Source organism: Streptomyces antarcticus, assembly GCF_026627255.1.
GTDB lineage: Bacteria > Actinomycetota > Actinomycetes > Streptomycetales > Streptomycetaceae > Streptomyces > Streptomyces antarcticus.
Window position 1 is genome coordinate 1 of the sequence record NZ_JAPNLM010000013.1, and the last position, 56253, is coordinate 56253.

The 56253-nt window shown below is 72.8% G+C and carries 56 protein-coding genes, 1 tRNA gene and 2 pseudogenes (1 of these 59 only partly in view); 36 read left to right on the forward strand and 23 right to left on the reverse strand.

Annotated features, from left to right (window positions below; translation table 11 throughout):
- Positions 1-782: helix-turn-helix transcriptional regulator (locus OTB16_RS20265; protein ID WP_267721687.1), on the reverse strand; the 782-nt coding region annotated here is incomplete at its 3' end.
- A gap of 63 nt (positions 783-845) precedes the next feature.
- On the opposite strand from OTB16_RS20265, the gene OTB16_RS20270 reads away from it, so the two are divergent.
- From OTB16_RS20270 to pfkB, 3 genes are all read left to right on the forward strand, one after another.
- Entirely contained in the window at positions 846-2462 is a 1617-nt protein-coding gene (locus OTB16_RS20270; protein ID WP_267721688.1) for an MFS transporter, read from the forward strand.
- 138 nt (positions 2463-2600) lie between these two features.
- Complete coding sequence (locus OTB16_RS20275) at positions 2601-3362, forward strand: DeoR/GlpR family DNA-binding transcription regulator (protein ID WP_267721689.1); 762 nt, start codon at positions 2601-2603, stop codon at positions 3360-3362.
- Positions 3359-4297, forward strand: coding sequence for a 1-phosphofructokinase (gene pfkB, locus OTB16_RS20280; protein WP_267721690.1), 939 nt, complete (start codon positions 3359-3361; stop codon positions 4295-4297). The genes OTB16_RS20275 and pfkB overlap by 4 nt, the downstream gene beginning before the upstream one ends.
- 96 nt (positions 4298-4393) lie before the next feature.
- Here the strand turns inward: pfkB and OTB16_RS20285 are convergent, their stop codons facing one another.
- Positions 4394-5164 carry a DUF6227 family protein gene (locus tag OTB16_RS20285; RefSeq protein ID WP_267721691.1) on the reverse strand — a complete coding sequence of 257 codons (771 nt, stop codon included), beginning with the start codon at positions 5162-5164 and terminating at the stop codon, positions 4394-4396.
- 191 nt (positions 5165-5355) lie between these two features.
- On the opposite strand from OTB16_RS20285, the gene OTB16_RS20290 reads away from it, so the two are divergent.
- Positions 5356-5997, forward strand: coding sequence for a vitamin K epoxide reductase family protein (locus OTB16_RS20290; RefSeq protein WP_267721692.1), 642 nt, complete (start codon positions 5356-5358; stop codon positions 5995-5997).
- 95 nt (positions 5998-6092) lie between these two features.
- On the opposite strand, the gene OTB16_RS20295 is transcribed toward OTB16_RS20290, so the two are convergent.
- Complete coding sequence (locus OTB16_RS20295) at positions 6093-6503, reverse strand: rodlin (RefSeq protein WP_267721693.1); 411 nt, start codon at positions 6501-6503, stop codon at positions 6093-6095.
- Positions 6504-6772: 269 nt separating this feature from the next.
- Here OTB16_RS20295 and OTB16_RS20300 point away from each other — a divergent pair, with 269 nt between their 5' ends.
- On the forward strand, positions 6773-7273 hold the full coding sequence (locus OTB16_RS20300) for a hypothetical protein (RefSeq protein WP_267721694.1): 501 nt from the start codon (positions 6773-6775) through the stop codon (positions 7271-7273).
- 158 nt (positions 7274-7431) lie between these two features.
- Positions 7432-7671 (forward strand): chaplin, encoded by a 240-nt coding sequence (locus OTB16_RS20305; RefSeq protein WP_269289320.1) that lies wholly within the window; start codon positions 7432-7434, stop codon positions 7669-7671.
- Between the two features lie 84 nt (positions 7672-7755).
- Here the strand turns inward: OTB16_RS20305 and OTB16_RS20310 are convergent, their stop codons facing one another.
- The 4 genes from OTB16_RS20310 to OTB16_RS20325 all read right to left on the reverse strand — a co-directional run bounded on the left by OTB16_RS20310 (position 7756) and on the right by OTB16_RS20325 (position 10439).
- The gene (locus OTB16_RS20310; RefSeq protein ID WP_267721695.1) at positions 7756-8103 is read right to left on the reverse strand and encodes a hypothetical protein; all 348 of its coding nucleotides are present in this window, start codon (positions 8101-8103) and stop codon (positions 7756-7758) included.
- Positions 8104-8283: 180 nt separating this feature from the next.
- Positions 8284-9435 (reverse strand): chaplin, encoded by a 1152-nt coding sequence (locus OTB16_RS20315; RefSeq protein WP_267721696.1) that lies wholly within the window; start codon positions 9433-9435, stop codon positions 8284-8286.
- Between the two features lie 121 nt (positions 9436-9556).
- Positions 9557-9790: a chaplin gene (locus OTB16_RS20320; RefSeq protein WP_324290862.1), complete on the reverse strand. Its 234-nt coding sequence runs from the start codon at positions 9788-9790 to the stop codon at positions 9557-9559.
- 238 nt (positions 9791-10028) lie between these two features.
- The gene (locus OTB16_RS20325; protein ID WP_267721697.1) at positions 10029-10439 is read right to left on the reverse strand and encodes a rodlin; all 411 of its coding nucleotides are present in this window, start codon (positions 10437-10439) and stop codon (positions 10029-10031) included.
- Positions 10440-10902: 463 nt separating this feature from the next.
- Between OTB16_RS20325 and OTB16_RS20330 the strand changes: the two genes are divergently transcribed.
- From OTB16_RS20330 to OTB16_RS20370, 9 genes are all read left to right on the forward strand, one after another.
- Positions 10903-11997: a DUF3344 domain-containing protein gene (locus OTB16_RS20330; protein ID WP_267721698.1), complete on the forward strand. Its 1095-nt coding sequence runs from the start codon at positions 10903-10905 to the stop codon at positions 11995-11997.
- A 19-nt stretch (positions 11998-12016) separates the two neighbouring features.
- Positions 12017-13204 carry a glycosyltransferase gene (locus OTB16_RS20335; RefSeq protein ID WP_267721699.1) on the forward strand — a complete coding sequence of 396 codons (1188 nt, stop codon included), beginning with the start codon at positions 12017-12019 and terminating at the stop codon, positions 13202-13204.
- Complete coding sequence (locus OTB16_RS20340; RefSeq protein WP_420717757.1) at positions 13201-14733, forward strand: exopolysaccharide biosynthesis polyprenyl glycosylphosphotransferase; 1533 nt, start codon at positions 13201-13203, stop codon at positions 14731-14733. The genes OTB16_RS20335 and OTB16_RS20340 overlap by 4 nt, the downstream gene beginning before the upstream one ends.
- Positions 14733-16109, forward strand: a complete 1377-nt coding sequence (locus OTB16_RS20345) for an O-antigen ligase family protein (protein ID WP_267721700.1) — start codon at positions 14733-14735, stop codon at positions 16107-16109. Before OTB16_RS20340 ends, OTB16_RS20345 begins: the two co-directional genes overlap by 1 nt.
- 59 nt (positions 16110-16168) lie before the next feature.
- Entirely contained in the window at positions 16169-18130 is a 1962-nt protein-coding gene (murJ, locus tag OTB16_RS20350) for a murein biosynthesis integral membrane protein MurJ (protein ID WP_267721701.1), read from the forward strand.
- Positions 18120-18896, forward strand: coding sequence for a polysaccharide deacetylase family protein (locus OTB16_RS20355; RefSeq protein WP_267721702.1), 777 nt, complete (start codon positions 18120-18122; stop codon positions 18894-18896). Before murJ ends, OTB16_RS20355 begins: the two co-directional genes overlap by 11 nt.
- On the forward strand, positions 18893-20185 hold the full coding sequence (locus OTB16_RS20360; RefSeq protein WP_267721703.1) for a glycosyltransferase: 1293 nt from the start codon (positions 18893-18895) through the stop codon (positions 20183-20185). Before OTB16_RS20355 ends, OTB16_RS20360 begins: the two co-directional genes overlap by 4 nt.
- A gap of 74 nt (positions 20186-20259) precedes the next feature.
- Positions 20260-20982, forward strand: a complete 723-nt coding sequence (locus tag OTB16_RS20365; RefSeq protein ID WP_267721704.1) for a YveK family protein — start codon at positions 20260-20262, stop codon at positions 20980-20982.
- Positions 20979-22121, forward strand: coding sequence for a GNAT family N-acetyltransferase (locus OTB16_RS20370; RefSeq protein WP_267721705.1), 1143 nt, complete (start codon positions 20979-20981; stop codon positions 22119-22121). Before OTB16_RS20365 ends, OTB16_RS20370 begins: the two co-directional genes overlap by 4 nt.
- A gap of 32 nt (positions 22122-22153) precedes the next feature.
- Here the strand turns inward: OTB16_RS20370 and OTB16_RS20375 are convergent, their stop codons facing one another.
- The gene (locus OTB16_RS20375) at positions 22154-23764 is read right to left on the reverse strand and encodes a glycoside hydrolase family 26 protein (protein ID WP_267721706.1); all 1611 of its coding nucleotides are present in this window, start codon (positions 23762-23764) and stop codon (positions 22154-22156) included.
- 51 nt (positions 23765-23815) lie between these two features.
- On the reverse strand, positions 23816-24031 hold the full coding sequence (locus OTB16_RS20380; protein ID WP_267721707.1) for a hypothetical protein: 216 nt from the start codon (positions 24029-24031) through the stop codon (positions 23816-23818).
- A 27-nt stretch (positions 24032-24058) separates the two neighbouring features.
- Between OTB16_RS20380 and OTB16_RS20385 the strand changes: the two genes are divergently transcribed.
- The 5 genes from OTB16_RS20385 to OTB16_RS20405 are packed head-to-tail and all read left to right on the forward strand — an operon-like array spanning position 24059 to position 29502.
- Entirely contained in the window at positions 24059-25531 is a 1473-nt protein-coding gene (locus OTB16_RS20385) for a carboxylate--amine ligase (protein WP_267721708.1), read from the forward strand.
- A gap of 25 nt (positions 25532-25556) precedes the next feature.
- A complete protein-coding gene (locus tag OTB16_RS20390; RefSeq protein WP_267721709.1) occupies positions 25557-26840 on the forward strand; it encodes an NAD(P)-binding domain-containing protein in 1284 nt (427 codons plus the stop codon).
- Between the two features lie 24 nt (positions 26841-26864).
- The gene (locus tag OTB16_RS20395) at positions 26865-27146 is read left to right on the forward strand and encodes a hypothetical protein (protein WP_267721710.1); all 282 of its coding nucleotides are present in this window, start codon (positions 26865-26867) and stop codon (positions 27144-27146) included.
- Between the two features lie 14 nt (positions 27147-27160).
- The gene (locus OTB16_RS20400) at positions 27161-29248 is read left to right on the forward strand and encodes a SpoIIE family protein phosphatase (protein WP_267721957.1); all 2088 of its coding nucleotides are present in this window, start codon (positions 27161-27163) and stop codon (positions 29246-29248) included.
- Positions 29249-29301: 53 nt separating this feature from the next.
- Positions 29302-29502 carry a hypothetical protein gene (locus OTB16_RS20405; RefSeq protein WP_267721711.1) on the forward strand — a complete coding sequence of 67 codons (201 nt, stop codon included), beginning with the start codon at positions 29302-29304 and terminating at the stop codon, positions 29500-29502.
- A 77-nt stretch (positions 29503-29579) separates the two neighbouring features.
- Here OTB16_RS20405 and OTB16_RS20410 read toward each other — a convergent pair whose 3' ends face one another.
- Positions 29580-30026, reverse strand: coding sequence for a DUF6299 family protein (locus tag OTB16_RS20410; RefSeq protein ID WP_267721712.1), 447 nt, complete (start codon positions 30024-30026; stop codon positions 29580-29582).
- 177 nt (positions 30027-30203) lie between these two features.
- Between OTB16_RS20410 and OTB16_RS20415 the strand changes: the two genes are divergently transcribed.
- A complete protein-coding gene (locus tag OTB16_RS20415; protein ID WP_267721713.1) occupies positions 30204-30815 on the forward strand; it encodes a DUF4352 domain-containing protein in 612 nt (203 codons plus the stop codon).
- 57 nt (positions 30816-30872) lie between these two features.
- Positions 30873-31370, forward strand: a complete 498-nt coding sequence (locus OTB16_RS20420) for a DUF5949 family protein (protein WP_267721714.1) — start codon at positions 30873-30875, stop codon at positions 31368-31370.
- Positions 31371-31613: 243 nt separating this feature from the next.
- Here the strand turns inward: OTB16_RS20420 and OTB16_RS20425 are convergent, their stop codons facing one another.
- The 3 genes and pseudogenes from OTB16_RS20425 to OTB16_RS20435 form a co-directional block, all read right to left on the reverse strand.
- Positions 31614-32897, reverse strand: a complete 1284-nt coding sequence (locus OTB16_RS20425) for a cytochrome P450 (protein WP_267721715.1) — start codon at positions 32895-32897, stop codon at positions 31614-31616.
- Between the two features lie 120 nt (positions 32898-33017).
- A pseudogene (locus tag OTB16_RS20430) lies at positions 33018-33731 on the reverse strand (low temperature requirement protein A); the annotation flags it as partial.
- A gap of 129 nt (positions 33732-33860) precedes the next feature.
- The gene (locus OTB16_RS20435; RefSeq protein WP_267721716.1) at positions 33861-35201 is read right to left on the reverse strand and encodes a tetratricopeptide repeat protein; all 1341 of its coding nucleotides are present in this window, start codon (positions 35199-35201) and stop codon (positions 33861-33863) included.
- Positions 35202-35435: 234 nt separating this feature from the next.
- Here OTB16_RS20435 and OTB16_RS20440 point away from each other — a divergent pair, with 234 nt between their 5' ends.
- The 3 genes from OTB16_RS20440 to OTB16_RS20450 all read left to right on the forward strand — a co-directional run bounded on the left by OTB16_RS20440 (position 35436) and on the right by OTB16_RS20450 (position 37104).
- Positions 35436-35585 (forward strand): hypothetical protein, encoded by a 150-nt coding sequence (locus OTB16_RS20440; protein ID WP_267721979.1) that lies wholly within the window; start codon positions 35436-35438, stop codon positions 35583-35585.
- A 169-nt stretch (positions 35586-35754) separates the two neighbouring features.
- Positions 35755-36198, forward strand: a complete 444-nt coding sequence (locus OTB16_RS20445; RefSeq protein ID WP_267721717.1) for a glycine-rich domain-containing protein — start codon at positions 35755-35757, stop codon at positions 36196-36198.
- A gap of 78 nt (positions 36199-36276) precedes the next feature.
- Positions 36277-37104, forward strand: a complete 828-nt coding sequence (locus tag OTB16_RS20450) for a protein kinase family protein (protein WP_267721718.1) — start codon at positions 36277-36279, stop codon at positions 37102-37104.
- Between the two features lie 114 nt (positions 37105-37218).
- Here the strand turns inward: OTB16_RS20450 and OTB16_RS20455 are convergent.
- Together OTB16_RS20455 and OTB16_RS20460 are read right to left on the reverse strand one after the other, a co-directional pair.
- A pseudogene (locus OTB16_RS20455) lies at positions 37219-37425 on the reverse strand (low temperature requirement protein A); the annotation flags it as partial.
- 28 nt (positions 37426-37453) lie between these two features.
- Positions 37454-37630 (reverse strand): hypothetical protein, encoded by a 177-nt coding sequence (locus OTB16_RS20460; RefSeq protein WP_267721719.1) that lies wholly within the window; start codon positions 37628-37630, stop codon positions 37454-37456.
- A 257-nt stretch (positions 37631-37887) separates the two neighbouring features.
- Between OTB16_RS20460 and OTB16_RS20465 the strand changes: the two genes are divergently transcribed.
- Positions 37888-39129 (forward strand): MFS transporter, encoded by a 1242-nt coding sequence (locus OTB16_RS20465; protein WP_267721720.1) that lies wholly within the window; start codon positions 37888-37890, stop codon positions 39127-39129.
- A 37-nt stretch (positions 39130-39166) separates the two neighbouring features.
- Complete coding sequence (locus OTB16_RS20470) at positions 39167-39412, forward strand: hypothetical protein (protein WP_267721721.1); 246 nt, start codon at positions 39167-39169, stop codon at positions 39410-39412.
- A gap of 22 nt (positions 39413-39434) precedes the next feature.
- Here the strand turns inward: OTB16_RS20470 and mscL are convergent, their stop codons facing one another.
- From mscL to OTB16_RS20505, 7 genes are all read right to left on the reverse strand, one after another.
- Complete coding sequence (gene mscL, locus OTB16_RS20475; RefSeq protein ID WP_267721722.1) at positions 39435-39983, reverse strand: large conductance mechanosensitive channel protein MscL; 549 nt, start codon at positions 39981-39983, stop codon at positions 39435-39437.
- Between the two features lie 105 nt (positions 39984-40088).
- Positions 40089-40709: a hypothetical protein gene (locus OTB16_RS20480; RefSeq protein WP_267721723.1), complete on the reverse strand. Its 621-nt coding sequence runs from the start codon at positions 40707-40709 to the stop codon at positions 40089-40091.
- A 180-nt stretch (positions 40710-40889) separates the two neighbouring features.
- On the reverse strand, positions 40890-41447 hold the full coding sequence (locus OTB16_RS20485; RefSeq protein WP_267721724.1) for a carboxymuconolactone decarboxylase family protein: 558 nt from the start codon (positions 41445-41447) through the stop codon (positions 40890-40892).
- Positions 41448-41663: 216 nt separating this feature from the next.
- Positions 41664-42497, reverse strand: a complete 834-nt coding sequence (locus tag OTB16_RS20490) for an S-methyl-5'-thioadenosine phosphorylase (RefSeq protein ID WP_267721725.1) — start codon at positions 42495-42497, stop codon at positions 41664-41666.
- 69 nt (positions 42498-42566) lie between these two features.
- Positions 42567-42881 carry an FmdB family zinc ribbon protein gene (locus tag OTB16_RS20495; RefSeq protein ID WP_267721727.1) on the reverse strand — a complete coding sequence of 105 codons (315 nt, stop codon included), beginning with the start codon at positions 42879-42881 and terminating at the stop codon, positions 42567-42569.
- A gap of 67 nt (positions 42882-42948) precedes the next feature.
- Entirely contained in the window at positions 42949-44358 is a 1410-nt protein-coding gene (locus OTB16_RS20500) for an MFS transporter (protein ID WP_267721728.1), read from the reverse strand.
- Positions 44359-44793: 435 nt separating this feature from the next.
- Positions 44794-46254 (reverse strand): potassium/proton antiporter, encoded by a 1461-nt coding sequence (locus tag OTB16_RS20505; RefSeq protein WP_383901962.1) that lies wholly within the window; start codon positions 46252-46254, stop codon positions 44794-44796.
- Between the two features lie 278 nt (positions 46255-46532).
- Here OTB16_RS20505 and OTB16_RS20510 point away from each other — a divergent pair, with 278 nt between their 5' ends.
- Entirely contained in the window at positions 46533-49409 is a 2877-nt protein-coding gene (locus tag OTB16_RS20510) for a penicillin acylase family protein (protein ID WP_267721729.1), read from the forward strand.
- 12 nt (positions 49410-49421) lie between these two features.
- Here the strand turns inward: OTB16_RS20510 and OTB16_RS20515 are convergent, their stop codons facing one another.
- On the reverse strand, positions 49422-50036 hold the full coding sequence (locus tag OTB16_RS20515) for a 5-formyltetrahydrofolate cyclo-ligase (RefSeq protein WP_267721730.1): 615 nt from the start codon (positions 50034-50036) through the stop codon (positions 49422-49424).
- Between the two features lie 94 nt (positions 50037-50130).
- On the opposite strand from OTB16_RS20515, the gene galU reads away from it, so the two are divergent.
- The 8 genes from galU to OTB16_RS20555 form a co-directional block, all read left to right on the forward strand.
- A complete protein-coding gene (gene galU, locus OTB16_RS20520) occupies positions 50131-51033 on the forward strand; it encodes a UTP--glucose-1-phosphate uridylyltransferase GalU (protein ID WP_267721731.1) in 903 nt (300 codons plus the stop codon).
- 4 nt (positions 51034-51037) lie between these two features.
- Positions 51038-52390 (forward strand): molybdotransferase-like divisome protein Glp, encoded by a 1353-nt coding sequence (glp, locus tag OTB16_RS20525; RefSeq protein WP_267721733.1) that lies wholly within the window; start codon positions 51038-51040, stop codon positions 52388-52390.
- A gap of 74 nt (positions 52391-52464) precedes the next feature.
- Positions 52465-52944, forward strand: coding sequence for a cyclic pyranopterin monophosphate synthase MoaC (moaC, locus tag OTB16_RS20530; protein ID WP_267721734.1), 480 nt, complete (start codon positions 52465-52467; stop codon positions 52942-52944).
- A 41-nt stretch (positions 52945-52985) separates the two neighbouring features.
- Positions 52986-53540, forward strand: a complete 555-nt coding sequence (locus OTB16_RS20535; RefSeq protein ID WP_267721960.1) for a MogA/MoaB family molybdenum cofactor biosynthesis protein — start codon at positions 52986-52988, stop codon at positions 53538-53540.
- Between the two features lie 17 nt (positions 53541-53557).
- Complete coding sequence (locus OTB16_RS20540) at positions 53558-54166, forward strand: GNAT family N-acetyltransferase (protein ID WP_267721735.1); 609 nt, start codon at positions 53558-53560, stop codon at positions 54164-54166.
- A gap of 162 nt (positions 54167-54328) precedes the next feature.
- Positions 54329-55363, forward strand: a complete 1035-nt coding sequence (gene sepX, locus OTB16_RS20545; protein ID WP_267721736.1) for a divisome protein SepX/GlpR — start codon at positions 54329-54331, stop codon at positions 55361-55363.
- A gap of 76 nt (positions 55364-55439) precedes the next feature.
- Positions 55440-55513: transfer RNA gene (locus OTB16_RS20550), tRNA-Ala, on the forward strand.
- A gap of 270 nt (positions 55514-55783) precedes the next feature.
- On the forward strand, positions 55784-56253 hold the start of the coding sequence (locus tag OTB16_RS20555; RefSeq protein WP_267721737.1) for a hypothetical protein. It continues 2854 nt past the right edge of the window; 470 of the gene's 3324 nt are visible here — the first part of the coding sequence; its start codon is at positions 55784-55786; the stop codon falls past the right edge of the window.

A 56253-nucleotide genomic window follows, 5' to 3' on the forward strand; every position in this document is an offset into this window, starting at 1 on the left:
CCCACAACCACCGCCTCCCGAAGCCAGTCCGGCAGCGCCTCCGGCCCCGCCGCGAACGTCACCTCCACCGCGTACGTCCCCCCGCCCCGCAGCCCCCGCCGCACGAACTCCTCCGCATCCATCGGCAGCTCCCGCGGAGCGAACCGGGCCCCCGTCGCGAACGGCTCCGCCACCCGGTCCACCCGGAAGGTCCGCCAGTCCTCCCGCTCCAGGTCGTAGGCGATCAGGTACCACCGGCTCCCCGTGCTGACCAGCCGGTACGGCTCCACCACCCGCCGCGTCCTCGCCCCGTCCCTCGCCCGGTACGCGAACCGCAGCCGCTCCGGCCCCGCCACCGCCGACGCCATCGTCGTCAGCGTCCGCGGGTCCACGCTCGCCCCGTCCCCCCGCGTCAGCGCGGTCGTGGCCGACTGCAGCGCGCTCACCCGGCGCCGCAGCCGCGAGGGCAGCACCTGCTCCAGCTTCGCCAGGGCCCGTACGGAGGCCTCCTCGACCCCCTCGATCGCGTGCCCGGCCCCCGCCCGCAGCCCCACCGCGATGGCCACCGCCTCCTCGTCGTCGAGCAGCAGCGGCGGCATCGCCGCCCCCGCCACCAGCCGGTAGCCGCCCTCCGCGCCGAGCGTGGCCTCCACCGGGTAGCCGAGGTCCCGCAGCCGCTCGATGTCGCGGCGGATCGTCCGGGAGCTCACACGGAGCCGTTCCGCCAGCTCGCTGCCGGGCCATTCGCGCGGGGTCTGGAGCAGGGACAGCAGGGACAACAGCCGTGCCGGGGTGTCGGTCATGGGATCAAGGCTGCCAGCGAAATAGGACACTCACTGACCTACATGCCGTCTAGGTTTCTCTCCATGAGCACCGAGACGTCCAAGACATCGCCCGAAAGAAAGAACGGGCCCGCACGAGAAGAGCGGACCACAGCCGCGGTACCAGCACAGGCCCCGGGCCCGGACCAAAGCCCGGGCCCGGACCAGGGCGCCACCCCCATCGACGCCTCCGCGGCCGACCGCCGCCGCTGGCTGGCGCTCGCCATCGTGATGACCGCGGCCTTCATGGACCTGGTCGACGTCACGATCGTCAACATCGCCATACCCAGCATGCGCCAGGACCTCGGCGCCTCCACGAGCGCGATCCAGTGGATCACCGCCGGATACGCCCTCGCCTTCGCCGCGGGCCTGATCACCGGCGGCCGTCTCGGTGACATCTACGGCCGCCGGCGCCTCTTCCTCGTCGGCATCGCCGGCTTCACCGTCGCCTCGCTGCTCTGCGGCATCGCCGCCAACCCCGCCATGCTGGTCTCCTCCCGCCTGCTCCAGGGCGCGATGGCGGCCCTGATGGTCCCGCAGGTCCTGGCGATCATCCACGTCACCTTCCCGCCCCACGAGCGCGGCAAGGTCTTCGGCCTGTTCGGCGCGATCGTGGGCCTCGGCGCCGTCTCGGGCCCGATGCTCGGCGCGCTGCTGACCCAGTGGAACCTCTTCGGCCTCGAATGGCGCCCGATCTTCCTGATCAACCTGCCCGTCGGCATCGCGGGCGTGATCCTCGGACGCAAGTTCATCACCGAGTCCAAGGCCCCCCAGGCGCTGCGCCTGGACCTCGTCGGCGTCGTCCTCGCCACCCTCGCGCTGGTCATGCTGATCTTCCCGCTCACCCAGGGCCGCGAGAACGACTGGCCGTTGTGGGGGTTCGTCTGCATGGGCCTGGCCCCGTTCGTCTTCGCGGGCTTCATCGCCTACGAGAAATACAAGATCAAGAAGGACGGCTCGCCGCTCGTCGAGCTCTCCCTCTTCAAGGTCAAGAGCTTCGCGGGCGGCATCGCCGTCCAGCTGACCTTCGGCATCGCGACCGGCATCTTCTTCCTGGTCTGGACGCTGTACATGCAGATGGGCCTCGGCTGGAGCGCCCTGCGCGCCGGTACCACCGGCATCCCGTTCTCCATCGCCGTCTCGGCCGCGGCGGGCATCTCGGTGCAGAAGCTCGTCCCGCGCTTCGGCCGCAAGGTGCTCCAGGCCGGTGCGCTGGCCATGGCCGCGGGCCTGCTCCTCTACATCTGGGAGTCGCAGCACTACGGCATGGAGATCACCTCCTGGCAGATGGCACTGCCGCTGGTCGTCATGGGCATCGGCATGGGCCTGATCGTGGCCCCGCTGACCGACACCGTGCTGTCCGAGGTGCCGCGCGAGCACGCCGGCTCGGCCTCCGGCCTGATCAACACCACCGGCCAGATGGGCAACGCGCTGGGCCTCGGCCTGACCTCCGTGGTCTTCTTCGGCCTGATCGACGACGACCTGGTCTTCGGGCCGCCCTACGTGGAGGCCTTCCGCGGGGCGCTGTGGTGGGTCGTGGCCGTCCTGGTCGTGATCTTCGCGGTGATGTTCATGCTGCCCCGCAAGGCGGTGCCTATGCAGGAGCGCGAAGGCGGCGCCGAGCACGGGGCCCCGGAACCGGACAAGGTCCCGGTCGCCTGACCCCTCCACCCGCCCACCCCGTCCACGGACATGCCCGCCTCTGTTGGCAGGCATGTCCGTTTCCTTTGTCTTCAGCCCTATTTGGCCGTACGGTAGGGAGAAGTCACAGATTCGGGCATGGAACGGACGTAAAACCACATGTACGCACCGGAGCGCCATCAGGAGATCCTCCGCCTCGCCAGTGAGGCCGGACGGGTCGACGTGCTCTCCCTCGCCGACCTGTTCCAGGTCACGGCCGAGACCGTGCGCCGTGACCTGAAGGCCCTCGACCGGGCCGGACTGGTCCGCCGGGTGCACGGCGGCGCCATCCCGGCCGGCCGCCTTGACTTCGAGCCCGACCTCACCGAGCGCGAGGCCACCGCCGCCGAGGAGAAGGACCGCATCGCGGCCGCGGCCCTCGCCGAGCTGCCCGACGGCGGCAGCGTCGTCCTGGACGCCGGCAGCACCGTCGCCCGCCTCGCCGCCGGGATCCCGGGGGACATCGGGCTCACCGTCGTCACCCACGCCCTGCCCGTCGCCGCCCGGCTCGCCGACCACACCGGCATCGACCTCCACCTCGTCGGCGGCCGCGTCCGGCACCGCACCCGCGCCGCCGTCGACGCGTGGGCGCTGCGCGCGTACGCGGAGATCCGCGCCGACGTCCTCTTCCTCGCGGCGAACGGCTTCTGCGCCGACGCCGGCCTGACCACCCCCGACCTCGCCGAGGCGGCCGTCAAGCGCGCCGCGATCTCCGCCGCGCGCCGCGTCGTCCTCCTCGCCGACTCCGCGAAGGCCGGACAGGAGCACTTCGCGCGCTTCGGCTCCTTCGCGGACGTCGACCTGCTCATCACGGACACGGGGCTCACCCCCGTCCACCAGGCCGCGATCGAGGCGGCCGGTACGGAAGTTGTGCTCGTATGATCCTCACCGTCACCCCCAACCCCTCCCTCGACCGGACCTACGAGGTCCCCTCGCTGGACCGCGGCGAGGTGCTCCGCGCCACCGGTGACCGGGTCGACCCCGGGGGCAAGGGCGTCAACGTCTCCCGCGCGGCGGCCGCGGCGGGCGTCCGTACGACGGCGGTGCTCCCGCTCGGCGGCGCCCCCGGCACCCTGCTGGCCGAACTCCTCGTGGCCCAGGGCGTGGACGTCACGGCCGTCTCGATCGCCGGGGAGACCCGCTCGAACATCGCGGTCGCCGAACCCGACGGCACCCTCACCAAGATCAACACGCCGGGCCCGGAACTCTCCCCGGAGGAGTCCGCGCTCCTCCTGGACACCGTCCGCACCGGCTCCGGCGGCGCCGCCTGGATCGCCTGCTGCGGCAGCCTCCCGCGCGGCCTCGCCCCCGGGTGGTACGCCGACCTGGTCGCCCGCGCCCACGAGGCCGGAGCCCGGGTCGCCCTCGACACCTCCGGCCGGGCCCTGCGGGCGGCCCTCCCCGCCCGCCCGGACGTGATCAAGCCGAACGCGCAGGAGCTCGCGGAGGCCGTCGGCAGGCCCCTGTCCACCCTCGGCGACGTCGTCAAGGCGGCCGAGGAGCTCCGCTCGCTGGGCGCGGGCGCGGTCCTCGCCTCCCTCGGCGCGGACGGCCAGCTGCTGGCCTGCGCGGAAGGCACGTACTACGGCACGGCGCCGGCCGCCGCGGTCCGCAGCAACGTCGGGGCGGGCGACGCCTCCCTGGCCGGCTTCCTGATCGCGGGCGGCAGCGGCCCGGCCGCCCTCGCCTCGGCCCTGGCCCACGGCGCCGCCGCGGTACAGCTCCCCGGCAGCGCCATGCCCGCCCCCGCGGACCTCCGCCCCGACGCGGTCCACCTCACCCGGGACCTCCCCCTGGACCTCACCCTGGTGCTCTGACGCCCGCGGCGCGGGCGCCGGCCGGCGCTGACCGCCCCGGAAGCGACCGGCCCGGAAGCGACCGGCCCGGAAGCGACCGGCCCGGCGTCCCCGGCGTCAGCGCACGCGCGCGCGGAGTTCCATGGCTCCGCGGGCGACCGCCTCCGTCTCGTACACCTCGCACATGTGCCGGCCGTCCGGCGTCGCCGTGTGCTCGACCTCCCACAGGCTGACCTCGGTCCCGTCGAGCAGCACGAAGGCGTGCTCGTACAGGCTGAAGCCCGCGTGCCGCCCGTCGGCCAGGCACTGGCGGGTGCCGAACGCCTGGGTGATCCGGTGCGCGTACGCCGAGCGCAGCAGGGCCGCGACCTCCTCGCCGGGCCGGTCCGCGTTCTCCGCGCGGCGCAGCACGCGCCGGGCGTGGTCGGCGGACTCCTCCGGCGCGTAGTCCCGGGGGCGCCGCATCGCCGACGAGGCCGCGAACAGCGCGCTCAGCACCGCGATGTCGTCGTCCGGCTCCTCGTCGCCGGGCAGTAGCGCGGGATCCAGCACCGCCTCGGCGGGGGCCTCCCCGAACAGCCGGGACACGGCGAGGCCGGTCTCCGCCTTGCTCGCGAACACCTCGTGCCGGACCGTCCGGTCACCCTCCTGCCGGTACACCAGCTCCCACAGTGAGGCCGCCCCGCCGTCGGCCAGCAGGTAGGTGTGCCGGTGGCTCTCCCGCCAGAGTCCCGTTGCGGGGCTGCGGTGGGTGGTGTAGAGCGAGGAGCTGTGGGCGAGCGCCGTCCCGAGACGCTCGACCAGCCTGTCGGGAAGGTCGAAGGAGTTGAGGGCGCGGCCCAGGAGTCGGTCGAGGTGGGCCTCGGTTGTCTCGTACGGATCGCTCAAGGTGGGTCTCCAGGCCGTCGCAGCTTGTGACTTCGCGGAAGCTCAACGTAGCCCCTGGCTCTGACATCCCGTCCGGGGTTCGGCAAAACGTCCGGGAAGCATCAGGGGTTACCGCCACACCTTCAGGGCAACTTGCGTACGAATGCGCATGGTTGGCCCCGCTCTGGTACGGAGCGGGGGACTATGGCCGCATGGCAACGAATACAGTGGGCGTCCCCCGCCAGCAGGGACAGCCCCGCACAGGGCCCGAAGACGGACAGGAAGCCGTGTCACGGGGGTTGGCCTGGCTGCTGGTCCTCACCGGGGCCGCCGGGCTGCTGGCCTCCTGGGTGATCACCCTCGACAAGTTCCTCCTGCTGGAGGACCCGAACTTCAAGCCCGCCTGCAGCCTCAACCCGGTCGTCTCCTGCGGCAGCGTGATGAAGAGCGACCAGGCGGCCGCCTTCGGCTTCCCCAACCCGATGCTGGGCCTCGCCACTTACGCCGTCGTGGTGTGCGTCGGCGCCGGCTTGCTGGCGGGCGCCCGCTACCGCGGCTGGTTCTGGCTGGGACTGAACGCCGGCACGTTCTTCGGCGTCGGCTTCTGCACCTGGCTGATGGTCCAGTCGCTCTACGAGATCAACGCGCTCTGCCTGTGGTGCTGCCTGGCTTGGGTGGCGACCCTGCTGATGTTCTGGGCCGTCACCGCGCACACCGTCCGCACCGGGGTGCTCCGTGCCCCCGGTTCGCTGCGGGAGTTCTTCACCGAGTTCGGCTGGGCACCGCCCGCGCTGCACACCGGCGTGATCGGCATGCTGATCCTCACCCGGTGGTGGGACTTCTGGACCTCCTGAACGGCCGGACGCGCCCACCGCACGGACGCGCACGAGGGCCCCGGCAGCTGGACGCTGCCGGGGCCCTCGTGCGCGTCACGCGGAGGCGGCGGAGATCAGCTGCCGACCGAGGCGTTGCCCGAGAGGACCGGGATGTTGCTGAGGATGTGCGAGAGCGGCTCGTCGCCCTTGGCCTGGGTGGAGTTCTCGGTGCACTGCTGGTTCTGCGGGTTGGACAGGACGTTGACGTCCTGGACGCCGATGTTGAGGGCGCCGATCAGCGACTGGGCGTTGACCTTCGCCGGCAGGCCGATGCAGGGCTTGTTCAGGGTGCCCTGGACCAGGCTGAGCTGCGGGCTCATGTCGCCGGTGGTCTTCTGGTTGCCGTAGATCTGCTGGGCACCGTTGCCGTTGACCGTGTTGACGCCGTTGTCGTTGCCGATGGCCATGGCCGGGGCCGCGGCAGCGGCGCCCGCGCCGACCGCAACGGCGGTGACCGCGGCGGCGGTCATGAACTTCTTGAACATCTTGATCCTTCTGTCGCACGAGTGCCCGCTGATGGAGCGCCCTGGTCAACTGCTCCGCCGGGGGGTTGGTTCCGTTGCTTCACTCAAACGGCCTGTCCCCGCCGAAGTTTTCCCCGGCCCGGGTGAGCCGCCTCCGGACGCCTGCGCGAAGCCCGTACGCAGCCGCCAGCGGACGCGTTCCTGTTGCGCTCCGTACGGGGTGTTCGCACGGTGGGTAAGGAAGCGGATCGCTCGGGTCCGCTTCTGTGCCACCAGGAGAAGGAACACCCATGCACCGCACGAAGCCGTCCCGCGCCCGCCTCCTCGTCCCGTCGGCCCTCGCCGTCCTCATACTGTCCGGCGCGGCCGCCCCTGCGGTCGCGGCGGACGGTGCCGGCTCCGCCGAACTGACGAAGCGGGTCGCGGCCGTCCAGCAGAAGATCGAGACGATCGAGGGGCGGGCCGCGGCCGGTCCGATCGACGACCTCCTCGCGGGCCTTTCGAAGACCATCGCGGACCTCCTCAAGTCCCTGGAGGGCCTGCTGCCCGCCGGGGTGAAGATCCCGCCGATCGTGCTGCCGAAGCTCCCGGAGCTGCCGGCCGTCCCCGGCCTGCCCAGCATCCCGGTCCCCCCGGTGGAGGTGCCCGCGCTCCCGCCGGTCGGCGGGGTGCCCGCGCTGCCGCCCGTGGGCGGGGTGCCCGCGCTGCCGCCCGTCGGAGGGGCGCCCGCGCTGCCGACCGACCTGGTGCCCGACCTCCCCGCCATCCCCGGGATCCCCGACCTCCCGTAGGGCACGGGCGTACGACCCGGAACTTCGCACGCGGTTGCGGCTATTGGGCTGAACAGGTCTGATCGCGTGCGGAGCCGTGTCGTCTGGGACGCTGGAGCGTTTCGCTCGGTGTGAGCCCCGGGATCGGGGCAGAACATCGAACAGAAGGTGCACTTCCCATGAACTCTGCCAAGAAGGCCGCCCTGGTCATGGCCACCGCTGGTCTCGCCGTGGCCGGTGCCGCCGGTGCCGCCTCCGCCGACTCCTCGGCCGAGGGCGCGGCCGTGGGTTCCCCCGGCGTTCTGTCCGGCAACCTGGCCCAGGTCCCGGTCCACATCCCGGTCAACGTCTGCGGCAACTCCGTGAACGTCATCGGCCTGCTGAACCCCGCGTTCGGCAATGTCTGCGTCAACGACTGACGTCAGCCGCACCACCGCCTGTGGGCGCCCCGGCCTTGCCGGTGGCGCCCACAGTCATGTCGGCAGGTGTTCAGCCGGAACGCGTCAGCTGTTGCCGCCGTTGAGCGTCACGCCGCCGAGCATCGGGTTCGACTTGGTGGCGCCGTTCGCCAGGCCGAGGACCTCGCCGGGAAGGTCGTTGCGGGCCTTGTTGACCTTCTGGACCGTGCCCACGACCTTGTTGACGTGGTCGCCTTGCTCGGCCAGCCCGTTGCCCACGGTCTGGGGGAGGGACTCGGAGACCGGGCCCACGGCGTTCAGGGTCTCCGTCACCCCGCCCGTCAGGCTCATGGGGGGCATCGCGGCGGGAGCCTCGGCCGCGAAGGCGGGAGCGGAGGCGCCGAGGGCGGCGACGGAGCCGACGACGACAGCGGCGATCTTCGTGAGCTTCATTATCGAAATCCTCTTCTTTCATGGACAGAGGTGTCAGCGGCGACCGTCGCGCCGCTTTCGCTCTGGCTAACGATTCCCCGTCGCTCCGGAAACGCGGTCGCGCGGGTCCACGGCAACGGCCGGAGAATCCGACAAGGGATTCTCCGGCCGAGGTTTCTTCTGATTACCGGTATTGCCGACTCAGGAGAGCCGGGACCGCCGGTACAGAATGGCGCCGCCCAGGATCAGGGCCGAGGCGAGCGCGGCCGCCGCCGCGGGCTGACCCGCGCCGGTCTCCGCCAGAACGGAAGCGGTGACCCCCGTCGGCGCGGGCGCCGGTACGGGAGCCGGGACCGGAGCGGGGGCCGGGACGGGCGCCGGAGCCGGGGTCAGGTGGACCGGCGCGTCACCGCCGGGGGCGGCCGGCGGCTGGTCGACGGTCGGCCGTACGGTCTCCGGAGCCGGAGCCGGGTGCTCCACGGGCTGGCTTCCGCGCGGCGGTCCCACGGGCCCCTCCTCCGGAACCGGTGCGGGCTCCGGCGCGGGCAGCGGTACGGGTGCCTCCGGGGCCGGGGCCGGGGCCGGCAGCGGGGCGGGCGCCTCGTGGACCGGCGGCGGCTGGGGGGCCGGGTACTCCCCGACGGGCCCCGGCTCCGGCTGCTCGGGCGCCGGCGGGGCGTGGTGCGCGGGCGGGGCGTGGTGTGGGGGAGGCGCGGACCCGGGGTGGTCGTCGCACTCCTCCTCGGCCTGCTCCTCGCCGGGACCGCCGTAGCCGCCCCGGTGCTCCGGCTCCTGCTCCTCGTGGCGCGGGGCCGCGTGCCGGGGGCCGGTCCGGGCCGGCTCCGCGTGGCCCGGGACCTCGTGCGGGGCTTCGTACCGCGGGGTCTCGTGCGGGGCTTCGTACCGAGGGGCCGCGTGCCGGGGGCCCTCGTGCCGCGGGGCCGCGTGCCGGGGGCCCTCGTGCCGCGGCTCCTCGTGGCGCTGCTCCGGCATCGCGTGCCGGGCGTCGCGCTCGTCGAGGTAGCGCTCGAGTGCCTCGGCGTTCTCGGGGCTCAGGTAGCGCGCGTAGTCGTGGTCGTGTCCGGAGTCCGCGCCGGTGGTGGTGGCGCACCGGTTCCCCATCGCGGGGTTGAGCGCCGCACCGCCGTCCACGCTGTTGCCGCAGACGTTCGGGGCGAAGGTGATCGGTACCGAGACGCTGTTGCCGGACAGCACGCCCGGCGAATGCGAGGCCTCGGCGGCCGCTCCGGGGTGTGCGTAGGCCGCGCCGGTCGCGATCGACAGCAGGCTCGACGCGGCTGCCGCCGTGAGCATCCCCTTGCCCAGTACCTGTCGGCTCAGTACCTGTCGCATGGGTCCTTCCCTGTCTACCGGCGCTGCTGCCGGTGCTGAATCGGAGGTGGCCCCGGAGTGCACCGCCGTGCACTCCGAGGCCACCCCGAGGAGGTCCGCCCTCGCGGGCGCAGGCGCTTCGTCAGGCGTTGACGCAGGTGTTGCCGAACGCGGGGTTCAGCAGCGCGATCACGTTGACGGTGTTGCCGCAGACGTTGACCGGGATGTGCACCGGGACCTGGAGCAGGTTGCCGGACAGCACGCCGGGGGAACCCACGGCCGCGCCCTTGGCACCGGCGTCGGCCATGGCGGGGGAGGCGGCACCGGCGGCCATCAGAACGCCGGCGGTCAGCACGAGTGCCTTCTTGTACGTCATTTGATTTCGATCCTTTCCCGCAGAGGCGTATCCACTGCAGAAATAACAACGAGCGGGTTCCGGAAAAGAAACCGGATGTTTTCGGCGATGGTGCGGCAATTCACCCCGATGCCCGGCTGGAAATAGGGGCCGCCGATTGATAGGCGTCGCTATTCGTCCGGGCGGCCGGGCCGGGCCCTGCACGCGGCGAGGCCGCCGCGACCCGAAGGTGCGGCGGCCTCGCTGGCGCGGACCTCGGTCAGCTGCCGGAGGAGACGTTGCCCGAGAGGACCGGGATGTTGCTGAGGATGTGCGAGAGAGCCTCGTCGCCCTTGGCCTGGGTGGAGTTCTCGGTGCACTGCTGGTTCTGCGGGCTGGACAGGACGGGGATGTCCTGGACGCCGACGTTGACCAGGGCCAGCACGGACTGCACGTTGGCCTTCGCGGGGAGGGCGATGCAGGGCTTGTTGAACGAGCCCTGGATCAGCGCCATCTGCGGGCTCATGTTGCCGTAGGTGGCCTGGTTGCCGTAGATCTGCGCGGCGTTGTTGCCGTTCGAGGTGTTGACGCCGTTGTCGTTACCGATGGCCATCGCCTGCGGCGCCATGGCGGCACCCATGCCCACGACCGAGGCCGCAACCGCTGCCGTGGCCATCATCTTCTTGATCATTGTCGTCCCTTTTTTGCAGGATTGCCCGGTACCGGAGCACTCGGATCAACGGCCCGGACCCTGTTTGGGTTGCGTGGCTTCACCCGGATGCCGACGTTTCGGACGGCGCGGTTGACGTTCCGGTGCCTGGGCGTTGACGCGGGAGCCGCCGAACGGGGGTTTTCCGCGAGGCGATCGGGTGCTCGGATCCGCTGCGCGCGTTCGCCGTGCGGCGGCGGGGCTCCGGGGTGGACCGCCTCCCGGGAGGCCGGGAAGGCGCCGGGGGGAGCCGTCCGCCGGCTTGCCCTTCTCCCGTTTTTCTTTTCGTTCGAACAATGGTGCATGCGATAACGACCCGTCCGCTATGAGGGTGCGTGCCATCGCCCAAAAGGCCGTACAGGCGAGTCCGACGTGATTTCCGGCCTGATTTCTGACAAAGTTCACTCCTGTTTTGTTCCCCCTGATCGAAAATGGAGACAGGGTCATGGGTTCCTCCCGCAGAATCCTCGGCGCGCTCGGTCTGCTGTCCTGCCTCGCACTTTCCGCACACGTTCCCGCGGCGCTGGCCGCGGAGGCTCCCGCCCCCAGGGAGCTGGCCCGGGTCCCGTTCACCGAGCGTTACCAGGCCGTCCTCCACGGCGGGCTGGTGCGGGCCTCCAACTCCGGCATCAGCTGCCGCCGGGAGGCGTCCCCGGACGCCGAGCCGTGCGCCGAGGTCAAGCGGGGCGCGGCCGGGGTCAACGGCGACTTCGAGATGTTCTACAGCGAGGTCGACAAGGACCCCGACACCTACAACTCCACCCGCGCCGAGCTCAAGGTGCCGCAGGGCGCGAAGGTCGCGTACGCCCGCCTCTACTGGGGCGGCAACCTGCGCGTCGGCGAGCAGAAGCCGCCGCAGGACAACGGCCGGGTGCTGGTCGCCGAGCCGGGCGGCGCCTACAAGGAGGTCCTCGCCGACACGGTGATGGGCCACCGCGTGGACGCCGGCAGTGACGCCTACCAGGCCAGCGCGGACGTGACCCCGCTGGTCCGCAAGGGCGGCGCGGGGATGTGGACGGTGGCGCAGCTCAACATCGCCATGGGGCACTCCGAGGTGGGTGCCTGGGGCGGCTGGACGCTGGTCGTCGCCTACGAGCACCCGCGGGAGCCGGTGCGCCGGGTCTCGCTGTGGGACGGCTTCGAGGGGCTGGCGGCCCGGGCCGCCGACGGGATCGTCGAGGTCGAGGGCCTGGACGCGCCGCCCGGCTCCGCGGGGCGGGTCGGGGTGGTCGGGTACGACGGGGACCGCGGGGTCCTCGGAGACTCGCTCAGCGTGACGTCGGACAGTGGGCGGAGGGTCAATCTCAGCGATTCAGAAAATCCTTTTAATGATGTTATGAATTCCACGATCACGGAATTCGGGCATCACTCGTTCGTGCGACAGCCCGAACATATGAATAATCTCGGATATGACGCGGACGTGTTCGATTTGAGTCCCGCACTGTCCGGTGGTGCCCGCAGTCTGAGCTTCAGGTTCACGGGCGAAAGTCAGGGTCATTTCCTCGGTGTGCTCTTCGTACAGACAGACGCGCGCCGCTGAACCCAGGGGACCACTCCACGTGCCCACACAGCCTTTGGCAGGACAACTGCCGACCGTCCTCCACCTCGTCCAGCCCGTCGACGGCGGGGTCGCCCGCGTCGTCGTCGACCTCGTCCGCGCGCAGAGCGCCGCGGGCCTGCGCGCCGTCGTCGGCTGCCCGCCCGGCGGGTTCCTCGCCGACGCGGCCCGGGAAGCCGGTGCGCGGGTGCTCACCTGGCGCGCCGGGCGGGCCCCCGGGCCCGGACTGCCCGCCGAGGTGACCGGCGCCCGGCGGCTGCTCCGCCGCGTCCGCCCCGACCTGCTGCACGCGCACAGCGCCAAGGCCGGACTGGCCGGCCGGCTCGCCGCACGCGGATCCGTACCCACCGTCTTCCAGCCCCACGCCTGGTCCTTCGACGCCGTCTCCGGGGCCACCGGAGCGCTCGCCCTGCGCTGGGAGCGGTACGGGGCCCGCTGGGCCGACCGGGTGCTCTGCGTCAGCGAGGCCGAACGCCGTGCCGGGGAGTCCGAGGGGATCACCGCCCACTGGTCGGTGATCCGCAACGGCGTCGACCTCGACCACTTCGGTCCCGGCGGTCCCGACCCCGGCCCCGTCCGTGCGGGAGCGCGCGCCGAACTGCCGCTGCCCGCCGCCTTCCAGGGTGACGGGCCGCTCGTCGTGTGCGTCGGCCGGATCTGCCCGCAGAAGGGGCAGGACGTCCTGCTGAGGGCCTGGCCGGAGGTGCTGGGCACGGTCCCCGGCGCCCGGCTCGCGCTCGTCGGGGACGGCCCCGACGTCGAGCGGCTGCGCCGCGCCGCACCGCCCGGAGTCCTCTTCGCGGGCCCCGCCCCCGACATCCGGCCGTGGCTTCGGGCCGCCGATCTCGTTGTACTGCCGTCGCGGTGGGAAGGCATGGCGCTCGCCCCGCTCGAAGCCATGGCCTGCGGCCGCCCGGTCCTGGTCTCGGACGTCAGCGGAGCCCGGGAGAGCCTGCCGCCCGGCCAGGGACGGCTGTGCCTGGTGCCGCCGGAGGACCCGACGGCCCTGGCCAAGGCCCTGGGGCGGCTCCTCGCCGAACCGCGGCTCCTCGCCGAACTCGGCGAGCAGGCCCGGCAGCACGCCCGGACCGAATTCGACGTGCGGCGGACCACGGACGCGGTCACCGGTCTGTACCACGAACTGCTGGGCAGGCCCCGGCCCTTGAACCAGGAGCGCATCAGCCGATGACGATGGACAGCGCACCCGCCCGGCACACCGGGCAGGGCGGCACGGGGCACGGCGGCGCGGCCGCCGGAACCACCGCCGTCCGCCGTTCCCGGGCCGCCATCCACCCCCCGCGCGGGCCCAAGGCCGGCCAGGCGCGGCCCGCCCTGCGGCCGCAGCGGGTCCGCCGCCGTGACGGGGTGCTCCCGCTGCTCACCGCCGACGCCCTCGCCGCCGTCCTCACCGCGGCGGCCCTGCCCGCCGCCGCCCCGCCGGGTACGGCGGCGCTGCCCGCCGCGGCGGCCGTACCCGCCGCCGTGCTGCTGGCCGCGCTGCACGCGCAGGCCGGGCTGTACCGGCCGCGCCTCGCACCCTCCGCCCTCCTCGAACTCCCCGCGCTCGCCGGGCGCTCCGCCGTCCTGTGGGCCGGTACCGCCGCCGTCGTCGCCGCCGTGGCCCCGGGCCGGGCCCTGGGCTGGGCCGCCCTGCTGACCGCCGTCTGCCTCCAGGTCGTCCTGGCGTGCGCGGGCCGCGGGCTCGTCAACCAGCTCCGGCGCCGCACCGCCGTCCGCAGGCCCGACTCCGCGCTCGTCGTCGGCCCCGGCGCCGGGGCCGGGGCGGTGGCCGCCGCCCTGCACGGCCGCCCCGAGTACGGGCTGCGGCCCGTCGGCCTCGCCGACACCGCCCCCGGGGACGCGGCGGACGCCGGGCCGCTGCCCGTCCTCGCCACCCACGAGGACGTCCGCCGCGCGGTCATCCAGAACTCGGTGCGGCACGCGGTGTTCACCCGCCCGCCGGAGGCCGACGAGCGGACCGCCTCGCTGGTCCGCCTCTTCCACGACCACGGCTGCCGGCTCTGGCTCGCCGACCCGGCCGGGACCGCCAAGGCCACCGGCATGCGGCTGGCGCACCCGGGCGACCAGCTGTGGGGGTACGCCGTCCAGCCGCTGCTGCCCCGCCCCGCGCGGCCGCTGGAGCGCTGGGCCAAGCGGGGCATCGACGCCGCGCTCGCCCTGCTCGCGCTGGTCGCCGCCGCACCCGTGATGGCGCTGTGTGCGCTCGCCGTACGGACCTGCGACGGCCCCGGGGTGATCTTCCGGCAGGAGCGGGTCGGCCTGTACGGGCGCCCGTTCACCCTGCTGAAGTTCCGCACCCTGCGCGCCGACGCGCACGAGTCCGCCACCCGCTGGACGGTCGCCGGGGACCGCAGGATGAGCCCGGTCGGCTCCTTCCTGCGCAAGTCCTCGCTGGACGAGCTGCCGCAACTGTGGAACGTCGTACGCGGTGACATGAGCCTGGTCGGCCCGCGGCCCGAACGGCCCTTCTTCGTCGCGAAGTTCTCCACCGTCCACCCCGGCTACGAGGCCCGCCACCGGATGCCCGTCGGCATCACCGGGCTCGCCCAGATCAACGGCCTGCGCGGGGACACCTCCATCGAGGACCGGGCCCGCTTCGACAACCACTACATCGACACCTGGTCGCTGTGGCAGGACCTGTGGATCCTCGCCCGCACCGCGGCCTCCTTCTTCCGGTTCCGGCTGGGGGGCAGCTGATGAGCCTGGCCGTGTCCCCGCACCGCGTACGGTCCGAGGTGCCGGGCCTGTTGCGCCGGCACTGGCCGCTGCTGCCGCTCGCCGCGACCGTGCTGTTCCTGCTCGCCCCGCTCCCGGCGGGCGACGCGACCGCATCCGGCAAGGTGGGCCCGGCCGACGCCGCCTCGCTGCTGCTGGTGTTCGTCTGCGCGGTGCAGGCACTGCGCGGGCGGGTCCGCGAGCTGAGCCCGCTGGGCGTCCTGATCCTCGGGACGCCCGCCGTGGGGCTCGCGGTGGCGACGGTGACGGCGGGCGACCCGTACGCCGCCCTGCCGGGCTTCGTGCGCTACCTCCAGGTCTTCGTCCTGGTCCCGGCGGCCGTGGTGCTGCTGGTGCGCGACGCCGGGGAGTTCCGGATCGCCGCCGGGTGCTTCGTGGTGCTGGCGCTGGTCCAGGGAGCGGTCGGGGTCGTGCAGTTCGCGACCCACACCGGAGCCTCGTACCAGGGCGAGGACATCCGCGCGGTGGGCACCTTCGGCCCCGGCGACGTCATGGGCATGGCCACCGTCGTGGCGTACGGGCTGATCGTGGCCACCGCCGCCGCGCTGGCGCCGGGACTGCCCCGTACGGTCCGCCGGGCGGCCGCGGGCGCGGCGCTCGCGCTCGCCCTGCCGCTGGTGCTGTCGTTCAGCCGGGGCGCCTGGATCGCCACCCTGGGAGCAGCCGTGCTGGTGATGGTGCTGGCCGGGATCCGGCGGGCGCTGAAGGTGCTCCTCGCGCTCGCCGCGGCCGGTGTGGTGCTGGTGGGCGGGCTCGGTGTCGGCTCCGAGATGGTCGCGGAGCGGCTGACTTCCATCACGCAGGTCTCCAGCGCCCCCGACCAGTCGGTGACCGACCGCTACACGATGTGGGCCGCCGCCGAGTCGATGTGGCGCGAGCGGCCGGCGGCGGGGGTGGGCCTCAAGGGGTTCCCCGCCCACCGGGACGGGCACTCCTCGCTGGGGCTGTCCTCCGGCAGCGACACCGCCGGGGCCGGGCAGGCGTACGTCCGCCAGCCGCTGCTGTCCCCGCACAACATGTACCTCCTGATCCTCAGCGAGCAGGGCCTGATCGGGCTGACCGCCCTGGCGGGCGGCTGGGCGGCGCTGCTGGTCGCGGGCCTGAGACGGCTCGCGGGCGGCGGGCCGGTGCGGGACTGCGGGCTGATCGCGGTCGGCCTGCTCGCCTGGCAGCTGACCGACTTCCTCTACGCGGACATCGGCGGGCCGTCCACCGTCCTGACCGGGGTGATCATCGGTCTGGCCGCCTGGTGGGCCCTTCCCCCGCAGGACGCCGCGGCCGGGCGCACCCGCCCTCCGGCCGGCACGCGCACCGCTCCGGCCGCGGCCGGCCGGTGACGGACACCACGCCTTGGCGGCCCGCCTCCGGCCCTCCGGCCGGGGCGGGCCCCACCCGTGTGCCGGGGACCCCGGACTTCGCCGCCGGCCCGGCGGGCGGTCCGGACCCGGGCCGGCCGCCGGGGGAGCCCGCCGGGCCCGCCGCGCGGGACCGCGTCCGCCGCCAGGGCCCCCCGGGCCGTACCGGTGACCCCGAGGCCGCTGCGGAACCCCGCAGCGTGCGCGTCGCGGCCAGGGGCGCGGCGGAGCCCGCCGTTGGGCCGGCCGCCGGGCCGTCCGGACCCGCCGCCGGGCCCGCCGGGCCCGCCCGGTACGCGGGCGGCGCCGCCCGCGGGGTCCGCACCGCCACCCGCCGGGCCGCCGCGGCCGCGCCCCCGCGGACACCCTCCTCGCCGGGCGGGAACGCGCCCGCGCCGCTGGGGCGGTTCCTCGCCAAGGCCGCCGCCGTCACCGCCGGGCTCACCGCCGCCGGGGCGGTGTTCGGGCTCGTACGCGACCAGACCATCGCGCACCTCTTCGGCGCCGGGCCCGACAGCGACGCCTTCCTCATCGCGTGGACCCTGCCGGAGATGGCCTCGACGCTCCTCATCGAGGACGCCATGGCGCTGCTGATGGTCCCCGCCTTCAGCCACGCCCTGGCCCGGCGGGCCGCCGGCCGGGCCGGGCTCACCCGCAAGGAGGCCCGCGCGCAGGACCCCGTACGGATGCTGGTGGCGGCGACCCTGCCGCGGCTGGCGGTGCTGCTCGCCGCCGTCGCCTCCGTGCTCATCGTCGCCGCGCCGCTCGTCGTCGCCGTGCTCGCGCCGGGCCTGCCCGACCCCGGGCTGGCCGTGCAGTGCACCCGGCTGACCGCGCTGACCGTGCTCTCCTTCGGGATCGCCGGGTACTTCAGCGCCGCGCTGCGGGCGCACCGGTCGTTCGTACCGCCGGCCGCGATCTACGTCTCGTACAACGTCGGCATCATCGGCACCATGCTCGCCCTGCACGCCCTGTGGGGGGTGCGGGCGGCGGCTGCCGGGGTCGCCGTCGGCGGGCTGCTGATGGTCCTCGTCCAACTGCCCGCCTTCATCCGCAACGTGGGCTTCGGGCCGGCCCGGGCCAAGCGCGCCCCCCGCAGCCGGCGCGACCGCGACCGGCCCACCCTCATCGCCTTCGGCCTCATCGCCCCCGTGATCTTCTTCGCGGTCTTCCGGCAGTCCCAGGTCCTGGTGGAGCGGTTCCTCGCCGCCTCCCTGCCCTCCGGCGCCATCTCGCACCTGAACTACGCCCAGAAGGTGGCGCAGATGCCGATGGTGCTGTCGCTGATGATCTGCACCGTCACCTTCCCGGTGGTGGCCCAGGCCATGGCCGCCGGAGAGCGCGAGAAGGCCCGCCGCCGCGTGGAGCAGGACCTCGCGCTGGCCTCCCTCGCCGTCCTGATGGGGACCGCGCTGGTCATCGGCTACGCCCCGCAGATCATCCAGGTCCTCTTCGAACGCGGCGCCTTCACCCACGAGGACACCCTCGCCACCGCCTCCGTCATGCGGGTCTACGGATTCGGACTCCTCGGCCACTGCCTCGTCGGCGCGTTGTCCCGGCCCTTCTTCTCGACCGCCCGGCCCACATGGTTCCCGGCGCTCGCGATGGGCGCCGGACTCCTCGTCAACATCGTGGCCGGAGCCTTCGCCGTCGGCTGGTGGGGCACCTACGGCATCGCCGCCGCCAACGCCGCCGGCATCAGCACCACCGCCGTCCTCCTCCTCACCGGCCTCGGCTCCCGGATGGTCGCCATCCAGGTCCGCCGGGTCGCCGTCAGCATCGGCCGGCTCGCCGTCGCCGCCGTCGCAGCGGGCGGCACCGGCTGGATCGCCGGCCCGATGATCCCCGACCCGACGGTCAGCGCCGCCCTCGGCTGCCTGCTCGTCCCCGCCATGTTCGGGGCCACCGGCATGGCCATACGCGCACTCGAAGTCACCGCCCTGCCCGGTCAGATCGCCCAGTTCTCCTCCCAGCTCACGCAGAGGTTCCGCAATGTCCGCTGACACCGACACGGCTCCCGACGCCGTGATGGTCCCCGCCCGACGGGCCGCATCGCCGTGGGTCCTGATGTACCACTCGGTCGCCGAGTTCACCGACCCCGCCGAGGACCCGTACGGGATCACCGTCACCCCGCGCGCCCTGGAGGCCCAGCTGCTGTGGCTGCGCTCCCGGGGCCTGCGCGGCGTGTCCGTCGGTGAGCTGCTCCGGGCCCGGGCGGCCGGGCGCGGTGACGGGCTCGTCGGCCTCACCTTCGACGACGGGTACACCGACTTCCTGACCCGGGCCCTGCCGCTGCTGCTCCGCCACGACTGCACCTCCACCCTCTTCGTGCTGCCCGGCCGGCTCGGCGTCGACAACGTGTGGGACCCGCTGGGCCCGCGCAAGGGCCTCCTCACCGCCGAGGGCGTCCGCGAAGTCGCCGCCTCCGGACAGGAGATCGGCTCGCACGGGCTGCTCCACCAGGACCTCACCGCCGCCGACGACGACGTGCTCGCGCAGGAGCTGCGGGGCAGCCGCGACCTGCTGCGCGAGCTGACCGGGACCCTGCCGGAGGGCTTCTGCTACCCGTACGGGCACCTCGACGCCCGGGTCGTCGACGCGACGCGGGCCGCCGGCTACGGCTACGCCTGCGCCATCGACCCGGGCCCGCTCGCCGGACGGCACGCGCTGCCCCGCACGCACGTCAGCCAGGCCGACGGCGGGGCGCGGCTGCGCGTCAAGCAGCTGCGCCACCAGGTGCGGCAGCTCAGGCGGGGGGTGCGCCGGTGAAGGACGTACGGGAGGACGTACGGGAGGCCCGGACGCTCCACATCATCACCGGGCTCGGAGTGGGCGGCGCCGAGCAGCAGCTGCGGCTGCTGCTGCGGCACATGCCCATGCCGTGCGACGTACTGACGCTGACCAACCCCGGGCCGGTCGCCGAGGGGCTGCGCGCCGACGGGGTCCGCGTCGTCCACCTGGGGATGAACGGGAACCGGGACCTGGGCGCGCTGCCGAGGATGGTGAAGTTCATCCGCCGCGGCCGGTACGACCTCGTGCACACGCACCTGTACCGGGCCTGCGTGTACGGGCGGCTCGCGGCCCGCCTCGCCGGCGTCGGGGCGACCGTGGCCACCGAGCACTCCCTCGGCGAGGGCGAGATCGAGGGCCGGCCGCTGTCGGGCGGCGTACGGGCGCTGTACCTGGCAAGCGAGCGCCTCGGCGCCGCGACCGTGGCCGTCTCGGACACCGTGGCGGCCCGGCTGGAGGGCTGGGGGGTGCCGGCCGCGCGGGTGCACGTCGTGCCCAACGGCATCGAGGCCGTCCGCTTCCGCTTCGACGAGGGCGTACGGCGCTCCACCCGCGCCCGCACCGGGCTGCCGGAGCGGGCCTTCGTCGTCGGCGGCGTCGGCAGGCTGGTGCCGGGCAAGCGGTTCGACGTCCTCGTCCGGGCCGTCGCGGCGCTGCCCGGGGCGCACCTGCTGCTGGCCGGCGACGGGCCGGAGCGGGCCGCGCTGCGGCTGCTGGCCGCCGAACTGGGCGCGCAGAGCCGCATCCACCTGCTGGGGGAGCGGGACCCGCTCGGCGACAGCGCCGACGGCCGCACCCCGGGGATCCCGGCGCTGCTGGCCGCCATGGACGTGTTCGTCTCCCCGTCCCGGGAGGAGGCCTTCGGCCTGGCGGTGGTCGAGGCGCTGGCCGCCGGCCTGCCGGTGCTGCACGTGACCTGCCCCGCCATCGACGACCTGCCGGCCGCCCAGGCACCCGGCGCCCGCCGCATCGGCACCGGCACGGAGGAACTGGTCGCCGCCCTGCGCGGCCACATGGAGGCGGGGGCCCGCAGGCTGCCGCCGCCGCCGGTGGTCCGCCGCTACGACATCGCCCGCAGCGCGCAGCGGCTCCTGGACGTCTACGCCCTCGCGCTGGCCGCGCCGGCGGCCCGGACCCGGACGGCCCCGGCCGCCGCGTCCCCGCTGCCGGAACAGACTCCGGGGCCCGCGCCGGCGCCCCCGGCGGGGCCGGACCCGGCCCGCCCCCGCTCCGGACGGAACGGGGCCGGCGCGCCCGGGCCCGGCTGATCCGCACACCCCCGGCCACGGGAACGGCCGGGACCCCGAGAACTCCCCTCCACTCCCAGGAAGCGAGCACGCCCATGGCCGACACCGCTGACCAGAAGAAGTCCGACCACCGCTCGGAGAAGAAGAAGGCCGCCCGGCGCAGGCCCGGGCCGCCGCCCGCGTGGTGGCCGCTGCCCGCCTGCGCCCTGCTCGGGCTGGCCGCGGGCGGTGCGTACGGGGTGCTCAAGGCCCCCGAGTACGCCGCCACCAGCTACGTCGTCGCCGTCCCCGACGACACCACCGAGCCGGCCACCGCGCTGGGCTTCGCCCAGGCGTACGCCCGCATCGCCACCAGCAGTTCCACCCTCGCGTACGCCCAGCCGCGCGCGGGCATCACCGTGCAGCGGCTGCGGACCCAGGTCCGGGCGGAGACCTCCCCCGAGTCCCCGATGATCGCCATCACCGGCACCTCCAAGAGCCCCGCCGAGGCCGCCGACATCGCCAACGCCGTCGCGGACGCGCTGTCCCTGAGCAGCAATCAGGCCGCGAAGAACACGGGCGTCCAGCTGCTGCTGTTCAACCAGGCCGTCGCCCCCACCGACCCGGCCTCCCCGTCCGCGCCGATCAGCGGCGCCGTCGGGATGTGCGCGGGCGGTCTGCTGGGCGGGCTGTGGCTGCTGGCCCGCCCGGCGCGCGGACAGCGCCGGGACCAGGCCGGCGGGGCCGTGGCCGCGGGCGCGCCCCCGGTCGAGGAGTACGCCACGCTTCCGGCGCAGGGCGACCACGCCGAGACCAAGGAGAAGGAGTCCGTGCGATGAGTCCGGGCTCCGCCGGGGCCCTGGCGGTGACACTGTGCCGCGATCCCCGGCAGTTCGCCGCGCTGGAGGAGCCGTGGAACCGGCTCGTCCGCGGCTGTCCCACCGCCACCCCCTTCCAGAGCCACGCATGGCTGCACTCCTGGTGGCTGTCGTACGGGAAGGAGGGCCGCCTGCGGATCGTCCTCGTGCGGCGCGACGGGGAGCTGGTCGGCGCGGCCGCGCTGATGCTCGTCCACCGGCCGCTGCCGCTGCTGGTGCCGCTCGGCGGCAACATCACCGACTACTTCGACGTGCTGGTGGCCGCCGAACACGCCGGCCAGGTCGTCCCGGCGCTGGCCCGCGGGCTGCACCGGGCCGCCCGGCGCGCGGTCGTCGACCTGAGGGAGGTGCGCCCGGGGGCCGCCGCGGAAGGCGTGTACGAGCACTGGACCGGGGCCCGCAGCAAGCTCACCGACTCCACCTGCATGGAGCTGCCGACGCTTCCCTTCGAGGAGCTGGTCAAGCGGATGCCGGCCTCCGGGGGCCAGCGGGTGCGGGCCAAGCTCCGCAAGACCGACGCGGCCGGGATCGAGGAGCACGAGGTCACCGAGCAGGAGGTGCCGCGCGCCGTACGGACCCTGCTGCGGCTGCACGAGAAGCAGTGGCGCGGCCGCGGGGTGACCCCCGAGCACCTGAGGCCCCGGTTCGCCGAGCACCTGACCCGGGCCACCCGGCGGATGGTGCGGGCCGGGGAGGGGCGACTGACGGAGTTCCGCCTCGACGGCGAGGTGGTGGCGGCGAACGTGACGCTGCTGTCGGCCGGGCTGAGCGGCGGCTACCTGTACGGCGCCGACCCGGACCTGCGCACGCGCAAGGTGGACGTGGCGACGCTGCTGCTGCGCCACGAGACGGGCCGGGCGCTGGCCGACGGCCGCCCGGTGGTCAGCTTCCTGCGCGGCAATGAGCCGTACAAGAACCACTGGCGGCCCGAGACGGTCGTCAACCAGCGGTTCCTGCTGGCCACGACCGCGCTCGCGCCCCTGCTGCGGCTGCACGAGTCGCAGCTGGCGGGGCGCGGGCGGGCGGTGGACGCGCTGAGGGAGGCGCTGCCGGCCGCCAGGGACTGGCGGGCGCGGCTCAACGAACTGCGGGTGCGGTGACCCGGCCGGTCGGGCCGGCCGGGCCGGTCGGGCTAGAAGGGCCAGAAACCGAAGTTGTCCTTCCAGTCGACCTGGACGCAGACCGACTGTTTGCCGACCAGCTTGGAGAGCCACTCGCCGAAGTTGAGCGGCACGCACCACTGCTTGCTGTTGGTCGGAGGCTTCGGCGGCTGGGGCTGGGGCTGGGGCTTGGGCGGCACGGGCGTCGGGACGAGCGGGCTCGGCGCCGCGGGCGAGGGCGCCGGGCTCTCGGGCGCCGGGCCCACCGGGCTCGGGGCGACCGGGCTCGGGGCGACCGGGCTGGAGGCGACCGGGCTCGGGGCGACCGGGCTCGGGGCGACCGGGCTCGGCGCGACCGGCGTGGGGACCTCGGGCGTGGGGACTTGCGGCGTGGGGATCTCCGGGGTCGGGACCTGCGGGGTCGGGACCACGGGCGCGGGGACGAGCGGGCTGGGCACGAGCGGGCTCGGGGCGACCGGGCTCGGGGCGACCGGGCTCGGGATCTCCGGAGTGGGGACCTGCGGAGTGGGGACCTGGGGGGTCGGGACCTGCGGGGTCGGGATCTGCGGTGTCGGGACGACCGGGGTGGGAACCACGGGAGTGGGAACCACGGGGGTCGGGATCACGGGCGTCGGGATCACCGGGGTCGGGATCACCGGGCCGGGCTTCTCGGGCGTCAGAGCGTCTCGGAAGACCTTCGCCGAGTCCGGGTTCTGCTTGCACTGCCACACGCCGTGCGGGCAGTAGTCGGTGATGGTGTGGTAGAGCGGCTTGTGCTGCTCGATCCACTTCAGCATGCGGCGCACGTACTCCGGATTGTCCCCGCGCCGGAACAGCCCCCACTCCGGGTAGGAGATCCGCTTGCCGTGTGCTTTCGCGAAGTCGACGTGCTGCTGGAGTCCGTACGGCTGGGTGATCTGGTCGTCGAAGGTCCGGCCGGGAGCCTGGTCGTACGAATCCATCCCGATGATGTCGACCACGTCGTCGCCGGGGTAGCACTTGGTCCAGCCGATCGCGTCCGTGCCCCGGTTCGGGGCGAAATCGAACTTGAACTTCTGACCCGGCACCGACCGCATCGCGTTGACGGCGCGCTTCCAGTACGTCTTCCAGCCCTCCGGGTCCGGCCCGCAGCGGTGGGTGTAGGTGGTGCCGTTCATCTCCCAGCCGAGCACGATCACCGTGTCCGGGACGCCCAGCGCCACCAGCTTCTCGGCGAGCCTGCGGAAGTGCCGGTCGTACTGGCCCTCCGCGCCCGCCCGGATCAGCTGGGCCACCTGGTAGTCGGGCACCCGCTCCTCGTTCCGTGCCTGCATGGGCACGTTGAGGACGAACATCCGGTCGTCGTCGGCCCGCCGCCAGGCGGCCCAGTCCGCGAGGAACGACACGTTCCCCTCGATGCCCGCCCACTGGTCGCCGGGGAGATAGGTGTGCCCCACCCGGATCTCCTTGCCGCCCAGCCAGCGCGACAGGAGCGGGATGCGGGCCACTCCGGGCGGCCCGTAGTCGAGATAGGCGCCCATGGCGATGTCGGAGCCCTTGGGCCGGTCCTCCTCGGGTGCCGCGAGCGCGGCCCCGGTCGCAAGCAGTCCGGCCGTGACCGTACCGATGCAGGTGCTCGCCAGTCGGCGGCGTGGTCTGGGCATGGCGTCTCCCGAGCTTTCCTGAATCGGTGTGCTTACCAGAGACGTTAGACATCAGATCTGACGAATGGCCTGTTCGGTCACCGCCGCGTAGGCCATTCGCAGCTGCGCACCATCCCTGCTTGGTCCGACTAGGTGAAAGACACCGTTCCCATGCACGCGTTCACCAACCATGTGCCCGCCGTCCTGCTCCGGCTCGATCGCAATCCGTTCCACCACGGGACCCTTGGCGCCGTCAGATCCCTTGGCCGCAAGGGCGTGGAGGTCCATGCCGTCGTCGAGGACGGGGGAGGTCCCGTGGGGCGTTCGCGGTACCTGCGCACCGTGCACGCGGGACCTGACGGAGGGTTGGACCCGCAGGCGCCCGAGGCGCTGCTGGAGTGCCTGGCCGGGGTGTCCGAGCGGATCGGGCGGCCCGCCGTCCTCATCGCCATGGATGATCTGAGCGCCATCGCCGTGTCCCGGATCGCGACCGGTCTGACGGACCGTTTCCGGATCCCCCATCAGCCCGACAACCTGCCCGCCCGGGTGGCCGACAAGGGAGAGCTGTCCCGGCTCTGCGCGCGGTGGGACGTCCCGCACCCGGAGACCGTGATCCCGGCGAGCGGGGCGGAGGCGGCGGAGGCCGCGTGGAGCCTCGGACTGCCGGTGATCGCCAAGTGGACCCGGCCGTGGCTGCTGCCCGCCGGGGCCGAGGGCTTGCGGAGCACCCTGCTCGTGCACACCGTCGCCGAGGCGCGCCGCCTCCACGAACGCTCCGCCGAGGCCGGGAGCAGGCTGCTGCTCCAGCGGTTCCTGCCGGCCGGGCCGGACACCGACTGGTTCTTCCACGGGGCCTTCGCGCGCGGCGGACGCCCGCTGCTGGCCGGTTCGGGCCGCAAGGAGATGTCCTGGCCGGTGCGGACGGGGCTGACGGCCGTGGGCCGCTGGCTGCCGGACCCGGCGGTGGAGGAGGCGGGGCTGAAGCTCGCCGAACGCCTCGGCTACCAGGGGATCCTGGACCTGGACTTCCGCCGCGACGAGCGCGGCACCTTCCGGCTGGTGGACTTCAACCCCCGGCCGGGGGCGCAGTTCCGGCTGTTCACGGACGCGTCCGGGCTGGACGTCGTCCAGGCGATGTACCTGGACCTGACGGGGCAGCGGGTCCCGGAGCCGTCGGGCGGACCGGGCCGGTTGTTCGTCGCCGAGAACTACGCGCTGCTGTCGGTGCTGCGGGGCGGGTCGCTGCCGCGCCGCCTCCCGGCGGGCCCGAAGCCCTCCGCGGCCGAGGCGGCTCCGAGGGTGCCCCCCGTCCGGCCCGCCCCTCCCGTCCGGCCCGCCGTGGGCGCCCGGGTGGTCCCCGGCCGGCGGAGCGGGCCGGCGGTCGCCGGACAGCGGTCCGCGCCAGGGGCCGCGCCGGCGGTCCCTGCCCCCGCCCCTGCCCCCGCCCCTGCCCCGGCTCCCGCCGAGCCGACGGCGGGTACCGCGGGGCGGGGGCCCTCGCGGGTGCTGCCGCGGGGCGAGCGGGGGAGGGTCGAGGCGGCCTGGTTCGCGTCCGACGACCCGCTGCCGTTCCTGGCGATGCTGGCCGCCTTCCTCGGCCGGGGCGCCGGCAAGGGCGTGCGCGCCCTGCGCGGGGTACCCGCCCACGGCCGCCGGACCGCCCGCGCGGTGGTCCGCGCCCCCCGCCAGCGCGGCCGCGACCGGCCGGACACCGCGGGCGGTGGTACGGCCTCCCGTCCGGCCCCGCCGGAGGCCCCGGCGGAGCCCGACGAGCTGGTGACCCGTTGACCGTGGAGAGGGAAGGACGGCGGCCGTGACGCGGACGGACGATCTCGTGGTGATCGGCGCGGGCCCGTACGGGCTGTCGATCGCCGCGCACGCGGCGGGCGCCGGGCTCGGCGTGCGCGTGCTGGGGCGGCCCATGGCCTCCTGGCGCGACCACATGCCCGACGGCATGTACCTGAAGTCGGAGCCCTGGTCCTCCAGCCTGTCCGCACCGGACGGGCGGCACACCCTCGCCGACTACTGCGCCACGCGCGGAACGGCGGCGGAGCACGGCACTCCGCTGCCGATCGGCACGTTCAGCGCGTACGGGATGTGGTTCGCCCGCCACGCCGTGCCCGAGGTGGAGGAGGTGACCGTCACGGAAGTGACCCCGCACGGCGGCGGCTTCCGCGTCCACACCGCCGAGGGACCGCCGCTCCTCGCCCGTACGGTCGCCCTCGCGGTCGGGGTGATGCCCTTCGTCCACCACCCCCGGGCGCTGCGGGACCTGCCTCCCGCGCACTACTCGCACAGCAGCGGCCACCGCGGCCTGGCCCGCTTCGCGGGGAGCGAGGTCGCCGTGCTCGGCGCCGGACAGGCGGCCCTGGAGACCGCCGCCCTGCTGGCCGAGCAGGGCGCCCGGCCCTGCCTGGTGGCCCGGCGCGCCCGGCTGAACTGGAACACGCTGCCGCAGCCCCTGAGCCGGCCCCCGCTGCGCGCCCTGCGCGAACCGCACAGCGGGCTCGGCACCGGCTGGCGCAGCTGGGTGTGGTCGGAGCTGCCCTGGGCGGTGCACCGGCTGCCCGCCGCCACCCGGGAGCGGATCGCGGCGACCGCGCTGGGCCCGGCGGGCGCCTGGTGGCTGCGGGACCGCTTCGAGCGGCGCGTACCGGCCCTGCTCGGGCACCGGCTGCACCGGGCGACGGCGGTGGGCGACCGCACCCGGCTGGAGCTGACCTCCCGGTCCGGGGAGCCGCTGGTGCTGGACGCCTCGCACGTCATCGCGGCGACCGGCTTCACCCCTGACCTGGACCGGCTGGAGCTCCTCGACGCGGGGCTGCGGGCCGCGCTGGAGACCGTAGGGCAGAGCCGGACGCCGGAGCTGAGCGCCGGTTTCGAGTCCTCGTGGCCCGGACTGTTCTTCGCGGGGCTGCTGACGGCTCCCTCATTCGGCCCTTCCATGCGATTCGTGCACGGTGCGGGCTTCACGGCGGGGAGACTGGTGGGTGGAGTCCGCAGGCGCCTCGGCGCCCGGGGTCCGCTGCCGGGCTCCACCGGCGCCGCACGGACCGACCGCGCCACGGCCGGGCATCCGAAGACGTACCTGCGGTGAGAGCCGCGGTGAGAGGGGTCCGCGATGAGCGGGGAGCGAGCACAGGGCAGAGGCTGGGTACGGATCCCCGCCAGCCGGGGGGAACAGCCACCGTCGTCGGGCAGGACCGCAGGGTATGACCGTCCGTCCTACGCGACGAACGCCGGATACGACCGCGCCCCGTACGCGGCGCCCGCCCACCCCGCCCAGCCGCCGATCTACCTGTCCCTGGTCACGCGCTGGCGGGAGGCCGGGCGCACCCTTCCGGGGCATCCTGACGAGGAGTGGGAGCGGCTGATCTCGCAGCCGTGCTGGCCCGGCCGTTAGGTGGTGTGAGTCTCATGGCAGCGGCGGAGCGCGACAGCCCCGAGCAGCGCCGGCGGTCCCCCCTGACCGGACCGGGCGAGCGGCTCGCGCTGAACGGCATGGGCAGCTTCGAATGGGACCTCGGCGACGGGACCCTGGTCCTGGACGAGGCCGGGATGACCGTCTTCGACCTGGAGCCGGACGGGTTCGACGGCACGCCGGAGGGCCTCGGCGTACGGATCCCGCCCGAGGACGGCGTCCGGCTGGGCGAGACGGTGGTGGCCGTCCTGGACAGCGGCGGCGAGACGTACGGCGCGTACTTCACGGTGCACCGCCGGGACGGCCGCGACCAGTGGACGCACACCCAGGGCCGGGTGCTCCGGGACGCGGACGGGCGGGCCTACCGGATCGTGGGGATCGTCCGGGACGCCACGGCCGAGCTGGCCCAGGCGACGCAGTTGCGCAAGCTGGAGTCGGCGCGCGCCCAGCAGTCGACGATCGTGCAGCGGACCACGGACGCCCTGTCGCGGGCGGTGACGGTCGACGACGTCACGGCCGCGCTGACCGGGGCCGGCGCGCTGGAGCGGCTCGGCGCGGACGGCCTGGCCCTCGGCCTCGTCGAGGGCGGCACGATGAAGATGATCGCGATGAGCGGGGAGTCCCTGGAGATCCTCGGCGAGCGCAGCACGACCCGGATGGACGGCTCACTGCCGCTGTCGCAGACGGTCCTGACCCGCAAGGCGCGCTTCGTCACCTCCCTCGCCGCGCTCGGCGAGGAGTTCCCCCTGCTGCGGGACTACCTCGGCCGCATCCGGTACGACGCCGCCGCCTACCTGCCGCTGATCGCGCAGGCCCGGGCCATCGGCGGGCTGGTGCTCTTCTACCGGCGGCGCACCGATTTCAGCCCGGAGGAACGCAACCTGTGCCTGGGCCTCGCGGGCATCGTGGCGCAGTCGCTCCAGCGGGCGCTCCTGTTCGACCAGGAGCGGGAGTTCGCCACCGGCCTCCAGGCGGCGATGCTGCCGCGCCGGATCCCCGAGATCACGGGCGGGGAGATCGCCGTCCGCTACCACGCCGCGTGGAGCGGGCGGGAGGTCGGCGGCGACTGGTACGACGTGATCTCCCTGCCCCGCGACCGGGTCGGCATCGTGGTCGGCGACGTACAGGGCCACGACACGCACGCGGCCGCCATCATGGGCCAGCTCCGGATCGCGCTGCGGGCGTACGCGGGGGAGGGCCATTCGCCGTCCACCGTGCTGGCGCGGGCCTCGCGGTTCCTCGCCGAACTGGACACCGAGCGCTTCGCGACCTGCATGTACGCGCAGGTGGACCTGGAGTCGGGGAGCGTACGGGCGGTCCGCGCGGGCCACCTCGGCCCGCTGATCCGGCACACGGACGGGCGTACGGGCTGGCCCAACGTACGCGGCGGGCTGCCGTTGGGCGTGGCCACCCTCTTCGCGCAGGAGGAGTTCCCCGAGACCCGTCTCGACCTCGTCCCCGGGGAGACGCTGGTGCTCTGCACGGACGGCCTGGTGGAGGAGCCCGGCACCGCCATCACCCAGGGCATGGAGGCCCTCGCGCAGGCCGTGCGCAGCGGCCCGCAGGGGGCCGGGGCGCTCGCCGACCACCTCCTGGACCGGCTGTGGGAGCGCTGGGGCTCCGGTGATGACGTGGCCCTTCTGGTGCTGCGCCGGGCCCCCGACCCGGGCACCCACCGGGCGCCGCGCATCCACCAGTACGTCCACCAGGCCGACCCCGAGGGGCTTTCCGAGGCCCGCCACGCCCTGCGGCAGGCGCTGCGCGACTGGGGCATGCCCGAGATCGCCGACGACGTGGAGCTGGCGGCCGGGGAACTGCTGGTCAACGCCCTGCTGCACACGGACGGCGGAGCGGTGCTGACCATGGAGGTGCTGCCGGAGCCGGTCCGGCGGATCCGGCTGTGGGTCAAGGACCGCTCCAGCGTGTGGCCGCGCCGCCGCACCCCGGGCGAGGCCGCCACGACGGGGCGCGGCCTGCTGCTTGTGGACGCGCTGGCGACGCACTGGGGCGTGGAGTCCCGGGGCGACGGCAAGGCGGTGTGGTGCGAGTTCGACGCCGGGGGAAGCCCCCGGAGCGCGGGGTGACCGTCTGGTGACGCCGAGTTGTGGGGCGCCGGGGGCGGGGTGATGATGCGGCTATGGAACGGAAGTCTTCGGGTCGGACCGCGCCCGTACGCAGGCTCGGCAAGGGCGCCACGACGGGCATCCTCGCGCTGCTCCTGCTGGCGGCCGGGGTGCCGACGGTCGTGGACTGGACGACGGGGCGCCCGCACGCGGACCCCGGGTGCCAGTCGACGGCGTTCATGTCGATGACGGGCGTCGCGCCCGAGTGCCGGTAGCGGCGGCTACCGGAACGGTGGCGGCGGCTACCGGAACGGTGGCGGCGGCTACCGGAACGGTGGCGTACCCGGGCCGCTCAGCGGGACGGGTGCAGCTCGATGTCCCGGCGGTCCTCCGCGACGGTGCGCAGCGAGGTCGGGAGCAGGCCGCCCGAGCGGCGGATCTCCTGGAGGCGGACCTCGGCGGCGGCGGCGCCCGGGTGGACGTCGGGCGTCAGGCGCAGGGTGCCCGTGGCCTCCCAGCGGTGCACCTCGCCGTCGCAGTCGGCCTCGCCGCCGCCGAAGCCCAGCCTGGTGCCCTCCTGGAGGACGGTCGCGGCGATCTGAACCGTCCCCACGGGTGACGGCGGGGCGCAGCGGTAGGTCCCGGAAAGAGTGACGGTGCCGTCCCCGCCGATCCGCGCGTCCTCCTGTACGGAAATCTCATTACCGCCGTGGGCGGCGCTCGCGGTGGCGGTGAGAACGGTGGCGGCGGCCAGTGCGGAAAGGGCCGCCAGGGCCAGGCGGGGTCGGGAAACGCGCATGATTCCTCCAGGTGGACGCGGCTGTTGACGTGATGCGGATTCTGTCGGCGGGAATCCGCCGGAACGCATTGTGCTGGCATATGGGCGCCAACCCGCTCCGCACACTCGTGTCGGTGTGTGCAATTGCCCGCTCGGGCGCGTGAGACTGACCGGAATACATCCCCGAAGGGATTCCGCATGCGCCAGTCCGCCGTCCCCGCCCCGCTCGTTGCCGCCGCCCTGCTCCCGCTCCTCCTGTTCGGTGCCACGGCCTGCCAGAGCGCTCCCGAGGGCGCCGCGCTCGCGCCCGCCGCGGCGCCCGCCGTGCCGGTGGACGACGGGGCCCCGGGCGCGGAGGGGGAGCCGGGGGCCGGGGGGCCCGCGCGGCCCGCCGTGAAGGACGCCCGGGTGGGTGACTCCGTACGGGTGCGCGGACAGCAGGTCGGACGGCACCTCCAGGCGGTGCTGAACGCGTACGTGGACCCCGCGGTCAGCGTCGAGAAGAACTTCGCCCCGGCCGCGGGCAAGCGCTGGGTGGCCGCCTCGATGTCGTTCGTCAACGTCGGCGGGGACTCGTACGGGGCGCTCGGACGCATGTGGGCGCACGACAGCGCGGGGCAGCGCCACGCGGTGGTGCCCACCGGCGAGCTGACGACCGGCAAACCACTCGTCTTCGATTCCCTCGCGGTGGGTGAGCGGGCCGAGGGATGGGTGGTGTTCGAAATTCCGGAAAACGTCTCCATCGCGCGGCTCCAGTACCAGGACGCGAACACGCAGACGAATTCCGGAGGGGGTTTCTGGGCCGTATAGCCCGCCCGGGTGAAAGGCCGTGAAAGGGCCGGGCGCCGGACCACTAGGGTGCGGCGCATGACTTCTACTCAAGCCGAGATCGACCGGTCCCACCTCGGCACTCTTTCGGTGCTCGCCTGGATCGGCGACCCCTCCGACGGGCACGACATCCCCTACCTCCTCGCCTACACGCTCGGCGACGGCCCCGAGGGCCAGGAGGCCGGCGAGACGGCCGCGCGCGGGCTGCTCGAGGAGATCGGCCTGCCCATCGGCGACGTGGTCATGGACGGCACCCGCAACCCGCGCACCTTCGCGGTCCAGATCGTGCTGATGGCCGGCAACCAGGTCACGCTGACCCTTCCCGGGCTGAACGCCACCTGCACCGCTCCCGACGAGTGGGTCGCGGCGGCCAACGAGAGCGGCCAGGCCTACTTCCTCTTCGCCACGCGCGCCTGGCCCGAGGCGGTTCCGGGACGCCCGGTGACGGCGGAGGTCCTCCAGGCCTTCGCGGGCGACGAGGAAGTCCTCACCAGCAGCGCCCACTGCGTCCTCGCGGTGCAGACCCTCCAGGCCTGACGCCCGCGCCTGACGCCCGCGCCTGACGCCCGCGCCTGACGCCCGCGCCTGACGCCCGCGCCTGACGCCCGCGCCTGACGCCCGCGCCTGACGCCCGCGCCTGAAGTCCGCGCCTGAAGTCCGCGCCCGACTCCGGTGACGGGCCGCCGACCGCCGGGCCCCCAGCCTGCCCGGTGGCCGGTCCGGTTGCGGTCCCGGCCCCGGCCCCGGCCCCGGTCCCGGTCCCGGTCGGGGCCGTCGGGCTCAGGGCCGTTCGAAGGCGAACCTGAGCGAGCGGACCCGGTTGTCGAAGTTCGACCCCGCCAGGTCCGGCAGGCCCACCGCGCGCAGCCCGACCGGCCGGGTCAGCAGCTCGCGGAAGAGCGCCCGCATCTCCACCCGGGCCAGGTGCGCACCCAGGCAGAAGTGCGGGCCGCCGCCGCCGAAGCCCAGGTGCGGATTGGGCGAGCGGGTGATGTCGAAGGCGTCCGGGTCCGTGAAGACGCCCTCGTCGCGGTTGGCGGAGGCGTAGTACAGCACCACCTTGTCGCCCGGGCGGAACAGGTGCCCGTCCATGGTGTGTTCGGCGACGACCGTCCGGCGGAACTGGATGATCGGCGTCGAGTGGCGGATCATCTCGTCGACCGCGCCGTCCCCGTACGCCTCGAAGTCGGAGAGCAGCAGGTCCCGTTGCGCGGGGTGGTCGGTCAGCAGGGTCAGCCCGTGGGTGATCGCGTTGCGGGTGGTCTCCACCCCGGCGACCATCAAGAGGGAGAAGAAGGCGCCGAGTTGGCGGGCGCCGAGCGCCTGGCCGTCGACGTTCGCGCGGACCAGGGCCGAGATCAGGTCGTCGGTGGGGTTCTTGCGCCGCTCGCGGCCGATGCCCGCCACCATCCGCTGCATCCGGGCCAGCGCCCGCAGGCCGCGTCCGGGCATCCGCAACCGGGCGGCCAGGCCCCGTTCCACGCCGATGTGCTCGGAGGCGTGGTTGACGCGGTCGGCGATCTCCGCCCGGTAGCGCTCCGGGATGCCCATCATGTTGCAGATGACCTCCAGGGGCAGCCGGGAGGCCACCGCCGAGACGAACTCGTCCGGCCGCTCCTCCAGTACGTCGTCCACGATCCGGGCCGCCACCGCGTGGACATCCTCCTCGGCGGCCGCCAGCAGGCGGGGCGTGAAGGCCCGTTGGACGATCTTGCGGAGCTGGGCGTGGTCGGGGCCGTCCAGGTTGACCATCGAGTCCCCGAACAACGCGCGCACCCAGCGGGCCGGTTCCGGGGTGGTCACGCCGGGGGCGCTCGCGAACACCTTGGGCAGGCGGCTGGCCTCCTGCACCTGGGAGTGCCGTACGAGGGCCCAGTGCCCGCGCCCGGCCCCCTCGGGGACGAACACGGGGGCGCCGAGGGCGCGGAGGCGGGCGAAGGCCGCCAGGCGGTGCTCCGGGGGGAGCTGCCAGAAGCCGGGCTCGGCCAGTTCCCCTCCGGGGCCGGGGCCGGGGCCGGGGCCGGGGTCCGTTCCGGTGCCGTGTCGCTGAGCCGGGAGTGTCATGGCCGTGCCTCTTCCTGTCGCGCCGTTCCGCTGCGCTGGAGAACGCTCGCGGCGGCGCGGGGTGACGGCCCGGCCCGGTGCCGTTGCCGGGGCGGCGGACCCGGGGCCCGCAGGGCGGCCTCAGAGCACGACGTGGTCCGGGCGGCCGCCCCGGGTGGCCAGGGTCAGGCCGACGGCGATCGTGGCCGTCGCGGCGAGGCCCGCGTACAGGACGGCGTACGGGCCCGCCCAGGTGCAGGCCAGGATCACGAGGGCGGCGAGCGGCAGGGTCAGCTGCTGGGCGACGCCGCGCTTGAAGTAGCGGGAGTGCAGCAGCCACACCATCAGCAGGAAGAGCGCGGACGGGATGGTGACGGCGGCGTTCGCCGCGGCCTGGGAGATGTGCGCCTTGCCGACCGCGTGCTCGACGGCGACCTCGATGCCCGCCCCGATCGCCGCGCCCGAAGCGAAGATCAGCAGGTGGCCGTAGCCCCACGGGATGGCCTCGCGGTTGGAGGTCAGCCGCTGGTGCATCGGGACCGCGAAGTAGATCCACCAGGCGGCGAAGACGATCAGCAGGCCGCCCGCTGCGATGGGCAGCAGCTCGCCCAGGGCCTCGTGCTCGTCGAGCGCCGACTTCACCGCCACCGTGCTCGCGGCGATCGTCTCGCCCAGCACGATGATGGTGAACAGGCCGTACCGCTCCACGATGTGGTGCGCGTGCCACGGCGTCTGGTGGCCGCGCTCGGCCACCACCGGCACCAGCAGCTCGGCCGCGGCCACCACCAGGAACAGCCACCGCTTCAGGTCGCCGGGGGCGAACAGCAGCGCCACCCACCCCGCCTGGCAGACCATATCTTTCGGCTCTTCTCGGAAACGCCCACGTTTCGACCCCTCAAGTAGATGATCAGGCCCTCGGCCCCGTACTCGCTGCCTTCCTGGTGGCTTGCACGGGGCTTATTCATTTCTGGCGATTCGTCAGTTCTAGCGAGGCAGCAAGCTTGGTGGCGTCACAAGTCGGGCCCGCTCAGACAGGTCTCGCGCTGTGTGGTTCTTCAGGTAGGGGCGAATCCGGCTGTGCATGGCGGCAATGCTTCGGTCACACTGCCCGGACTGCACTAGCGGATATATGTCCAGGACCCTGCCCCACGTTTCACAAGCCGCTTCCAAGTGCCCGACTTCCAATTGCCGTTCGGCCAGCATGGACAGATAGCGGATGCTGGTCCGCCGGAATGCGCTCGGCCGTAGCCTGTCCGATTCCTTGAGCGAGGCAATGGAGCCAGCCACGTCGCCCAGTTCGTAGCGCACCTGTCCCACGTGATAGGCCAGTGAAGAAGGGTTGTAGGACCCGAATGTCTTGGACTGCGACTCGGCTTTCTCCATTGCCACTTCGGCCTCACCAATGTAACGCAGTGCCGTTCGGCTTTCGCCTTCTTGGGCTGCTGCATGCGCCTGCTGTCCGGCGAGGAATGCGCGCATCCTGGGGCCAGCCTGAGGGGAAGCGGCGGCAGCAGCGTCAGCAAGCCTTAGCGCTTCCGCACCGTGCCCCACGTCGACCGCCTGCACACTCATTCCCCGAAGGGTGGTGCAGAACGTCAGGTGATCCTCTGAGGCTCCGGCCAGTTCCAGTGCCCTGAGATAATAACCCTGGGCCGTTCCATGTACGCCCTCATCAACGGCCATGTAGCCCGTCAGGTAGCAAAGGTCAGACGCTGCCGCCATCATCGCTTTCCGAACACTCTCCGGAGCGTCAGCGCGCAGATAAGGGGCCACGGTGTTGACCATGTATGCGGCAGCCATGGGACGTGCTGTCCGGCCGCCGAATTGATCGTCAATGTCTGACAGTCGTTCCGTCATGGCGATGACCGACTGGACATCGGGCAGCCCTATGCGCTGAGTCTCGCCGCTTTGGGCGGCTTCCATTCGGCCGACCACGTCCGGCCAATTGGGCACGGTTAGGGCGACAGAGAACAGACCGACTCCGAGCACGCTCCGGCGCGACGGGTCCATATCTTGCCTCCCCAGGTCCAGCAGCCCTTCCACGGTACTGGGGAGCGCGCTGGACTCTTCGGCGGGAGGGGGCGGGAATCCCGCTTCGCTGTGCGTGATGGGGCGGCCGAGCTTTCGGGCCAGAGCTTCCAGGATCAGCGGGCGGACGGTCTCTTTGGGCATGTGCCCCTTGAGCCACTGGTGCACTGAGGGTTCGCGGTATTTGAGGGGTGTTCCCCGCTCGGTGCCCAGCTTGTTGACCTCTTGGGCGAACTGGCGCAGCGTCCAGCCGGTTTGCCGGTGCAGTCGGGCAAGCGATTCGTTGGGACTGGTCACCAGTCATCAACTCCCCACGTCTTCAAGCCGCTTAAAGCTCTTAAGTCCTGGCGCTGTTGCAACGGTACCCCTCTGCCGTGGTCACGCGGTTGCCTTCTGTGAGCAGCCGAACGAGCACGAGAGGTGCAGCCATGAGCAGCCCTGAGAGCGCACGTGAGCACCCCCGGGACTGGGAGGCGGGGGAAAACGGCGCTGGACGTCTCCACGGGCCGTGTGGGCCGCGTCATGGGCCACGTGGGACCCCGCTACCAACTTCGCCCGCTGAATGGTGGCCGGGAGTGGGAGGCCGACCCGGAGAGCCTGAAGGCCGCCTACCAGTCGGACGCCCTGAGTGCTGCTGTGGTCACCGCCAACACGAGCCAGCGGATAAGGGAGCGGATGTGAGAAGGCTCCTCAGGTTCACCCCGGAACAGCGCGCGGAGATCGACGCCGGATTGGTGCGGATCTTCGCGGAGCGGGAGGCCCAGGAGTGGGAGGCGGCCATATGGCGTGCGGCTCCCGTCCTTGTTCGACGTGCTGCGGAACAGCTCATCCAACACAAGGAGGCACAGCCATGACGGCAACCGCGAACGACCTTCGGACCGGCCGCGCGCTGGTCAGCTCGGATCTGTTCGACAGCATCGCCGAGTTCACCGTGACCCACTTCGGCTACGCCCCGACGGAGGCGGAGCAGGCAACGGATCAGGCCCTCGCGTTCCTCGCCACGGTCGGCACGGCCACGGTGAAGATGGTCCCGAGCGACGACGTGGACGGCGCGCTGCACTCGTTCATCCTGCACACCGCCGACTATCGCGAGTTCTGCGAGACGTACGCGGGCCGGTTCCTGGAACACAACCCGCGCCCGGGTGGTGGTGGCCGGGTCCTGGCCGAGGTGCAGGCGACGGCGCACGCGATCAAGAACAGCGGGTTCATGGTGCTGGATGCGCTGTGGACCGTGAACGGTGAGAACGCTGCGCAGTGCGACTCTGACTGTGGGCGCGATTACCGGGCCGCCTGACTGCCGGCCGAACCAGACAGGTGAAGAGGGGGCCGGTCGCCAACTACGGTGACCGGCCTCGCTGTTGGAAGGTGAAGCATGATTTTCGATGGCCCGTACAGCCCGCCGGACGGTGCGCTGCAACTCCTCAATCCGGGCCCCGCCGAACTGGTCCTCAACCGGCGCGGGTCGTCTGTCTGGAAGATGAAGACGGAGGTTGGTCCGTACGCGGTGAAGGTCGGCTACCCGAGTCGGACGCACGCATGGACCGCGCTTGCCCCTGCCCGTGAAGCCGCCGTTCTGCGACAGCTCACCCATGAGCGGATCTTCAGCGGGGAGTGGGAGCACGGGACGTGGGGCGCTCAGCCGTGGCGGCGTGGCGAGAGCCTCTATGACCGGTGGGCACCCTGCCGGGACGGGAAGGCTCAGCCGAACATCGGAGAGGCCCTGTCGTGCGCCGTGGCGCTGTCGGGACTGCACGGAATGGGATGGGTGCACGGGGATGTGCAGCCCGCGCATTTCCTCCTGGGTGAGGTGGGCGGCGCGTTCCTGATCGATCTTGCGCTGTCCAGCGGAGGGCGAATTCCCCGCGCCTATGACTTCCCGTACCGGGGCTGTCTCGTCCACTACGAAGCGCCGGAAGTCTCGGGCAGCGTGTTGGAGTCGGGCACAGCGACGCCGACACAGGAAGCTGACGTGTACGCACTGGGAGCGGCACTGTTCATCAGCGCGACGGGATGGCGGCACGTCGCCTACCCGGACGATGCTTCCCGGGAGGTTCAGCGGCAAGCCATCGTGGCGGGCCCTCACCGCCCCGTGAACGTCCCCGGAGCGCTGGGTGGTCTCATCCCTCACATGCTGACCCGTTCGCCCGCTGACCGGCCTACAAGTGCCGAGGTCTGCGAGAGGCTGAGCGCGGCTCTGTAGGGCTCAGCCTGGCCCCGTTTGTGTGCTTCCTCATGGCGCATGGGCGGGGCTTCCTGCTGTGCCGATGGTCCCCGGACCAGGGGAGACGCTAGGCTCAGATCAACCTGTTGCACCGTTAGGCCACGCCCACCACACGCCGAAGAAGACGAAGAAGTAGCCGATCACCCCGGTCAGGGGGTGACCCTCGGCCACCGCGTGCACCAGCCGGGCACCGCACTGGGCGATCGCGACGACGAAGCAGAGGTCGAAGAACAGCTCCAGCGGGGTCGCCGTGCGGTGCCCCTCGTCGGGACTGCGGGCGATCATGGGTGAGTAGGCCATGCCGGCCAGCAGACCAGGAGGGCCGCCGTCAGCAGGCCAGGCGCGCTGCCTGGACCGCCGCGGTGCCCCGCGCGGAGGCCTCGTACCGTTCCAGCACCAGCCGGGCCACGCGCGGGTGGTCGGCCGGCGGCTCCGACACCGTCCACGCGCCGCAGCCCGCCAGCGCCTGCGTGAACCGGCCCGGGGCCGGCAGGTGCGCCGCCACCGCGATCCGGCGGTGCCCGGCCGCCCGGAGCGCGGCCGGCGCCTCGGGTACGGCCGCCCCGCCGACGTCAGGTACGCCGGGACCACCGGCACCGGAGCCGGGCCGCCGTCGTCCGCGAGCAGCCCCGCGAGCCGCGCCGCGCACAGGGCTGTACCGGAGGTGCCGCGGATGCGGTGGGTCCTTTTGACTTCAGGAAGTGCAATGAGTACCGCCACCAAGGAAGGGCAGAGGTCGCTCGCCGATCCGGCGCAGTACTCGTGGCCTTCGTGGTCTGGCAGGTCTGGAGCATCACGGCGACCAGCCTCAAGGACGTCGGCTTCGGCTTCTCGCAGTCCCAGCTGTTCTGGCTGACGGCGGTGCCCGGCATCACCGGCGGCACCGCGCGGATCCTCTACACGTTCATCGGCCCGATGATCGGCCAGCGGCGCTTCACCGCGGTTTCGACGCTCGTGCTGATCGTCCCGCTGCTGTGGCTGGGCTTCGCGGTGCAGAACCCGGACACCCCGTACAGCACCATGATCGCGATCGCCGCCCTGTGCGGCATCGGCGGCGCCAACTTCTCCTCCTCGCTGGCGAACATCGGCTTCTTCTACCCGAAGCAGGAGAAGGGCAACGCGACCGGCATCAACGGCGGCCTGGGCAACCTCGGCGTCTCGGTCGTCCAGCTCCTCACCCCGATCCTGATCACGTCCTCGGTCCTCGCGATCGGCGCGGGCCAGAAGAAGGCGGACGGCTCGGAGATCTACCTCCAGAACGCCGCCTTCGTGTGGGTGCCGGTCCTGATCGTGCTGGCGGCCGTCGCGTGGTTCGGGCAGAACGACCTGAAGGTGGCCTCCACGCCCTTCAGCCAGCAGAAGATCATCTTCAAGCGCAAGCACAACTGGGTGATGACCTGGCTCTACGTCGGCACCTTCGGCTCCTTCATCGGCTTCGCGGCGGCGCTCCCGCTGCTGATCAAGACCACCTTCCCGGCGTACCCGGTGGCCACCTACGCCTGGATGGGCCCGGCGCTGGGCGCGCTGGCCCGCTGGGCGGGCGGCTGGATCGCCGACAAGCTGGGCGGCGCCCTGGTGACGATCCTGTCCTTCGTGGGCATGGCCGCGTCGATCATCGGCGTGATCACCTTCCTGCCGGCCGGCTCGGACCAGGGCTCGTTCTACGGCTTCTTCTTCTGTTTCCTGTCGGCCTTCTTCTTCTCGGGCATCGGCAACGGCTCGACCTTCCGGCAGATCCCCGTCATCTTCCGCGGCCAGCACCTGAAGGGCCTGACGGAGGGCACCCCGGAGTACGCCTCCGCGCTGAAGCAGGCGGAGATCGAGTCGGGCGCGGTGACCGGTTTCACGGCCGCCATCGCCGCCTACGGCTTCTTCTTCATCCCGGCGATGTTCGCGAACTTCGCCGTGACGAGCGCGATGTGGGGCTTCGTGGCCTTCTACGCCTCGTGCGTGGTGGTGGCCTGGTGGTTCTACGCCCGCAAGGGCGCGGAAGCCCCCAGCTGACCGGGACCGGGGGAGGGTGCGGCCGTACCCTGGAGGCATGAGCCCCGCCCCCGCCTCCGACCCGCCGTCCCCGCAGCCGTCCCCGCAGCCGTCTCCGCGGTCGGCCGAGCCGTCGCCGACCGGAGGGAAGCCCCGGCCGAAGCCCCGGCTGGTCTTCGACGATCCGCTGGACCAGCAGTCCTCGGACGACACCGACCGCGGCTGGGGCGAGCGGCCGCCCGCCGGCGGAAGCACGGCCGACCTGGCCCGCTTCCTCGACGAGAAGCCCCCGCACCACGTCTGAGCCGCCGGACCGGCCCGTACGCCTAGAACGCGTCGCGCGACCCCGTGGGACCCGTACCCGTCGGACCTGACCCCGTCGTCCCCGCGCCGTCGCCGTTGGCGCCGCGCTGGGCGACCAGGGTGTCCCGGATCTCCTTGAGGACCTCCAGCTCGGTGATCTCCATGGTCTCCTTGACGCCTTCCTTGGCCTTGCGGCGCGCCTCCACCTTGGCGAGGTACTTCGCCATCGGCAGCACCATCAGGAAGTAGACGACGGCCGCGGTGATCACGAAGGTGAGCGCCGCGTTGAGGACCGAGCCCCAGAGGATCTCGACACCCGTGGGCTGCCCCTTCCCGTCGATGCCGCACGGGTCCTTGATGCACGACTTGTAGACATCGAGGTTCTTGGTCCCGATGGCGCCCACCAGCGGTCCGATGATCCCCTTGACGATGGAGTTCACGATGTTCGTGAACGCCGCGCCGATGACCACGGCGACCGCCAGGTCGACCACGTTGCCGCGCATCAGGAAGGCCTTGAAGCCCGCCAGGACGCTCTCCTTCTTCTTCTCGCTCACCACTGAGCCCTTCTTCATATGTGCCGATTTCGGAGCCAACGGTTCCGAAAACTACGGCAGTCCGGGCCCGGCGTGTCCAATCGGGGCGCAGCTCGAGGTGACTTGACTGTGCGCGTGTGCGATTCAGCACAACGTCACCGCCAGCCGCGCCGTCGTGCCCGCACCCACGAGTACCCGCGCCGTGTCCCGGGGCACGGCCAGGACCACCAGCGCACCGCCGTCCCCAACACCTTCCTCAGGACGCGGGACTTCGGCGACCCGTGCCCCCGCGGCCACCACCCTCGGCGGTCCCGCGCGCTCCGCCGCGACCACGTCGACCCGGTCTCCGGGCCGCAACAGCCGTACGGTCGCGGCGTCCGCGATGCGCACCGGCGCCGACACCAGCCGGACAGCGGCCGGGGGCGGCTTTACCACCGGTGGCGCGGCCCCGCGCGAGGCCCGCGCCTCCGTGCCGCCCACCGCCAGGGCCGCCGCGAGGACGGCCATCCCGGCCGCGGCCGCCCGCCGCCGGCGCCGCACGGCCCGGCGCAGCCGGTACCCGCCCCGCCCCACCCGGAGCGGTGGGAAGGCCGGAACCCGGCGCGCGGGGGGACACGTGGAGGGACAGGCCGGCGCCACGACGAGCCCCGGAGGGGCGGGCAGCGCCGCGTGCGTCGCGAAGGCCGAAGCGGCCGGCGGAACGTAAGACGCCGACGAAACGAGAGGCGCCGGCGAAACAGAAGAAGCAGAAGACGTACGGGACATGACGACCACCGCCGAGCTGAGTGGGTTGCGGGGTCCGGACACGACGTCCGGACCACCCCCACGATCCGGCCTCCCGCCGCCTCCCGCTCCGGCCTGTGGACGACCCCCAGCCTGTGGACAACCCAGTCACCCCCACGGATTACCCCGCCTCTGCGCCCGCACCACCCGCCGCGGGCGGCGTCACCGCCCGCCCGGGATCCGGCAGTCCTCCGCGAAGCCCTGGCTGGTCAGGCCGAAGGCGCTGTTGACGCGCGAGCGCCAGTTCTCCAGGGCGACCATCGCCGTGAGCTCGACGAACGCGGGCTCCCCGAGCCGTGCGATCAGGTCCGCGGCCAGCTCGTCGGTGACCGTCGGCCCGGTCTCCGTGACGGCCTCGGCGTACTCCATGACCAGCAGCTCCAGCCCGGTGAACACCTCCGGGGCCTCCCGCCACCGCGGCACGCCCTCGATCTTCTCCCGCGACAGCCCCAGCTTCCGGCCTTCCCAGTAGCCGAAGTCCACGCACCACGAGCAGTTGATCAGGGCCGCGGCCGCCATCACCGCGAGGTGCTTGAGCCCGGAGTCGAGGGCGTTCCACTTCGCCGCCCGCCGTTCCAGGCCGACGTACGTCGACAGCACGCGCGCGTGGTGCCCGTACGCCAGGCCCGGGTCGAGGACCTTGCCGTAGGTGCGGCGGGAGTACCAGGCGCCGAGGCGCGTGAGGAGGGAGTCGGGCGGGGTGAGCGAGATACGGGGCATGGCGGTCGCCTCCTGAGCGGACGGACGGACGGTCCCGATGGGCCTTCACCCACTGGGACCGGACGGCCCCGCGGAATGTGACACCCTCCGCGAAAACGTTTCCGCACGCCCCGCCCGCCGGCACGTCCGCCGCCCGCGCCCGACCGTCCCCCGCCCCGCACCGCCCCCTCTCAGGGCTACGGCGCTGCGGGCTACGGCGCTACGGGGGCCACGGCGCTACGGCAGCTCGATCCCCAGATCCCAGCCGTCGTGCGCGTGCGTGCACAGGCAGTCCCTCGACTCCGTCGCCGGCAGGGCCGCCACCGCGTCGAAGAGGACCTCGCGCAGTCGCCCGACGTTCGCGCCGAACACCTTCAGGACCTCGGTGTGGGACACGCCCTCACCCGTCTCGGCTCCCGCGTCCAGGTCCGTGACCAGTGCCATGGAGGTGTAGCAGAGTCCCAGCTCCCGGGCGAGGACCGCCTCCGGGTGCCCCGTCATGCCGACCACCGACCAGCCGGCCGCCGCGTGCCACCGGGACTCGGCGCGGGTGGAGAAGCGGGGCCCCTCGACGACGACCATGGTGCCGCCGTCCACCGGCTCCCAGTCGCGCCCCCGGGCGGCCGCGAGGGCGACCGAGCGGCCGACCGGACAGTACGGGTCGGCGAAGGTGGTGTGGACGACGTTCGGCACGCTGCCGTCGGGCAGCGGCTCCCCGTCGAAGAAGGTCTGCGCCCGGGCCTTCGTACGGTCGACCAGCTGGTCGGGAACGAGCAGCGTGCCGGGGCCGTACTCGGCCCGCAGGCCGCCGACCGCGCACGGGCCGAGCACCTGGCGCACACCGACCGAGCGCAGCGCCCACAGGTTGGCCCGGTAGTTGATCCTGTGCGGCGGAACGGTGTGACCGCTGCCGTGCCGGGGGAGGAAGGCCACCTGGCGGCCGGCCAGCTCACCGACGTACAGGGAGTCGCTGGGGGGACCGTACGGGGTCTCCACCCGGACCTCGGAGACGTCCTCCAGGAAGGAGTAGAAGCCCGAGCCGCCGATGACACCGATCTCTGCGTTCACCATGGAGTCACCCTAACCGGGCATGCGGAAGACCCCGCTGCCCGGTGGGGCGGCGGGGTCTCGCGACAGCGGTCAGGCAGCCGAGGTGGAGCTGCTGCTCGAGCTCGACGACGTCGTGGAGGACGAAGCGGCGGGAGCGGGCGCGGCGGTCGACGTCGTGGACGACGAGGTCGAGGCCGGCTTCGAGGCGGGTGTGCTGCTCGACGAAGAGCCGCGACTGTCGTTCCGGTAGAAACCGGAGCCCTTGAAGACGATGCCGACCGCGGAGAACACCTTCTTCAGGCGTCCGTCACAGCTCGGGCACACGGTCAGCGCGTCATCGGTGAACTTCTGCACGGCCTCAAGGCCCTCACCGCACTCGGTGCACTGGTACTGGTAGGTCGGCACGAATTTCCTCCTGGCACTCTGACTCAATGAGTGCTAACGACGCTCCATGGTGACGTATTCCGGCCGATCAGTCCACCGTCACCGGCACGCGGTGACCGATCCCACGCTCGTTCACCCGGTTCCGGGCGGCCGGCGGGCGCGTGGACGACGCCGTGTTCGACGACGCCGTGTGTGACGGCGCCGCGCTCGGTGACCCCGCGCTCGGTGACCCCGCGCTCGGTGACCCCGCGTCCGAGGACGAGCTCACGATCCGGCTCGGCGCCTTGGGTGCCAGCTTGCCCCGCAGGGACAGCAGGACGACCAGCGCGAGCGCGGTGGCGGCCATCGGCACCAGGAACCCGGCGGTCGAGCCGTAGGCGTCGGTCAGCCGGCCCGCGACGGTGACCGCTGCGGCCTGGCCCAGGGCGACCGCACCGGTCAGCGCGGTGAACGCCTCGGTCCGGGAGGAGGCCGGGACCAGCTGCTCGATCATGGTGTAGCCGGTGATCAGGGCGGGGGCGATGCACAGGCCGACGACCAGGCCGAGCGCGCCCAGCAGGATCACGGAGTTCGCGGCCCACAGGACGGACGCGGCGGCGGTGAGGCCGACGTAGCCGAGGATCAGCCGGCGGCGCGGGCCGATCTTCCAGGCGATCGTGCCGCAGGCGATGCCCGCGATCATGTTGCCGCCGGCGAAGACGCCGTACAGCAGGCCGTTGGCGCCCGGGTTGCCCATCTCGTTGGAGAACGCGGCGAGCGAGATCAGCATGCCGCCGAAGACGGCGCCGATCCCCACGAAGGCGATGACCAGGACGCGCAGACCGGGGATGGACAGGGCGGAAGCGTGCTTCTCGCCGCCCGCGAGCCGCGGTGCGGGCTTGGGCTGGGTGCCGCGCTGGGCGGCGAACAGCAGGCCGCCGAGCAGCGTCAGGGACGCCTCGGCGATCAGGCCGGCGGAGGGGTGGATCGTGGTGCACAGGAAGGTCGCGAGCACCGGGCCGACGACGAAGGTCAGCTCGTCGGTGACGGACTCGAACGCGGCCGCGGTCGGCACCAGCGGCGAGCCCTCCAGCTTGGCGGCCCAGCGGGCCCGGACCATCGGCCCGACCTGCGGTACGGAGGCACCGGCCGGTACGGCGGCCAGCGCGAGCGCCCACATAGGCGCGCCCAGCAGCGCGAGCGCGGTCAGGGCGCCGATGGCGGCGGCGTGCGCGAAGACGACGGGGACCAGGACGGCGCTCTGGCCTCGGCGGTCGACGAGCTTGCCCATCTGGGGGGCGAAGAGGGCCATGGACACACCGGTGACGGTGGCGACGATGCCGGCGTCCCCGTACGAGCCGGTGGTGTGCTGGACCAGCAGGACGATGCCGATGATCAGCATGGCGAAGGGCTGGCGGGCTGCGAAGCCGGGGAGCAGGAAGCCGAGGGCGCCGGGTGTGCGCAGGAGCTGTCCGTAACCGGGGCGGGCGGACGTGTCGGTCGTGACCGCGGATGTCACGGCCTGGCCTTTCCGCTGCCTGGTAGAACTCCCCGTCTGCGGACGATGCGCCGCCTCGTGAGCGACCGCACCCGTACATGTGGGAGCCCCGAGAGCTGTCCTCTTGCGCAATACCGAGTGATACCTGGGCGCCCACTGCGGGGGGTGCCACGGCCGCTTTGCGGTCGCGCCAGCTCTGCGTCAGGCAGAGTTGGTTCGATGTGGTGTGCCTTCATCGTACAGGGAATGTAACTACCCCGCCCTGTGATTCCGGCGACAGGGCAGGTCTTCACCTGCGATTAACGGAAACTTCGCCCGTGGGAGCCCCTGAAACACGGGCAAAACAGCCCACACACCCCCGGAATTGGCGAATTAGAACGCCGCTCTAATTCAAACTCGTACGAAGATCCATCGGATTCCGGACACCGAACGCCGTCTTCCGGACACCGTCCGCCTTCAGGACCGCGCCCCGCCGTTCGTCCCGAGCCAGCCCGCCAGCTTGCCGCCCTTGGCCACCGCCCGCAGCCGCGCCTCGGCCGCGTCCCGTACCGGATCCGTGGCCACCACCAGCAGCTCGTCCCCGCGCCGCAGCACCGTGGACGGCGCCGGTACGAAGCTCTTCGCGTCCCGGACCACCAGCGTCACCGACGCCCCGGGCGGCAGCCGCAGCTCGCTCACCTCGACGCCGTGCATCCGCGAGGCCGGCGGGATCGCGAAGGAGAGCAGGTGCCCGCGCAGCTTCTCCAGCGGCGCCGACTCGATGCCGAGGTCGGAGGCGGCCTCGTCGCTGTCGCCGAGCTCCAGCTTGCGCGCCAGCCACGGCAGGGTCGGCCCCTGCACCAGGGTGTAGACGACGACCAGCACGAAGACGATGTTGAAGACGCGGTCGCTGCCCTCGATCCCGGACACCATGGGGATGGTCGCCAGGATGATGGGGACCGCGCCGCGCAGGCCGGCCCACGACATCAGGGCCTGCTCCTGCCAGGGCACCCGGAAGGGCAGCAGGCTGACGAAGACCTCCAGCGGCCGCGCCACCATCGTGAGCACCAACCCGATGATCACGGCGGGCCAGAAGTCGTGGACCAGCTCGTGCGGGGTGACCAGCAGGCCCAGCAGGACGAACATGCCGATCTGGGCGATCCAGCCGAGCCCGTCCGCGAAACCGCGGGTGGCCGGCCAGTGCGGGAGCTTCGCGTTGCCCAGCACCATGGCCGCCAGGTAGACGGCGAGGAAGCCGGAGCCGTGCGCCATCGCGCCGGCCGCGTACGCCGCGACCGCGATGGCCATCACGGCGATCGGGTACAGGCCGGAGGCGGGCAGGGCCACGTGCCGCAGTCCGTACGCGCCCATGAAGCCGACCGCCAGGCCGATGGCCGCGCCGATCGTCAGCTCCAGCGCGATCTTGCCGATGAGGACGTACCAGTCGTCCACGGGGCCGACGGTCGCGAACGCCACCACCAGGATCACCACGGGGGCGTCGTTGAAGCCGGACTCGGCCTCCAGGACGCCGGTGATCCGCGACGGCAGCGGGACCTTGCGCAGGACCGAGAAGACGGCCGCCGCGTCGGTCGAGGAGACGACCGCGCCGATCAGCAGGGCCTGGCGCCATTCGAGCCCGACGAGGTAGTGCGCCGCGGCCGCGGTCACGCCCACGCTGACCGCGACACCCACCAGCGACAACACGATCGCTGCCGGCAGGGCGGGTTTGATCTCTTTCCACTTGGTGCCCAGACCGCCCTCGGCGAGGATCACGACCAGCGCGGCATAGCCGATGACCTGGGTCAGCTCGGCGTTGTCGAAGACGACGTTGCCGATGCCGTCCTGGCCTATCGCGATGCCTATGCCGAGGTAGATGAGCAGGCTGGGAAGGCCGCTCCGCGAGGAGACGCGCACCGCCGCGACGGCGATGAGCAGCACGAGCGAGCAGACCAGCAGCAGCTCATTGAGATCGTGGACAGTCAGCGGGCGGCCCTTTCCTCGAAGCGCGCGGCGGATGGATACTCCCGAGGCGCGTCGGCAAGTACTTCGTTACCTTACCTAATCTTTGACACTCTCTTGACGTGATACCCACATTGTGAAACGCCCGTCCGCCCCTGTCCTCGGCAGCCCGACCCCTGGCGGATCAACGAGTCGGGTCCTGCGCCTATGGTTGCTCCCAGCACTCCCAGGACCACCCTGCCCCTCTAAGGACAGCGATGCCCGCCAACGAATCCGCTCCTCCCGCCAAGAAGAAGGGGCGACGCGCCCGTCTGATCGTGCTCGTTCTGGTCCTGGCTCTCTTCGCGGGCCTCGGCTACGGGGCGTACTGGGGCGTGGACAGCGTGCGCGCCTCCTTCCCCCAGACCACCGGCTCCCTAGACGTGCCCGGCCTGTCCGGGACCGTGGACGTCAAACGCGATGCCCACGGCATTCCCCAGCTCTACGCGGACAGCGACTCGGACCTCTTCCGCGCGCAGGGCTTCGTCCACGCGCAGGACCGGTTCTGGGAGATGGACGTACGCCGTCACATGACCTCCGGCCGGCTGTCGGAGATGTTCGGCTCCGGCCAGGTCGAGACCGACGCCTTCCTGCGCACGCTCGGCTGGCGCCAGGTCGCGCAGGCCGAGTACGACAGCAAGCTCTCGGAAGAGGCGAAGAAGAACCTCCAGGCCTACGCCGACGGGGTCAACGCTTATCTGAAGGGGAAGTCCGGCAAGGACCTCTCCGTCGAGCACGCGGCCCTGCGGCTCAGCGGCGACTACCAGCCCGAGCAGTGGACGCCGGTCGACTCGGTGGCCTGGCTCAAGGCGATGGCCTGGGACCTGCGCGGCAACATGCAGGACGAGATCGACCGCGCGCTGATGTCCGGCAAGCTCACGCAGGCGCAGATCGACGAGCTCTACCCGCCGTACCCCTTCGGCCGGAACAAGCCGATCGTCGAGGGCGGCAAGACCGACAATGGCAAGTACACCCCCCAGGGCTCCGGCGGCTCCGGCTCCGGCGGCGGTTCCGGTTCCAGCGGCTCGGGCTCCGGCTCCGGCAGCGCCAACGGCTCGCAGGCCTCCACGGCCCCGGCCGCCGGTACGGGCACGGGTACGGCCACGGGCACGGCCACCGGCCTCGCCGGCAACGCCGCCGCCCAGGGCGCGACCGTCGGCCTGAACACCCAGCTGACCGCCCTCGCCAAGACCCTGGACGAGATCCCCGCGATCCTCGGCCCCAACGGCAGCGGCATCGGCTCGAACTCCTGGGTCATCTCGGGCGCGCACACGACCACCGGCAAGCCGCTGCTCGCGAACGACCCGCACCTGTCCCCGCAGCTGCCCTCGGTCTGGTACCAGATGGGCCTGCACTGCCGTACGGCCTCGGCCCAGTGCCAGTACGACGTGGCCGGCTACACCTTCTCGGGCATGCCCGGCGTGGTCATCGGCCACAACGGGGACATCGCCTGGGGCATGACCAACCTCGGCGCGGACGTCACCGACCTCTACCTGGAGCAGGTCAGGCCCGAGGGCTACGTCTACGACAACAAGGTGCTCCCCTTCACCACCCGCGAAGAGGTCATCAAGGTTGCCGGCGGCGCCAGCAAGAAGATCACCGTCCGCACCACCAACAACGGACCGCTGATCTCCGACCGCAGCGACGAGCTCGGCACGGTCGGCGCCCGCGCCCCAGTCGCCAGCTCCGCCCCGGACCGCGGCAACGGCTACGCCGTCGCCCTGCGCTGGACCGCGCTGGATCCGGGCAAGTCGATGGACGCCGTCTTCAAGCTGAACAAGGCCAAGGACTTCGCGGCCTTCCGGCAGGCGGCCGCCGACTTCGAGGTCCCCTCGCAGAACCTGATCTACGCGGACAACAAGGGCAACATCGGCTACCAGGCCCCGGGCCGGATCCCGGTCCGCGGCCAGGGAGACGGCCGCATGCCCGCCCCCGGCTGGGACTCCAAGTACGCCTGGAAGGGCGGCAAGGACGGCGGCACCGGCTACATCCCGCAGGGCGAGCTGCCCTGGGACTACAACCCGTCCCGCGGCTACATCGTCACCGCCAACCAGGCCGTCGTGGAGTCCGGCACCGGCGCGGGCAAGTACCCGAACCTGCTGACCACCGACTGGGGCTACGGCGCCCGCAGCCAGCGGATCAACGACCTCATCGAGGCGAAGATCAAGGACAGCGGGAAGATCTCCACCGATGACATGCGCACCATGCAGATGGACAACAGCAGCGAGATCGCCGCGCTGCTGACCCCGATGCTCGCCAAGATCGAGGTGTCCGACCCGGACGTGCGCTCCGCGCAGAAGCTCCTGGAAGGCTGGAACTACACCCAGGAGCCCGACTCGGCGGCCGCCGCCTACTTCAACGCGGTCTGGCGCAACATCCTCAAGCTGTCCTTCGGCGACAAGATGCCGAAGGAGCTGCGCATCGAGGGCAGCTGCATGAACGTGCGCGGCAACGGCACCGGCCCGGCCGACGACCTGGCCGAGACGGTCCGCGAGTGCGGCGCCCGGGACGCCGACTCGGCGCAGCCCGACGGCGGCGACCGCTGGTTCGAGGTGGTCCGCCGCCTGGTGAAGGAGGAGAAGTCGCCGTGGTGGACGGCGCCCGCGACCCGCAGGGAGCCGGCGGCCACCAACCGTGACGAGATCTTCGCGCGCGCCATGGAGGACGCCCGCTGGGAGCTGACCGCCAAGCTCGGCAAGGACCAGTCCACCTGGACCTGGGGCCGGCTGCACCAGCTGACGCTGAAGAACCAGACGATCGGCACCGAGGGCCCCGGCTTCATGCAGTGGCTCCTCAACCGCGGCCCGTGGAACCTGGGCGGCGGCGAGGCCACGGTCAACGCGACCGGCTGGAACGCCTCCGGAGGCTACGGGGTCACCTGGGTGCCGTCGATGCGGATGGTCGTGAACCTCAACGACCTGGACAAGTCCCGCTGGATCAACCTGACCGGCGCCTCGGGACACGCGTACAGCGGCAACTACACCGACCAGACGACGATGTGGGCCAAGGGCGAGCTGCTGGAGTGGCCCTTCGGCAAGGACGCCGTCGACAAGGCGACGGTGGACACCCTGACCCTGAAGCCCGCGGGCTCCTAGGGGGTCCGGCGGTCACGAGCCGAAACGGCGCACCCCCGACGGGGTGGCGACCGCCTGTACGGGGTGGTCGTGCGGTTCCTCCGGGACCCGCGCGACCACCTCGTCGTCGTAGAGGAGCACGACCAGCGCAGGGTCGGCCCCGGCGCGCTCCAGCCGCTCCAGCACCCGGTCGTACGAGCCCCCGCCGCGGCCGAGCCGCATGCCGCGCCGGTCCACCGCCAGTCCGGGGAGCAGCACGGCGTCCGCCCCGGTGACGGCCTGCGGCCCGAGCCGCGGCCCGGTCGGCTCCAGCAGCCGCATCTTCCCGGGGTGCGCGGCCCCGGCGAGGGTGCCGGGGCCCCCGTACGCGCCCCAGTCGAGGTCGTTGTCGGCCAGCAGGACGGGCAGCAGCACCCGCTTGCCGGCCGCGCGCAGGGCGTCGAGCAGCTCGCGGGTCCCGGGCTCGGCGCCGACGGAGACGTACGCCGCGACCGTGCGGGCACCGGCCAGTTCGGGCAGGGCGAGGGCGGAGCGGGCGAGCGCGCGGGCCGCGGCGGCGCGGTCGTCGGGGGACAAGGCCCGGCGGGCGGCGAGGAGTTCTCGGCGCAGCTCCGCCTTCGCGGTGGGGGAGGGCGGGTTCTCGGTCACTACTGACTCAAATATCCTTGTGAAGATGGACATATGTAATGATATTGGGCGCGATCCGGCCGCACGTTCGGCTGGACCCACTATCGTTCCGTCCATGACTATGTTGCACCCCGTGATCAAAAAGGCCGTCATCCCGGCTGCGGGCCTGGGTACTCGGTTCCTCCCGGCGACCAAGGCCACTCCGAAGGAAATGCTCCCGGTCGTGGACAAGCCGGCCATCCAGTACGTGGTCGAGGAGGCAGTCTCGGCCGGGCTGGACGACGTACTCATGATCACAGGGCGTAACAAGCGCGCGCTGGAAGACCACTTCGACCGGAACTACGAGCTGGAATCGGCCCTCATCGCCAAGGGCGACGACGACCGGCTCAAGAAGGTCCAGGAGTCCAGCGACCTGGCCACGATGCACTACGTCCGCCAGGGCGACCCGCGCGGCCTCGGCCACGCCGTCCTCTGCGCCGAGCCGCACGTCGGCCGCGAGCCCTTCGCGGTCCTGCTCGGCGACGACCTCATCGACCCGCGCGACCCGCTCCTGCGTCAGATGGCCGACATTTACGCCCGCACCGGCGGCACCGTCGTCGCGCTCATGGAGGTCGACCCGGCCAGCGTCCACCTCTACGGCTGCGCCGCCGTCGAGGCCACCGACGAGGAGGACGTGGTCCGCATCACCGGTCTCGTCGAGAAGCCGGACGCGGCGGACGCGCCCAGCAACTACGCGGTCATCGGACGCTATGTCCTCAACCCCGCGATCTTCGACATACTGCGGGAGACCGAGCCGGGCCGCGGTGGGGAGATCCAGCTCACCGACGCCCTGCAGAAGCTGGCCGCCGACGAGACCATCGGCGGCCCGGTGCACGGCGTGGTCTTCCGGGGCCGCCGCTACGACACCGGGGACCGCGGGGACTACCTGCGGGCCATCGTCCGCCTCGCGTGCGAGCGTGAGGACCTGGGCCCGGAGTTCCGCACCTGGCTTCACCGTTACGTCACGGAGGAGATGTAGCACCTTGAGCAGTTCCGCACCGCAGGACACCGGACAGGCCCGGCGCGAGCAGCGCCTCTGGTCGGTGGACGAGCACCTCGCGGACGTCCTCGCCACCGTCCGGCCGCTGGAGCCCATCGAGCTCCAGCTGCTGGACGCCCAGGGCTGTGTCCTGGTCGAGGACGTCACCGTGCCCGTCGCCCTCCCGCCCTTCGACAACAGCTCCATGGACGGCTACGCCGTCCGCACGGCCGACGTCCAGGGTGCGAGCGAGGAGTTCCCCGCGGTGCTGACGGTCATCGGGGACGTCGCGGCGGGCAGCGGTGAGCTGCCCACCGTCGGCCCCGGCCAGGCCGCGCGGATCATGACCGGTGCCCCGCTGCCGCCCGGCGCGGAAGCCGTCGTCCCGGTCGAGTGGACCGACGGCGGCACGGGCGGCGGCGCCGCCTCCGGGATGACCCCGGCCAGCTCCGCCCCCGAGGGCGCGGGCGGCGAGGTACGGGTCCACCGGGCCGCCGAGGCGCGGGCGCACGTCCGCGCCCGGGGCAGCGACGTACAGGCCGGTGACCTGGCCCTGGCGTCCGGCACGGTCCTGGGGCCGCCGCAGATCGCCCTGCTGGCCGCGATCGGGCGGGGCACCGTCCGGGTCCGGCCGCGCCCGCGCGTGGTCGTCCTGTCCACCGGCAGCGAGCTGGTCCAGCCCGGTGAGGCGCTGACCGCCGGGACGATCTACGACTCCAACAGCTTCGCGCTCGCGGCCGCCGCCCGGGACGCGGGCGCCATCGCCTACCGGGTGGGCGCCGTCGCGGACGACGCCGACACCCTGCGTTCCACCATCGAGGACCAGCTGATCCGCGCCGACCTGCTGGTCACCACCGGCGGCGTCAGCGTGGGCGCGTACGACGTGGTGAAGGAGGCGCTGACCTCTGTCGCCACCGGCGAGGACGGTGTCGACGGCGCCGGGATCGACTTCCGCAAGCTCGCCATGCAGCCCGGCAAGCCGCAGGGCTTCGGCGTCATCGGCCCGGACCACACGCCGCTGCTGGCGCTGCCCGGCAACCCGGTCTCCAGTTACGTCTCCTTCGAGCTGTTCGTGCGCCCCGCGATCCGCACGCTCATGGGCCTGCCGGAGTCCGAGGTCAGCCGCCCGAGCGTGCGCGCGGTGCTCACCGCGGACAAGGCGATCGGCTCGCCGGCCGGCCGCCGCCAGTTCCTGCGCGGCACGTACGACGCCGGGAGCGGAACGGTCAGCCCGGTCGGCGGAGCGGGCTCGCACCTGATCGCCGCTCTGGCGCACGCCGACTCGCTGATCGTCGTACCGGAGGACGTCACCTCGGTGGAGCCCGGGGCCGAGCTGGAAGTGGTCCTGCTCGGCTGAAGTGAGGCCGGTGCGGGTAGCGTGTTGCATCACACAGGCCCCCGGGGGCCCGGACGGAAGCGGCGCGCAGAGCTATGAGTACGCAGAGCAGGCTGACCCACCTCGACGAGGCCGGGGCGGCCCGGATGGTCGACGTATCCGAGAAGGACGTCACCGGCCGGACGGCCCGGGCCAGCGGACGGGTGCTCGTGTCCCCCCGGGTGATCGAGCTGTTGCGCGGCGAGGGCGTCCCCAAGGGCGACGCCCTCGCCACCGCGCGGATCGCCGGGATCATGGGCGCGAAGAAGACCCCCGACCTGATCCCGCTCTGCCACCCGCTGGCCGTGTCCGGGGTGAAGGTGGACCTGAAGGTCGCCGACGACGCCGTGGAGATCCTGGCCACCGTGAAGACGACCGACCGCACGGGCGTCGAGATGGAGGCGCTCACCGCCGTCGCGGTCGCCGGGCTGACCGTCATCGACATGGTCAAGGCCGTCGACAAGGGCGCCGTCATCACGGACGTCCGGGTGGAGGAGAAGACCGGCGGCAAGTCCGGCGACTGGACGCGCGCGTGAACGCCCCGCGCGGCGGCGAGGTCCACAGCCACCTGCACGCGGTGCCCGCGGCGCCCGCGGAGCCCGAGACCGAGCCCGAGACCGCCCCGGCTCCGCTGCGGGCCCTGGTGGTCACGGCCTCGAACCGGGCCTCGCAGGGCGTCTACCCCGACCGGGGCGGGCCGCTGCTCGCCGAGGCGCTGGAGCAGCTCGGCTTCACGGTCGACGGCCCCCGGGTCGTCCCGGACGGCGACCCCGTCGGCCACGCGCTCCGCGAGGGCGTGGCCGCCGGGTACGACGTCATCCTCACCACCGGCGGCACCGGCATCTCGCCGACCGACCGCACCCCGGACGCCACCGCGCGGGTGCTGGACTACGAGATTCCGGGCATCCCGCAGGCCATCCGCGCCGAGGGCCTGGCGAAGGTCGCCACCGCGGCCCTGTCGCGGGGCCTGGCCGGCGTGGCCGGACACACCCTGATCGTCAACCTCCCGGGCTCGACGGGCGGGGTGAAGGACGGCCTCGCCGTCCTGTCCCGGATCCTTCCGCACGCCGTGGACCAGATCCGCGGCGGCGACCACCCCAGACCGGCGGGACCCTCCGGGAGCACGAGCTGAACGGCCCGACCTGGCCGGTGGTCCTGGCGGACGGCGACGTCACGCTCCGGCCGATAAGGCTGCGGGACCAGAAGGCCTGGCGCGAGGTCAACCGGCGCAACCGCGAATGGCTCCGCCCGTGGGAGGCGACGATCCCGCCGCCCGCCCCGTGGGGGCCGGTGGTCCAGCGGCCGACGTACCGCCAGATGGTGCGCCACCTGCGGGCCGAGGCGAACGCGGGCCGGATGCTGCCCTTCGTCATCGAGTACCAGGGCCGGCTCGTCGGGCAGCTGACGGTCGCCGGGATCACCTGGGGCTCGATGTGCGCGGGCCACATCGGCTACTGGGTGGACCGCGAGGTGGCGGGCCGCGGCGTGATGCCGACGGCGGTCGCGCTCGCGGTCGACCACTGCTTCGGCCGGGTCGGGCTGCACCGGATCGAGGTGTGCATCCGCCCGGAGAACGGGCCGAGCCGCCGGGTCGTGGAGAAGCTCGGCCTGCGCGAGGAGGGGCTGCGCCCGCGCTACCTGCACATCGACGGGGCCTGGCGCGACCACCTCGTGTACGCGGTCACGGTGGAGGAACTCCCGGAGGGGCTGCTGCGCCGCTGGCACCGGGCCCGCCATCCGGAGAGACCGACGAAATAGAAACCAAAACCGAGTATCTGTTCGAATTAAAGGTCACGGAACCGATTCGCCCATAACTTGATCCGAAGAATCACAAAAAAAGTCCGTGATATCAGCGAGATCGTGCGACACACCGGCCCAATTGGCCGATCCCGTCGGCCCCGCCCCTCTACGGTGTGAGGTGTGAGCAGCAGCGGCCTCATCTACGCAGTCATTGTCGGGGCCTGGGCCGCCTACTTGGTGCCCATGTGGCTCCGGAGGCAGGACGAGCTGAACGAAGCCCGTCCGACGGAACGCTTCTCCACTGCCATTCGGCTGCTTTCCGGCCGGGCGGGAATGGAGCGCCGTTACGCCAAGGGACTGCGTGAGCGCGGTGACGAGGAGGCGGAGCCCCAGCCCCGCACGGACCCGGACGCCGCCACGGAAAAGGTCGAATCCGTGGACGCCGACGCCCGGGCCTTCGTCGTGCCCCCGACCAGGTCGGAGCCGAGACGCGCCGAGGCCGATCGCGAGCAGCGCGCGGAGCGGGCCCGGCGCGAACAGCGCCTCCAGGTCCTCGCCCGCCGCCGGCGCACCACCGCGCTCCTGTTCCTGGTCTTCACCCTGGGCGCGGTCGTCGCCGCGGTGGGCGGCCTGCGCCTGCTGTGGGCTCCCGCCGTACCGGCCTTCCTGCTGAGCGCGTACATCGTGCACCTGCGGGTCCAGGAGCGCCGCCGCTACGAGTTCACGATGGACCGGCGCCGCGCCGAGGCCGCCGCCCGGCACCTGCGCGAGAACCGCCCGCGCCGCCGCGAGCCCGAGGCCGCCGCGGGCGGCGATCCGGACCCCGCGCCACCGGTCTCCCCGCAGGAAGCCGGCCGCAGGGCGCTCGTGGAGCAGACCGACCACGCCGAGTGGGTGGACCAGCAGCGCGAGCGCGAGCGCGGCCCCGCCCGCGGTGACAGCTGGGAGCCGGTCCCGGTCCCGCTGCCGACGTACGTGACGGCGCCGGTCGCCCCGCGCGCCACCGGACCCGCCACCCCGGACGCCTGGAGCTCGACCCGCTCCAGCACCGCCGAGCCGACGGAGCCGCGCCTGCGCGCCCAGCCCGCGGTTCCCGCGCCCGCGCCGGAGCCCACACCCCAGACCGCGCCGCGCCCCCGGGGCCGTGAGCGGGGCCGTACGCCGCTGTTCGACCAGTACGAGAGCGACGAGCGCCCGCGAGCCGCGAACGAGTGAGCGGACCTGCGCGGACGCTCCCGGAATCCGGTTTTGGAGCACCCGCGAGGGGGTGCTAATGTTTCACACGTCGCAAGGGCCTGTGGCGCAGTCTGGTAGCGCACCTCGTTCGCATCGAGGGGGTCTGGGGTTCAAATCCCCACAGGTCCACAAACGACAGTTCTTGAGTAGCTCTCGGGAACGTCATGAGATCCCGTCCGGTCGAAAGACCGGGCGGGATCTCGGCGTTTCCAGGGGTGTTCCTTCCGGTGGCACGTCAAGAACTCCTGTGCGAACGGGTGATCGCCGTTGTTATGATCCGACACGATCGGAGGGGGACCGATCGCGAAGAGCCAGACCGGCATCCGCCCGCGAGAGCGGCCGGACGCGTTCGCTCCGCGGCAATTCCCCTCTCCTGTGCTCGCCCAAGAGAGGGTGGTTGTGGATCCGACCGTACGACGATCGTCGAGGCTTCGCCGAGGGCTGGGAGCCGTCACGCTGGCCCTGGTCACCGGCGCCGCGTCACTGACCGCGGCCCTGCCCGAGGCGGTCGCCGCCCCGGCCGCGGGCGCCGCCGCCGGCGAACTGGTGCTTCCCGCGGCCCCGCGCGGCCTCCCGGCCCGGGACCGGCTGTTCGTGGCCGGCGCCACCGGCCTGCTGCACGCCCGCGAGGGCAGCGACCGCTTGCTGTGGACCCTGTACGACACCGGCGCCACCACCGACACGGGGCTGCGTCTGCCCGCCCCGCTCAGTGCGGACCTGGACGCCGGCCGGCCCTCGCGCGGCTACAACGGAGCCCCCGACCACCGCTACGGAACCTCCTCCGACACGGTGGCGGTCCACACGGCGGCCAAGGCGAAGGCACCCGCCAAGGTCGACCTGTACGACCTGGCGACCGGCCGGCCGGTCGC

Bases quoted from the DNA above. Each gene is read 5' to 3' on its own strand.
- OTB16_RS20270 (WP_267721688.1), top strand. From the start codon at position 846: ATGAGCACCGAGACGTCCAAGACATCGCCCGAAAGAAAGAACGGGCCC.
- OTB16_RS20275 (WP_267721689.1), top strand. From the start codon at position 2,601: ATGTACGCACCGGAGCGCCATCAGGAGATCCTCCGCCTCGCCAGTGAG.
- pfkB (WP_267721690.1), top strand. From the start codon at position 3,359: ATGATCCTCACCGTCACCCCCAACCCCTCCCTCGACCGGACCTACGAG.
- OTB16_RS20290 (WP_267721692.1), top strand. From the start codon at position 5,356: ATGGCAACGAATACAGTGGGCGTCCCCCGCCAGCAGGGACAGCCCCGC.
- OTB16_RS20295 (WP_267721693.1), bottom strand. From the start codon at position 6,503: ATGTTCAAGAAGTTCATGACCGCCGCCGCGGTCACCGCCGTTGCGGTC.
- OTB16_RS20300 (WP_267721694.1), top strand. From the start codon at position 6,773: ATGCACCGCACGAAGCCGTCCCGCGCCCGCCTCCTCGTCCCGTCGGCC.
- OTB16_RS20305 (WP_269289320.1), top strand. From the start codon at position 7,432: ATGAACTCTGCCAAGAAGGCCGCCCTGGTCATGGCCACCGCTGGTCTC.
- OTB16_RS20310 (WP_267721695.1), bottom strand. From the start codon at position 8,103: ATGAAGCTCACGAAGATCGCCGCTGTCGTCGTCGGCTCCGTCGCCGCC.
- OTB16_RS20315 (WP_267721696.1), bottom strand. From the start codon at position 9,435: ATGCGACAGGTACTGAGCCGACAGGTACTGGGCAAGGGGATGCTCACG.
- OTB16_RS20320 (WP_324290862.1), bottom strand. From the start codon at position 9,790: ATGACGTACAAGAAGGCACTCGTGCTGACCGCCGGCGTTCTGATGGCC.
- OTB16_RS20325 (WP_267721697.1), bottom strand. From the start codon at position 10,439: ATGATCAAGAAGATGATGGCCACGGCAGCGGTTGCGGCCTCGGTCGTG.
- OTB16_RS20330 (WP_267721698.1), top strand. From the start codon at position 10,903: ATGGGTTCCTCCCGCAGAATCCTCGGCGCGCTCGGTCTGCTGTCCTGC.
- OTB16_RS20340 (WP_420717757.1), top strand. From the start codon at position 13,201: ATGACGATGGACAGCGCACCCGCCCGGCACACCGGGCAGGGCGGCACG.
- OTB16_RS20345 (WP_267721700.1), top strand. From the start codon at position 14,733: ATGAGCCTGGCCGTGTCCCCGCACCGCGTACGGTCCGAGGTGCCGGGC.
- OTB16_RS20355 (WP_267721702.1), top strand. From the start codon at position 18,120: ATGTCCGCTGACACCGACACGGCTCCCGACGCCGTGATGGTCCCCGCC.
- OTB16_RS20365 (WP_267721704.1), top strand. From the start codon at position 20,260: ATGGCCGACACCGCTGACCAGAAGAAGTCCGACCACCGCTCGGAGAAG.
- OTB16_RS20370 (WP_267721705.1), top strand. From the start codon at position 20,979: ATGAGTCCGGGCTCCGCCGGGGCCCTGGCGGTGACACTGTGCCGCGAT.
- OTB16_RS20375 (WP_267721706.1), bottom strand. From the start codon at position 23,764: ATGCCCAGACCACGCCGCCGACTGGCGAGCACCTGCATCGGTACGGTC.
- OTB16_RS20380 (WP_267721707.1), bottom strand. From the start codon at position 24,031: ATGGACCTCCACGCCCTTGCGGCCAAGGGATCTGACGGCGCCAAGGGT.
- OTB16_RS20395 (WP_267721710.1), top strand. From the start codon at position 26,865: ATGAGCGGGGAGCGAGCACAGGGCAGAGGCTGGGTACGGATCCCCGCC.
- OTB16_RS20400 (WP_267721957.1), top strand. From the start codon at position 27,161: ATGGCAGCGGCGGAGCGCGACAGCCCCGAGCAGCGCCGGCGGTCCCCC.
- OTB16_RS20405 (WP_267721711.1), top strand. From the start codon at position 29,302: ATGGAACGGAAGTCTTCGGGTCGGACCGCGCCCGTACGCAGGCTCGGC.
- OTB16_RS20410 (WP_267721712.1), bottom strand. From the start codon at position 30,026: ATGCGCGTTTCCCGACCCCGCCTGGCCCTGGCGGCCCTTTCCGCACTG.
- OTB16_RS20415 (WP_267721713.1), top strand. From the start codon at position 30,204: ATGCGCCAGTCCGCCGTCCCCGCCCCGCTCGTTGCCGCCGCCCTGCTC.
- OTB16_RS20420 (WP_267721714.1), top strand. From the start codon at position 30,873: ATGACTTCTACTCAAGCCGAGATCGACCGGTCCCACCTCGGCACTCTT.
- OTB16_RS20425 (WP_267721715.1), bottom strand. From the start codon at position 32,897: ATGACACTCCCGGCTCAGCGACACGGCACCGGAACGGACCCCGGCCCC.
- OTB16_RS20445 (WP_267721717.1), top strand. From the start codon at position 35,755: ATGACGGCAACCGCGAACGACCTTCGGACCGGCCGCGCGCTGGTCAGC.
- OTB16_RS20450 (WP_267721718.1), top strand. From the start codon at position 36,277: ATGATTTTCGATGGCCCGTACAGCCCGCCGGACGGTGCGCTGCAACTC.
- OTB16_RS20470 (WP_267721721.1), top strand. From the start codon at position 39,167: ATGAGCCCCGCCCCCGCCTCCGACCCGCCGTCCCCGCAGCCGTCCCCG.
- mscL (WP_267721722.1), bottom strand. From the start codon at position 39,983: ATGAAGAAGGGCTCAGTGGTGAGCGAGAAGAAGAAGGAGAGCGTCCTG.
- OTB16_RS20480 (WP_267721723.1), bottom strand. From the start codon at position 40,709: ATGTCCCGTACGTCTTCTGCTTCTTCTGTTTCGCCGGCGCCTCTCGTT.
- OTB16_RS20485 (WP_267721724.1), bottom strand. From the start codon at position 41,447: ATGCCCCGTATCTCGCTCACCCCGCCCGACTCCCTCCTCACGCGCCTC.
- OTB16_RS20490 (WP_267721725.1), bottom strand. From the start codon at position 42,497: ATGGTGAACGCAGAGATCGGTGTCATCGGCGGCTCGGGCTTCTACTCC.
- OTB16_RS20510 (WP_267721729.1), top strand. From the start codon at position 46,533: ATGCCCGCCAACGAATCCGCTCCTCCCGCCAAGAAGAAGGGGCGACGC.
- galU (WP_267721731.1), top strand. From the start codon at position 50,131: ATGACTATGTTGCACCCCGTGATCAAAAAGGCCGTCATCCCGGCTGCG.
- moaC (WP_267721734.1), top strand. From the start codon at position 52,465: ATGAGTACGCAGAGCAGGCTGACCCACCTCGACGAGGCCGGGGCGGCC.